Annotated in this window: 44 protein-coding genes and 1 pseudogene (2 of these 45 only partly in view); 24 read left to right on the top strand and 21 right to left on the bottom strand. The window is 57.8% G+C overall.

Annotated features, from left to right (window positions below):
* The 3 genes from NC979_RS19735 to gltX form a co-directional block, all read left to right on the top strand.
* Positions 1-1313, top strand: the 3' portion of a protein-coding gene (locus NC979_RS19735; RefSeq protein ID WP_190516825.1) for an LCP family protein. Its footprint begins 31 nt before the window's first position; the window shows 1313 of its 1344 coding nt (coding positions 32-1344); its start codon lies beyond the left edge, outside the window; the stop codon is at positions 1311-1313.
* Between the two features lie 70 nt (positions 1314-1383).
* A complete protein-coding gene (locus NC979_RS19730; protein WP_190516822.1) occupies positions 1384-3159 on the top strand; it encodes an N-acetylmuramoyl-L-alanine amidase in 1776 nt (591 codons plus the stop codon).
* Positions 3160-3577: 418 nt separating this feature from the next.
* Complete coding sequence (gltX, locus tag NC979_RS19725) at positions 3578-5017, top strand: glutamate--tRNA ligase (protein ID WP_190516820.1); 1440 nt, start codon at positions 3578-3580, stop codon at positions 5015-5017.
* Here the strand turns inward: gltX and NC979_RS19720 are convergent.
* Positions 4991-6193 carry an MFS transporter gene (locus tag NC979_RS19720; protein ID WP_190516817.1) on the bottom strand — a complete coding sequence of 401 codons (1203 nt, stop codon included), beginning with the start codon at positions 6191-6193 and terminating at the stop codon, positions 4991-4993. The two genes, gltX and NC979_RS19720, sit on opposite strands and share 27 nt — an antisense overlap.
* A gap of 317 nt (positions 6194-6510) precedes the next feature.
* On the opposite strand from NC979_RS19720, the gene ftsH2 reads away from it, so the two are divergent.
* Positions 6511-8397 (top strand): ATP-dependent zinc metalloprotease FtsH2, encoded by a 1887-nt coding sequence (gene ftsH2, locus NC979_RS19715; RefSeq protein ID WP_190516814.1) that lies wholly within the window; start codon positions 6511-6513, stop codon positions 8395-8397.
* A 70-nt stretch (positions 8398-8467) separates the two neighbouring features.
* Complete coding sequence (locus NC979_RS19710; RefSeq protein ID WP_190516812.1) at positions 8468-9547, top strand: glycosyl transferase; 1080 nt, start codon at positions 8468-8470, stop codon at positions 9545-9547.
* Between the two features lie 24 nt (positions 9548-9571).
* Here NC979_RS19710 and NC979_RS19705 read toward each other — a convergent pair whose 3' ends face one another.
* The gene (locus tag NC979_RS19705) at positions 9572-10435 is read right to left on the bottom strand and encodes an SDH family Clp fold serine proteinase (protein WP_190516810.1); all 864 of its coding nucleotides are present in this window, start codon (positions 10433-10435) and stop codon (positions 9572-9574) included.
* 206 nt (positions 10436-10641) lie between these two features.
* Here NC979_RS19705 and NC979_RS19700 point away from each other — a divergent pair, with 206 nt between their 5' ends.
* Entirely contained in the window at positions 10642-11853 is a 1212-nt protein-coding gene (locus tag NC979_RS19700) for a TolB family protein (protein WP_190516807.1), read from the top strand.
* Here the strand turns inward: NC979_RS19700 and dusA are convergent.
* Entirely contained in the window at positions 11836-12879 is a 1044-nt protein-coding gene (gene dusA / locus NC979_RS19695; protein ID WP_199308723.1) for a tRNA dihydrouridine(20/20a) synthase DusA, read from the bottom strand. The two genes, NC979_RS19700 and dusA, sit on opposite strands and share 18 nt — an antisense overlap.
* Before the next feature lie 190 nt (positions 12880-13069).
* Here dusA and NC979_RS19690 point away from each other — a divergent pair, with 190 nt between their 5' ends.
* Together NC979_RS19690 and NC979_RS19685 are read left to right on the top strand one after the other, a co-directional pair.
* On the top strand, positions 13070-13345 hold the full coding sequence (locus NC979_RS19690) for a YkvA family protein (protein WP_190516803.1): 276 nt from the start codon (positions 13070-13072) through the stop codon (positions 13343-13345).
* A 169-nt stretch (positions 13346-13514) separates the two neighbouring features.
* Positions 13515-13880 (top strand): DUF2237 family protein, encoded by a 366-nt coding sequence (locus NC979_RS19685; protein WP_190516800.1) that lies wholly within the window; start codon positions 13515-13517, stop codon positions 13878-13880.
* A gap of 87 nt (positions 13881-13967) precedes the next feature.
* Here the strand turns inward: NC979_RS19685 and NC979_RS19680 are convergent, their stop codons facing one another.
* Both NC979_RS19680 and nadC read right to left on the bottom strand, forming a co-directional pair.
* Positions 13968-14294, bottom strand: coding sequence for a heavy metal-binding domain-containing protein (locus NC979_RS19680; protein WP_190516798.1), 327 nt, complete (start codon positions 14292-14294; stop codon positions 13968-13970).
* A gap of 13 nt (positions 14295-14307) precedes the next feature.
* On the bottom strand, positions 14308-15186 hold the full coding sequence (gene nadC / locus NC979_RS19675) for a carboxylating nicotinate-nucleotide diphosphorylase (RefSeq protein ID WP_190516795.1): 879 nt from the start codon (positions 15184-15186) through the stop codon (positions 14308-14310).
* 502 nt (positions 15187-15688) lie between these two features.
* Here nadC and NC979_RS19670 point away from each other — a divergent pair.
* The 3 genes from NC979_RS19670 to NC979_RS19660 all read left to right on the top strand — a co-directional run bounded on the left by NC979_RS19670 (position 15689) and on the right by NC979_RS19660 (position 19533).
* On the top strand, positions 15689-15970 hold the full coding sequence (locus tag NC979_RS19670) for a 4a-hydroxytetrahydrobiopterin dehydratase (protein WP_190516793.1): 282 nt from the start codon (positions 15689-15691) through the stop codon (positions 15968-15970).
* A gap of 215 nt (positions 15971-16185) precedes the next feature.
* Positions 16186-17637: an iron uptake porin gene (locus NC979_RS19665; RefSeq protein WP_190516790.1), complete on the top strand. Its 1452-nt coding sequence runs from the start codon at positions 16186-16188 to the stop codon at positions 17635-17637.
* 408 nt (positions 17638-18045) lie between these two features.
* Positions 18046-19533, top strand: coding sequence for an iron uptake porin (locus NC979_RS19660; protein WP_190516787.1), 1488 nt, complete (start codon positions 18046-18048; stop codon positions 19531-19533).
* A gap of 72 nt (positions 19534-19605) precedes the next feature.
* Here the strand turns inward: NC979_RS19660 and NC979_RS19655 are convergent, their stop codons facing one another.
* Positions 19606-20037, bottom strand: coding sequence for a gamma-glutamylcyclotransferase family protein (locus NC979_RS19655; RefSeq protein ID WP_190516785.1), 432 nt, complete (start codon positions 20035-20037; stop codon positions 19606-19608).
* Between the two features lie 201 nt (positions 20038-20238).
* Here NC979_RS19655 and NC979_RS19650 point away from each other — a divergent pair, with 201 nt between their 5' ends.
* The 3 genes from NC979_RS19650 (at position 20239) to NC979_RS19640 (ending at position 23790) form a co-directional block, all read left to right on the top strand.
* Positions 20239-21216, top strand: a complete 978-nt coding sequence (locus NC979_RS19650; RefSeq protein ID WP_190516782.1) for a UDP-glucuronic acid decarboxylase family protein — start codon at positions 20239-20241, stop codon at positions 21214-21216.
* A gap of 124 nt (positions 21217-21340) precedes the next feature.
* Positions 21341-22729 carry a UDP-glucose dehydrogenase family protein gene (locus NC979_RS19645; RefSeq protein WP_190516779.1) on the top strand — a complete coding sequence of 463 codons (1389 nt, stop codon included), beginning with the start codon at positions 21341-21343 and terminating at the stop codon, positions 22727-22729.
* Between the two features lie 233 nt (positions 22730-22962).
* Positions 22963-23790, top strand: a complete 828-nt coding sequence (locus NC979_RS19640; protein WP_190516777.1) for an SWIM zinc finger family protein — start codon at positions 22963-22965, stop codon at positions 23788-23790.
* On the opposite strand, the gene hpsJ-B is transcribed toward NC979_RS19640, so the two are convergent.
* From hpsJ-B to NC979_RS19625, 3 genes are all read right to left on the bottom strand, one after another.
* Positions 23787-24569, bottom strand: coding sequence for a hormogonium polysaccharide biosynthesis protein HpsJ (hpsJ-B, locus tag NC979_RS19635; RefSeq protein WP_190516774.1), 783 nt, complete (start codon positions 24567-24569; stop codon positions 23787-23789). The genes NC979_RS19640 and hpsJ-B overlap by 4 nt on opposite strands.
* 218 nt (positions 24570-24787) lie before the next feature.
* On the bottom strand, positions 24788-26566 hold the full coding sequence (locus NC979_RS19630; RefSeq protein WP_190516772.1) for a peptide ABC transporter substrate-binding protein: 1779 nt from the start codon (positions 26564-26566) through the stop codon (positions 24788-24790).
* A gap of 187 nt (positions 26567-26753) precedes the next feature.
* Positions 26754-27692, bottom strand: a complete 939-nt coding sequence (locus NC979_RS19625; protein ID WP_190516769.1) for a DUF6492 family protein — start codon at positions 27690-27692, stop codon at positions 26754-26756.
* A 276-nt stretch (positions 27693-27968) separates the two neighbouring features.
* On the opposite strand from NC979_RS19625, the gene NC979_RS19620 reads away from it, so the two are divergent.
* Positions 27969-29375 carry a hypothetical protein gene (locus NC979_RS19620; RefSeq protein WP_190516767.1) on the top strand — a complete coding sequence of 469 codons (1407 nt, stop codon included), beginning with the start codon at positions 27969-27971 and terminating at the stop codon, positions 29373-29375.
* Positions 29376-29456: 81 nt separating this feature from the next.
* Here the strand turns inward: NC979_RS19620 and hetR are convergent, their stop codons facing one another.
* Both hetR and NC979_RS19610 read right to left on the bottom strand, forming a co-directional pair.
* Positions 29457-30374 carry a heterocyst differentiation master regulator HetR gene (hetR, locus tag NC979_RS19615; RefSeq protein WP_190516957.1) on the bottom strand — a complete coding sequence of 306 codons (918 nt, stop codon included), beginning with the start codon at positions 30372-30374 and terminating at the stop codon, positions 29457-29459.
* Between the two features lie 368 nt (positions 30375-30742).
* Complete coding sequence (locus NC979_RS19610; RefSeq protein ID WP_190516765.1) at positions 30743-31060, bottom strand: hypothetical protein; 318 nt, start codon at positions 31058-31060, stop codon at positions 30743-30745.
* A 433-nt stretch (positions 31061-31493) separates the two neighbouring features.
* On the opposite strand from NC979_RS19610, the gene NC979_RS19605 reads away from it, so the two are divergent.
* Together NC979_RS19605 and NC979_RS19600 are read left to right on the top strand one after the other, a co-directional pair.
* A complete protein-coding gene (locus tag NC979_RS19605) occupies positions 31494-32672 on the top strand; it encodes a pyridoxal phosphate-dependent aminotransferase (protein ID WP_431191093.1) in 1179 nt (392 codons plus the stop codon).
* 103 nt (positions 32673-32775) lie between these two features.
* On the top strand, positions 32776-35820 hold the full coding sequence (locus NC979_RS19600; RefSeq protein ID WP_190516760.1) for a bifunctional diguanylate cyclase/phosphodiesterase: 3045 nt from the start codon (positions 32776-32778) through the stop codon (positions 35818-35820).
* On the opposite strand, the gene NC979_RS19595 is transcribed toward NC979_RS19600, so the two are convergent.
* From NC979_RS19595 to NC979_RS19585, 3 genes are all read right to left on the bottom strand, one after another.
* On the bottom strand, positions 35786-36028 hold the full coding sequence (locus NC979_RS19595; protein ID WP_190516758.1) for a hypothetical protein: 243 nt from the start codon (positions 36026-36028) through the stop codon (positions 35786-35788). The two genes, NC979_RS19600 and NC979_RS19595, sit on opposite strands and share 35 nt — an antisense overlap.
* A gap of 140 nt (positions 36029-36168) precedes the next feature.
* A complete protein-coding gene (locus NC979_RS19590) occupies positions 36169-36768 on the bottom strand; it encodes a superoxide dismutase (RefSeq protein ID WP_190516756.1) in 600 nt (199 codons plus the stop codon).
* Positions 36769-36900: 132 nt separating this feature from the next.
* On the bottom strand, positions 36901-37332 hold the full coding sequence (locus tag NC979_RS19585; RefSeq protein WP_073610222.1) for an FKBP-type peptidyl-prolyl cis-trans isomerase: 432 nt from the start codon (positions 37330-37332) through the stop codon (positions 36901-36903).
* A gap of 216 nt (positions 37333-37548) precedes the next feature.
* On the opposite strand from NC979_RS19585, the gene NC979_RS19580 reads away from it, so the two are divergent.
* From NC979_RS19580 to NC979_RS19570, 3 genes are all read left to right on the top strand, one after another.
* Positions 37549-38466 (top strand): TIGR02587 family membrane protein, encoded by a 918-nt coding sequence (locus NC979_RS19580; RefSeq protein WP_190516754.1) that lies wholly within the window; start codon positions 37549-37551, stop codon positions 38464-38466.
* The gene (locus tag NC979_RS19575; protein ID WP_190516753.1) at positions 38466-38900 is read left to right on the top strand and encodes a TIGR02588 family protein; all 435 of its coding nucleotides are present in this window, start codon (positions 38466-38468) and stop codon (positions 38898-38900) included. Before NC979_RS19580 ends, NC979_RS19575 begins: the two co-directional genes overlap by 1 nt.
* Before the next feature lie 219 nt (positions 38901-39119).
* Positions 39120-39890, top strand: coding sequence for a DMT family transporter (locus NC979_RS19570; protein ID WP_242023921.1), 771 nt, complete (start codon positions 39120-39122; stop codon positions 39888-39890).
* 158 nt (positions 39891-40048) lie between these two features.
* Here NC979_RS19570 and nth read toward each other — a convergent pair whose 3' ends face one another.
* The 4 genes from nth to rsmA all read right to left on the bottom strand — a co-directional run bounded on the left by nth (position 40049) and on the right by rsmA (position 43856).
* Complete coding sequence (gene nth / locus NC979_RS19565; RefSeq protein ID WP_190516752.1) at positions 40049-40768, bottom strand: endonuclease III; 720 nt, start codon at positions 40766-40768, stop codon at positions 40049-40051.
* Positions 40769-40882: 114 nt separating this feature from the next.
* Complete coding sequence (gene rseP, locus NC979_RS19560; RefSeq protein WP_190516751.1) at positions 40883-41974, bottom strand: RIP metalloprotease RseP; 1092 nt, start codon at positions 41972-41974, stop codon at positions 40883-40885.
* 100 nt (positions 41975-42074) lie between these two features.
* Complete coding sequence (ispE, locus tag NC979_RS19555; protein ID WP_190516748.1) at positions 42075-43019, bottom strand: 4-(cytidine 5'-diphospho)-2-C-methyl-D-erythritol kinase; 945 nt, start codon at positions 43017-43019, stop codon at positions 42075-42077.
* A 6-nt stretch (positions 43020-43025) separates the two neighbouring features.
* The gene (rsmA, locus tag NC979_RS19550) at positions 43026-43856 is read right to left on the bottom strand and encodes a 16S rRNA (adenine(1518)-N(6)/adenine(1519)-N(6))-dimethyltransferase RsmA (protein ID WP_190516746.1); all 831 of its coding nucleotides are present in this window, start codon (positions 43854-43856) and stop codon (positions 43026-43028) included.
* A 58-nt stretch (positions 43857-43914) separates the two neighbouring features.
* Between rsmA and NC979_RS19545 the strand changes: the two genes are divergently transcribed.
* The 3 genes and pseudogenes from NC979_RS19545 to NC979_RS19535 form a co-directional block, all read left to right on the top strand.
* The gene (locus NC979_RS19545; RefSeq protein WP_190516743.1) at positions 43915-44571 is read left to right on the top strand and encodes a LysE family transporter; all 657 of its coding nucleotides are present in this window, start codon (positions 43915-43917) and stop codon (positions 44569-44571) included.
* 134 nt (positions 44572-44705) lie between these two features.
* The gene (locus NC979_RS19540; RefSeq protein WP_199308722.1) at positions 44706-45524 is read left to right on the top strand and encodes a cold shock domain-containing protein; all 819 of its coding nucleotides are present in this window, start codon (positions 44706-44708) and stop codon (positions 45522-45524) included.
* A 90-nt stretch (positions 45525-45614) separates the two neighbouring features.
* A pseudogene (locus NC979_RS19535) lies at positions 45615-46136 on the top strand (Uma2 family endonuclease); the annotation flags it as partial.
* A 141-nt stretch (positions 46137-46277) separates the two neighbouring features.
* Here NC979_RS19535 and NC979_RS19530 read toward each other — a convergent pair.
* Together NC979_RS19530 and NC979_RS19525 are read right to left on the bottom strand one after the other, a co-directional pair.
* Complete coding sequence (locus NC979_RS19530; protein ID WP_348253804.1) at positions 46278-47804, bottom strand: DUF3747 domain-containing protein; 1527 nt, start codon at positions 47802-47804, stop codon at positions 46278-46280.
* A 164-nt stretch (positions 47805-47968) separates the two neighbouring features.
* On the bottom strand, positions 47969-49009 hold the full coding sequence (locus tag NC979_RS19525; RefSeq protein ID WP_190516741.1) for a fatty acid desaturase: 1041 nt from the start codon (positions 49007-49009) through the stop codon (positions 47969-47971).
* A gap of 567 nt (positions 49010-49576) precedes the next feature.
* On the opposite strand from NC979_RS19525, the gene NC979_RS19520 reads away from it, so the two are divergent.
* A complete protein-coding gene (locus NC979_RS19520) occupies positions 49577-50104 on the top strand; it encodes a pentapeptide repeat-containing protein (protein ID WP_190516739.1) in 528 nt (175 codons plus the stop codon).
* 141 nt (positions 50105-50245) lie between these two features.
* On the opposite strand, the gene NC979_RS19515 is transcribed toward NC979_RS19520, so the two are convergent.
* Positions 50246-57671, bottom strand: partial view of a LamG domain-containing protein gene (locus tag NC979_RS19515; RefSeq protein ID WP_190516736.1) — the 3' portion only. It continues 4010 nt past the right edge of the window; the window shows 7426 of its 11436 coding nt (coding positions 4011-11436); its start codon lies off the right edge, out of view; it ends in the stop codon at positions 50246-50248.

Here is a 57671-nt window from a genome sequence, read left to right as displayed (position 1 = left end):
GCATGCTCGGCGTGGGCATTGCCCTGGCCTCGGTGGCGGGTATTTCTGGAGTGGCCGGGGCGATGCTGGCGGTCTCGCTGTCGGCGGCACCGCTCATGCAGCAAGATCTAAGCGCCGAAGAATCTGGAGTGTTTAGCCAGGATGCCGCGATCGCGTCGAGCGGTAATCTGCGGCTGCCTCGCCTGACTCGGCCGGTGAATATTCTGGTGCTGGGCGTCAAGGTGCTGACGACAGACGTCGAAAGCGTGCCCCCCGAACTGGAAGATGTGGGCTACCACGCCCTAGTCAACTCCTTTGACGGCCTTTCAGACTCGATGCTGCTGCTGCGGTTTAATCCCCAAACCGAGCAAATGGTGGTTCTTTCCCTTCCCCGCGACACCCGCACCTATGTGCGCGGCCGGCTAACTAAGCTCAACGAGGCCAACCGCGATGGCGGCCCCGCTCTAGCCGCCGAGTCAGTCAGCGATTTACTGGGTGGTGTGGCCGTCGATCGCTACGTGCGCATCAACGTACAGGGGGTCGAAAAACTGATCGACGCCCTAGGCGGAGTCACGGTTAACGTGCCCGCCGATATGAAGTACCAGGACGATAGCCAGCACCTCTACATCAATCTCAAGGCAGGCGAACAAAAGCTCAACGGCAATCAGGCGCTCCAGTTCCTGCGCTTTCGCTACGACTCCCAGGGCGATATTGGCCGAATTCAGCGCCAGCAGATGTTTATGCGGGCCCTAGCTGAGCAGGCGCTCAATCCGGCGACCATTGCCCGGCTACCTAAAATTTTGTCGGTGATTCAGGAGAACGTCGACACCAACCTGTCCGTAGAAGAGCTGTTGGCCCTGGTGGGCTATGGGGCACAGATCAACCGCTCTAACGTGCAAATGCTGATGCTGCCAGGCAACTTTAGCAGCCCCCAGGAATTTGCGGCGAGCTATTGGATTCCTAGCTATAACGACATCGACGGCATGGTTGACCAATACTTCGGTTTTGGTACCCAGCGGGTGGCCACCACCAGCGACCCTAGCCGAGTCCGCGTTGCCATTCAAGACAGCACCAACGACCCAGTGGCGGTGCAAGCTCTGACCCGAGCGCTGCGTGAAAGCGGTTATTCCAACATCTTTATCGACCAGACCCTAAACGCCCCTCTGCCCATTAGCCGCATTGTGGCCCAGCGGGGCGATGGCGCAACCGCTGAAATGGTGCACCGCTTTTTGGGAATTGGCGAAGTGCGGGTCGAAAGCACCGGAGCGCTCAACTCCGATATCACCATTCAGCTGGGTCAAGACTGGAACCAGGGTCTGGGTGAGTCGCTTTAAAATCACGCGATCGCGACCATACCCCTAGGACGTAGACTGGCGGGGTAGCGATCGCATCGGATGAACACCTATGGCGCAGTGGGTTTGGGGCGCAGCCGCGCTAGCCGGTCTCAGCACAGTGAGCATGACCACCCTGGCTCAGGCCCAGACCGCCCTCCAAGTGGTCTATCCTCCCGATGGCCACCAGACCACGGCAGAGCAGATCTTTTTCATTGGCACTGGGGCCGCCGACCAGCCCGTGCTGCTGAATGGCGAACCCATTGAGGGACGCAGTGCCTCGGGACACTTTGCCCCCTCGCGGCCCCTGACTCCTGGCCCCAACACCTTCACCCTCACCCAGGGTGACCAAACCTTATCAATTACGGTTACGCGGGTGGCCAACGGGCCAGTGCTGCCAGAAGCCTTGGGCTTTGCCGAAGGCTCGCTGCTGCCGGGGGCAGATATTGCTCGCCAGCCGGGGGATTGGGTGTGCCTAGGGGCCGTGGCTCCTGCCAATGCCACAGTGACGGCAGCCCTGGCAGGGCAGATCTATACCCTGCTGCCCCAGGGCGATCGCACCGACCTACCCCCTAACTCAGCCGTCCTCACCGACCAGGCCAGCCCCATTGCCACCACTGGCTTCAGCCGCTACGAAAGCTGCTTCATGGCTGAAGAACCGGGCGATCTGGGACAGCCCGTCTACCGCCTTGCCCAGGGTGCATCCGTAGTGACGGATGCCGCCCCCGGTTCTGTGAGTATTTTGAATCCCAGTGCGATCGAGGTCGTCGAAGTTACCGCTGCCGCAGGCGTAGCCCGCACTGGCCCCAGCACCGACTACTCCCGCCTCACTCCCCTGCCCCAGGGCACCCGTGCCCGAGTCACGAGCCGCGAGGGCGACTGGCTGCGCCTCGACTACGGCGGCTGGATTCGCGCCGCTGAGACTCAGCCGGTGGTTGGGGGGTCGGTGGTGCGATCGCTCATCCGCGGCGTCACCTCCCGCCAGGTGCCAGGCTGGACAGAAATCTACTTCCCCCTGCAAGTCCCCGTACCCGTCAGCGTTGAGCAAGGGACCGACACCTTCACCCTCACCCTGCACAACACCGTGCCCCAAACCGACACCATTTACGTCACCGACGACGGGCTAGTGGAACGCCTAGACTGGAACCCCGTACTGCCCGACCAGGTAGAGTACCGGATCAATCTCAAAACCGACCAGCAGTGGGGTTACAAGCTGCGCTATGAAGGCACTACCCTCGTGCTATCCCTCAAGCAGCCCCCCACCCTTCAAGCCTCTCGCCCCCTGGCAGGCACCACGATTTTGGTGGACCCCGGCCACGGCGGCGACGAACCCGGCTCACGCGGCCCCAACGGCACCCCCGAAAAAGACGTCAACCTGGAGGTATCGCTCCTCCTACAAGCCGCCCTAGAAGCCCGAGGGGCGCAGGTGATCATGACCCGCACCGCCGACAGCACCGTTGGCGTCAACGAGCGCCCCGCCCAGATCGCCCAAGTCGAACCCACCCTAGCCCTCAGCATTCACTACAACGCCCTACCCGACAGCGGCGACGCCCAAAACACCGCCGGCATCGGTGCCTTCTGGTTTCACACCCAGGCCCATAGCCTGGCCCAGTTCCTCCACGACTACCTCGTCACCGAGCTCGATCGCCCCTCCTACGGCGTCTTCTGGAACAACCTCGCCCTCACCCGCCCCCACACCGCCCCTTCAGTGCTGCTAGAACTGGGCTTCATGATCAACCCCAACGAATTTGAGTGGATTGTGGATCCTCAGGAGCAAGCGCGACTAGCAGAAACCCTAGCCGAGGGGGTGGAACTGTGGGTGCAGCAGTCGGGGGCAGGAAGTGAGTAGGTGAAGAAAGATGGGGGAGATGAGGAAGATAAGGGAGATGAGGAGACTGGGGAGAATGACGACAAAAAGCAGCTAGGGGCTGAGAAACCTAGGATTGAATGTTGCCCAAAAGCCCATTAGCAGAACAAAGGTTTAAACCGATGATCAGCCAATCCTTTCCGTGAGGTGAAGGACGACGGAACGTCCTTCTCGACGGGGGTCTGGGGCCAGCGAATTGGCCCCAGTGGTCAATCTGGCTTTCACCCAGAATTGTGCGCTGCTCTTACAAAAAAACCGAGGTGGTGCATTGCTGCGCGAATGCACCCTACGCATTGCCTCATCCGTCATCGAAATTTAGGATCCCATCCTCAATGCGATCGCCCCACCCCCTAAAATAGGAGACTGTCCAGAAACGTTTGTCGAGAGTGCAGGAAACCCCATGACCGTCCGCGTTCGCCTTGCCCCCAGCCCCACGGGAACTCTGCACATTGGCACCGCCCGCACCGCAGTGTTCAACTGGCTGTTTGCCCGCCACGAAGGCGGCCAGTTCATTCTTCGCATCGAAGACACCGACGAAGAGCGATCAAAATCAGAATTCACCGACAACATTCTCTCCGGCCTAAAGTGGCTCGGCATGGAGTGGGACGAAGGCCCCTTCTTCCAGTCCCAGCGTCTCGACCTCTACCGCCAGTCCATTCAAACCCTGCTCGACAAGGGTCTCGCCTACCGCGCCTACGACACCCCCGACGAGCTCGACGCTATGCGCGAAACTCAAAAAGCAAGGGGCCATGCCCCCCGCTACGACAACCGCCATCGCGACCTCACCCCCGACCAGCAGGCCGCCTTTGAGGCCGAGGGCCGCCCAGCAGTGATTCGCTTCAAAATTGACGACAGCCGCACCATCACCTGGAACGATATGGTGCGCGGCCCCGTCACTTGGCAGGCCAGCGACCTAGGCGGCGACATGGTGGTCGCCCGCGCCTCCTCCGCCACCACCATTGGTCAGCCCCTCTACAACCTGGCCGTAGTCGTCGATGACATCGATATGGCTATCACCCACGTCATTCGCGGCGAAGACCACATCGCCAACACCGCCAAGCAAATTCTGCTCTACGAAGCCCTCGAAGCCGCCGTGCCTGCCTTTGCCCACGCACCGCTCATTCTCAACCAGACAGGGCAGAAGCTCTCCAAGCGCGACGGCGTCACCTCCATTTCTGATTTCCAAAAAATGGGTTTTGTGGCTCCGGCCCTGGTCAACTACATGACCCTCCTAGGTTGGTCTGCCCCCGACGCCGCCGAACAATTCACCCTGGCCGAAGCTGCTAAGCAGTTCAGCTTCGATCGCGTCAACAAGGCCGGAGCCAAATTCGACTGGGATAAGCTCGACTGGCTCAACAGCCAGTACCTCCACGCGATGGAGCCCGCTCCTCTGCTAGAGCTAACGCTGCCCTACCTGCAGGACGCCTATGCCATTGATGCGGAGGCCGATCGCGGCTGGCTGTTGCCCTTGGTAACGCTCCTCGGCCCTAGCCTCACCCGCCTAACAGACGTTGTGGAGCAAAGCCGCTTTTTCTTCACCGAAACCGTGGAGTTCGCCGACGACGCCAAAGCCCAGGTACAGCTCGACGGCGTACCGGCTGTGCTGAAGGGCATTCTGACGGGGCTCACCGAAAAATCTCCAGCCACTATCGACGATCTCAAAGCCTTGGTTGATGAGGTCACCAAGGCTCAGGGCGTGAAGAAAGGGCTGGTGATGAAATCGATGCGGGCCGCGCTCATGGGTGCCCTTCAGGGACCAGACCTGATGGAATCTTGGCTAATTCTGCGCCAGCGCGGGTTTGATGTGCCCCGTCTACAGGGAGCGATCGCGCTGGCCTAACCACCACCAGCGGACCATTACGCCTAAGGTAATGGCCCCCAACGTCAGCATGAGCAGCCCGGCCAAACCATAGGTGGCCGCCAGACCAATTCGCTGGCTCAGAGGCTGGCTCACTAGCGGCGACACAAACTGGCCCAGAAAGAAGCTAGTCGTCAAGCCACCCAAAATCCGCCCCCGCAGAGCAGCGGGAGTGAGTGAGGTCAAGCCGACCGTCATATTGGGGGTGAAGAGCCCCAGACCGAGACCGGCGATCGCCAGCCCCACCAGCACCACTCCATAGCTAGGAGCCCGACTAATCACAAGGTAGCCTAACCCCATCAGCCCAAATGCCATGGCGTAGAGCGCCGTAAACGAAAATCGCGCCTTGATCGTCTGATAGCTAAGGGAACTGCTAGCCGCCGCCAAAGTCGCGAGGGCGATCGCCAGCCCACTCTGAGAGGCATTGGCGTTGCTCAACTGCTGAAGATAAAACGGAATCTGCACCGGAATCATGTAGAACACAATCTGGGTGAGCAGGGCGATTGCGAACGTCACTACCAACAATGCCCAGGGAATCGGCTCTGGGTTAGCCGCTTCTAGCGCCAGCACCTCGGCTCGGCTGGCCCGCCTAGGCTCCGGCAGCACCAGCAGCACCAGCGGCAGCATCAGCCAAGCCGAGAGATAGATCAAAAACGGCAGCCGCCAGTTCACATCCGCCAGGTAGCCTCCCAGGGTGAGAAATAGTACCCCACCCAACCCCATAAACGCCGCCTGCAAGCCCAAAAACCGCGCCCGTGCCACACCAAGGTAATAGTCGGCCACCAGAGTAGTCGCGGTGGTCATAATGCCCGCCACGCTTAGGCCCAGCACCAGCCGCCCCAGCAAAATCCCCCCGATTTCGTTGAGAAAAAAGCCCGAACTGCCCGCCAAACCGTAGGCGAACACCGACAGCGACAGTAAGCGCTTGCGCCCAAAGCGATCGATGATGATGCCCGCAACGGGGGCACCGAGAGCAATAAACAGCGCTGGCACCGTCAGCACCAGCCTCACCCAATAGTCGGCATTGGGCACCGCAGCAAAGTGCGATCGCATCGCCGGCAGCGAGGGAGCGATCGTGGCCCCCGCCATGACCGTTAGGGTGCTGACTAGCAGCAGGGTAGCTTTTACCCCCAACGTCTCGGGATGACGGGGTTTCATCGCAGGGCTCCTCGGCCGCTAAACATTTCTCAACCCGATAACAGTTAAAGTAACAATAGAGGAGAAGCCTGGCCAACGCTACGCACCTCAAGGTTAGTTGCTCCGGGGACAATCAATTTGATTGGGGATTTGCCCGAGTCCCGTGGCTTACGTTACATTAAGTAAAGATTTATCTCATATTTCTTTTCCCGACTCGAGATTCCGCCCCCGGCAACACCCTGTTTCCAGGCATGATAGACGTAGGGCCAAACTCGGTCACCATCCGTTAACTGAACATTCGTTAACACTGTGCACGTTAGTCAATAGAGGCCATAGGTATGAAATTTTCGTGGCGAGTAGCCTTACTGTGGACCCTGCCCCTGCTGGTAATAGGGTTTTTCTTGTGGCAAGGAGCATTTTCGTCGGCTCCGGCCGATATGGGTCGCAACGCGGCCAACACCCGCCTCACCTATGGTCGCTTTCTCGACTATCTCGATGCCGGGCGGGTGACAGCAGTAGATCTCTATGACGGCGGCAGAACGGCCATTATCGAAGCCGTTGACCCCGACCTAGACAACCGCGTCATGCGCTGGCGGGTTGATCTGCCGGGCAATTCCCCCGACCTGGTGAGCCGTCTGCGCACCGCCAACATCAGCCTCGACTCTCACCCCCCACGCAACGATGGCGCTCTGGTGGGTGCCCTGGGCAACCTGCTGTTTCCGCTGCTGTTAATTGGCGGTTTGTTCTTTTTGTTCCGCCGCTCTAACGGGGCCATGGGTGGCCCGGGCCAGGCGATGAGCTTTGGCAAGTCAAAAGCTCGCTTCATGATGGAAGCCAAGACCGGCGTCATGTTTGATGATGTGGCCGGTATTGACGAAGCCAAGGAAGAGCTGGAAGAAGTCGTTACCTTCTTAAAGAAGCCCGAGCGCTTCACCGCCATTGGGGCGCGCATTCCTAAGGGTGTGCTGCTGGTGGGCCCTCCCGGTACCGGTAAAACTCTGCTGGCCAAGGCGATCGCAGGCGAAGCGGGCGTACCCTTCTTCAGCATCTCCGGTTCCGAGTTTGTCGAAATGTTCGTCGGCGTAGGCGCTTCCCGCGTGCGCGACCTGTTCAAAAAGGCTAAAGAAAACGCCCCTTGTATCATCTTTATCGATGAGATTGACGCCGTTGGTCGGCAGCGGGGTGCTGGCATCGGCGGCGGCAACGACGAGCGCGAGCAGACCCTTAACCAGCTGCTCACCGAGATGGATGGTTTCGAGGGCAATACCGGCATCATCATTATCGCTGCCACCAACCGGGCAGACGTGCTCGACTCAGCGCTGCTGCGCCCCGGTCGCTTTGACCGTCAGGTGATGGTCGATCCGCCCGACATCAAAGGCCGCATTGAAATTCTCGAAGTCCACGCCCGCAACAAGAAGTTGGCTGAAGACATTTCTCTAGAGACGATCGCCCGTCGCACCCCTGGCTTTACCGGGGCTGATCTGGCCAACCTGCTCAACGAGGCCGCCATCCTCACCGCTCGCCGTCGCAAAGAGGGCATGACCATGGCCGAGGTAGATGATGCCGTGGACCGTGTCATCGCCGGTATGGAGGGCACCCCCCTAGTCGACAGCAAGAGCAAGCGACTGATTGCTTACCACGAGATTGGCCATGCGATCGTCGGCACCCTGGTTAAAGACCACGACCCGGTTCAAAAAGTCACCCTGATTCCTCGCGGCCAGGCCCAGGGTCTCACCTGGTTTACCCCCAGTGAAGAGCAGATGCTGATCTCGCGCGCTCAGATTTTGGCTCGAATCACTGGGGCACTGGGCGGTCGCGCCGCTGAAGATGTAATCTTTGGCGATGCCGAAGTCACCACTGGAGCCGGCAACGACCTCCAGCAGGTGAGCAATATGGCTCGGCAAATGGTCACTCGATTTGGCATGTCCGATCTGGGGCCGCTATCCCTCGAAAGCTCTCAGGGTGAGGTGTTCCTCGGTCGCGACTGGCTCTCTCGCTCAGAATATTCTGAGGAAGTGTCGTCTCGCATTGACGGCCAGGTGCGCACTATCGTCGACCACTGCTACGCCAACGCCAAGCGCATTATGCAAGACCACCGCGCCTTGATCGATCGCCTCGTCGATCTGCTGGTCGAGCGCGAAACTATCGACGGCGACGAGCTGCGTCAGATTGTTTCTGAGTACACGGTGGTGCCCGACAAACAGCAGTTTGTGCCCCAGCTCTAGGGTCTAAGCTGTTGAGATGATTAAGGCTCGTCCCTAGGGACGAGCCTTTTTAGTTGGAGAGAAATTGTCTATGCCCCGCCCTGTGCTCTACGTGGCAATTACTAACCACGGCTTTGGCCATGCCACCCGGGCCGCCTCGGTTGCCGCTGCGGTCAAAGCGCTACAGCCCGAGGTAGATTTGGTGCTGGCCACTACCGCTCCCCAATGGCTGCTCAACGAATACCTGCCGATGGACTATGAGTATCGTCCGGTGGCCTTTGATATCGGTGTGATTCAGCCCGATAGCCTCACCATGGATTTGCCGGCCACGCTGGCTAGGCTTGAAGACATTCAGGCTCATCAACAAGAAACCGTGGCCTCTGCGGCCACCTACCTCAAGCAGCGCGGGGTGAGTCTGGTGCTGGCTGATATTCCACCGCTGGCTACGGCGATCGCCCACGCCGCTGACATCCCCTGCTGGATGGTCAGCAACTTTGGCTGGGATTTCATCTACCGCGGCTTTGGCTCAGAGTTTGAGCCGATCGCCCGCTGGATTGGGGAATGTTTTGGCGAGTGCGATCGCCTCTTCCGCCTGCCCTTCCACGAGCCGATGGCTGCCTTCCCCCTCATAGAAGACGTCGGGCTAACCGGAGGCACCCCGCGCTATGAAGCTGAAGCATTGAGGGCACAGTGGAACCTGTCTCATCTCAAAGAACGCACGGTTCTACTGACCTTCGGCGGGTTAAGCCTCCAGGCCATTCCCTACGAGCGCCTCACCCAGTTTCCCGGCTGGCAGTTTCTCACCTTTGAGCAAGACGTTCCCGCCCTGCCCAATCTGTTTAAAGTGCCCAGGCAGGGCTACCGCCCAGTGGATGTCATGCCCCTATGCAGCCGCATAGTCTCCAAGCCCGGGTTCAGCACCTTCTCCGAGGCCTGCCGCCTCGATCTGCCCGTTATCACTATCACTCGGGAAGACTTTGCGGAAGGTCCCGTGCTCGTCAACGGCCTGCAAGACTACAGCTGGCACCGAGTCCTCACCCCCGCCGAATTTTTCGACGGCGACTGGGCATTTTTAACCCAGCCCCTCGACCCACCCCGCACTACCAAATCTATCGGCAAAGACGGCAACCATCAGATCGCCAAAGCCATTGTCGATTACTTCAGTAGATAAGTCTCGTACCCACTCAACTACTGCCTACTGGGCTCGCCCTTGCCCGGTTGGCAGCGGCGGCAGACTCTGGTACGGCAGCGGAATGTACTGCACCGTCGGGCGGCCCATCATCGGCTGAGGATAGAGGTCCATCAGGCTGTAGATCTCCAAAGGCAAGCCTACGGTCACGGGTAGACCCATGTCGGTCGCCTCCTCTACCGCAATTGGGTAGTCGTGGGTGACCTGGCCAGTGGTGAGGCGATCGATAATTTTGTCAATGTTGGCCGGGTCAACTTTCTGTCGAGGGTTTGAGTCTTCCAGCAGAGCTCGCACAAATCGCTGTACCTGGCTAATTGCCTTGCGGGCTAGATCGGCCGTTATGAGAGTCTGATCATCCATTTTCTCGGGTGGTTTTGCCTCTAGCACCGTGAGAATGCTGGCGGCTGCTACGTTGCCCAACTGAGGATCCACCGGCCCCAGCACCGCATTTTCATCCATCACAATTTCGTCGGCGGCCATTGCCAGCATCGTGCCGCCACTCATGGCGTAGTGGGGAATAAACACCGTTACCTTAGCCCCGTGGCGCAGCAACGCTCGGGCAATTTGCTCGGTGGCCAGCACCAGCCCCCCAGGAGTGTGCAAAATCAAGTCAATGGGCACGTTGGCGGGGGTGAGGCGAATGGCCCGCAAAATCTGCTCTGAGTCTTCGATATTGATAAACCGCGAGATGGGAATGCCCAGCAGGCTGATCGACTCCTGGCGATGAATCAACAAAATCACCCGGCTGCCGCGCTGCTGCTCTAGATTGCGAATGGCGTTGATCCGACGTGACTGGACGAGCCGCCGCTGAATGGCAGGTTGAAGGGAGGAGAGAATTAAAAAGATGAAAAATAGGCTGATGACGTTCATGAGCTGACGAATAAATACAGCACCGGAGTCAGCACCCGTCCATCTTGCTCGATGGCGGCAGGGCCGACAACCCAACAATTAACGCTTCTGGCATCTTAGAAACTAACCGATGATCAGGGCGGTTGCCCGGTGCGATTCTAAAATCTGGTTCCAAGCCCCCGGCCCATAGCTATGATGACGAAGGGAACGCTTAAGGATGTGAAACCGTGATTCAACCTTCTGTGGCCGTATTCACCACCGCAATTGTGGCGTTTGCCATCACAGCAGCGCCAGCGGCAGATCTATCTTTTGCGACCCCCAGTGGGCTGTTTCGTCTGGAGCCCGACAGCGGCGATCGCGAAGCCCTGCTGCCCGAGGGCGATCGCCCCTTCAATACCCTAGCCTGGTCTCGCAGCGGAGAGCGGCTAGCCATTGTTCAAAACTACGGCGAAGTCTATCGAGTTGAACCGGGTGCGGGCTCCCCCAAGCTGGTGTTTTCTAGCGATTGTCAACGGCCGCCCACAATCGATCTGGTCTGGCAGCTCGATGGCGAAACCTTAGTCATTAAGCAGCGCTGCCCCGCCCCCACCGCCGGTGCCCCCGCTGAATTAGAACTGTTCCTTAGTCGCCCTACTGGAGAGGTGACAGCCTTTAATTCCTTGCCCGACAGTCCAGAGTCAGACGTTTTTGTGGCGCCCGATGGCAGCCAGATCGCCTATGTGACCGGCCAGCATATCTTCGTAGCCGGGCTGGACGGCAGTCGCCCTCGCCGCATTACCCAAACCCCTGGCATCTACGGTGCTGCTGGGAGCCCTTTGGCTTGGTCCCCCGATGGCACCCAGCTGGCCTTCTATGAGGGTAACTATCCTTTCCAGCGGCTCAATGTCGTGAGGGCTGACGGGGGCGATCGCCGCGTGCTGACGCCCGAAGCCAACTTCCAGATTTACCGCAGCATTGTGCTGTGGTCACCTGACGGTCGCTATATCGCCTACTATCGGCCCCACAACCCACCCCTCAGCAACCAAGAAATCATTGCTCTAGTCAACGTCAACACTGGGGAGACCCAATCTCTCACCCGGCCTGGTTTTTACGACGCCCTCAGCTGGGCTCCTAACGGTCAGCAGCTCGCCTTCGCCTCAGGAGCTCAAGCCGGTCGGCAAACCCTATTTCGCATGGATCTCGTCAGCCAAGAATTTACGGCTTTGACCAATCAGCCTCTGCAGAATATCCTCGACAGCCAGTGGTCCCCTGATGGCGAGTGGATCGCCTTTACGGCCACCCCGCCGGACGACTCACTAGGTACCCAGGTGCTGCACCGCGTTCAGCCCGATGGCACAGCACTGTCTCCCCTAACCGCCATTGACGAATACGTTTATCCCTTCGCCTGGGTGCCAACCCCGATCGAGACCAACACCCAAGGCCTAAACAAGACTCCCTAGCTGAGCCTGAATTTCGCTCTGTCGCTGCACCGCCGTCAAAGCCTGCCGGACAACCTCAACCCCGGCCCCAGGCTTTGACGACTCCTCGGTTAGTGTTTGCTTCCACAAGCGGCTGCCGGGCTGCCCTGCAAACAGCATCAGCATGTGGCGAGTAATTTTGTTGAGCTTCAGCCCCTGGCGCACCCAGTGGTCAATGTAGGGCAGCATCGCTTCGGCCACCTGGTGGCGGCTGAGGGGATCCTGGCGGGCAGCAAAAAAGCTCTGATCAATCTGGCTAAAGAGGTAAGGATTGTCGTAGGCAGCTCGGCCAACCATGACCCCATCGACCTGGGCAAGCTGTTCTGTCACCTGCTCAAGTCGGGTCAAGCCACCATTGATCTCAATCCACAGGTGGGGAAAGTCGCGTTTGAGGCGGTGCACGTCGCCGTAGCGTAGGGGCGGCACGGTGCGGTTATCTTTGGGGCTAAGCCCCTGCAGCCAGGCCTTGCGGGCGTGAACAGTAAAGTGGCGGCAGCCGGTCTGAGCCACGGTATCCACGAAAGTGGCCATGTCCTCATAGCGATCGCGATCATCGATCCCAATCCGGTGCTTGACGCTGACCGGCAGCGGACTGGCCGCCATCATGGCCGCAACGCCCTCGGCGACCCGCCCAGGCTGGGCCATCAGGCAGGCTCCAAAGTTGCCGCTGCGGACGCGATCGCTCGGGCAGCCCACGTTCAAATTGATGGCATCATAGCCAAAGTCAGCGGCAGCGCGGGCCGAGACTGCCAGCATCTGCGGATCGTCACCTCCCACCTGCAGCACCAGCGGCGACTCACTGGGGGTAAAACCCAGCAAATGGTCGCGATCGCCGTGCAAAATTGCCTGGGCCGTCACCATCTCGGTATAGAGCAGGGTGTGCCGAGTGATCTGCCGCATAAAGTAGCGATAATGGCGATCGGTGCGATCCATCATGGGTGCAATGCTAAGGAGCACCTCAATGGTCGCCACTCCGGCTTGGTCCGTCGGTCTCGTCTCTACGGTCATAGAACCGCGCATTTCTGTCATTGTTGCTCCCGTAGTCTAGCACTCTGGCTCTGGGCATCCAGAGGTTGCTTCACCCAGAGCCAATCAATTCTGGGGGCCGGTTCTCCACCGTTTTAGATCAGTTTTCTACACTAGGTGATCGCCTGTTTTTTTGACACCATGAAATAGTCACGTTCAGGTGAATGGCTCAATGAACAATGCGATCGGCTCATTTTACAACTGGTATAAAGCAACTCTACGCAATACCAAATACCGCTGGCTCTTGGTTGTGGGAACCATAATTTACTTGGTTTCTCCCATTGATATTGCCCCTGACTTCTTGCCAATTATTGGCTGGGTCGATGACGGTTTGTTGGCCACCCTGCTCGTCACCGAATTGACTCAAATTGCGCTGGAGCACCTCAACAAGCGTAAGCAGTCCGGCACTAGCACAGCCGATGAACCCATTACCACCATTGATGCGTAGGCCGAGGCAGGTCAGTCCCTGCCAGACTCTTTACCCTCAAACCTATCTCCCGGAGATGTCGCTAGCGGCATCTCTTTTTTTTAAGCTTCGTCAAGGCGGGTTATGAGGTCTTGCGGTAGATTAAAAGCGAACGGCGACTTGCCTACCGGCTCTTTAGGTTAAAACTCCCATGACCACCGCCACCAACGTCTTGGGGACTCCCCTCGCCCCCTGCTGCACCTCGCCCATGACCGGCTTTTATCGTGATGGCTGCTGCAATACCGGCGCAGGCGATATGGGAGTTCACGTGGTGTGTGCCCAGATGACCCCTGAGTTTTTGGCCTTCACCAAAGCCCAGGGCAACGATCTCTCGACACCGATGCCCGATTTCCAATTTCCGGGGCTCAAGCCGGGCGATCGCTGGTGTCTTTGCGCCCCTCGCTGGCAAGAAGCCCTAGAAGCCGGGGTAGCGCCCCCGGTGATCCTCGATGCCACTCATGCCGCTGCCATCGAGCATGTTTCCCTAGCTGACATGAAAGACCACGCTCTTCCATAACTGAATCCAGGCACCTGGTTCCTAAAATAAATCCTTGAATTTGGCCTAGATCAAGGCTAGGGGCTGGGTGCTTAGGCCAAGAACGCCTCATCCCAGTCGCACCGCTGTACCACTGGCCGCCACCATCAGCATGTTGCCGCCGTTGTTGATTTCGAGCGATTCATAGTCGATGTCTACGGCAATAATGGCGTCGGCGCCTAGTTCTTGGGCCGCCTGCGTCATTTCTTTGATGGCGGTGTTGCGGGCCTGGCGCAGAGACTTTTCGTAGACACCCGATCGCCCGCCCACCACATCGCGAATGCCCGCAAAAAAATCCTTAAAAATATTGGCTCCCAAAATAGCCTCGCCATTGACCAACCCGCAGTATTCAACTACTTGGCGACCGTCAACGTTAGGACCGGTAGTTAAGATCATGGGTTACCTTGGGTTAAAGCGCTTCAGAACTCGTCACTTGCATACTAATATCTAGCCACGGAGCCCGAGTAACGGGGGCACTGCTGGAAATAAAATCTACCCCTGTCGCCGCGATCGCCCCCAACGTCTCTAGCGTCACGTTGCCAGACGCCTCGATCTTGACCGTTGGCTTTTGCTGGCGAATGCGCTCAACAGCCGTCTTCATCAGCTCTGGAGACATATTGTCGAGCATGATGATGTCTACAGGACAGGCGATCGCTTCATCAACCTGATCCAGATTGCTCGTTTCTACCTCCACCGTCATGGGGTAAGGAATTGCCGTTCGAATCTGAGCCACGGCCGCTCGAATGCCTCCAGCAGCAGCGATATGGTTGTCTTTAATCATCACCGCGTCGTCTAGCCCCATGCGGTGGTTAATGGCCCCACCAACTCGGCTGGCGTACTTTTCAAACTGCCGTAGACCAGGGGTAGTCTTGCGGGTATCGACCAATTGGGTAGGACTATCAGCTAACTGCTCCACGTACTGATGGGTAGCGGTGGCAATGCCGCTCAGGCGCATCACCAGGTTTAAGGCCACCCGTTCGCCCGTGAGCAGCACCGCCAGAGGGCCGCTGATTTTGGCAACGGTGGTGTCTTTAGTGCAAGGGTCGCCATCATTTACCAAGGGCTCAAAGCTGGCGTCGGCATCCAGCTGCTGAAAGAGGCGGCGAGCAAAGGGAAGCCCAGCAATGACGCCGGGAGCACGGGTGACCCAAACGGCCTGCCCAGGCCGCTGGGCAAAAGACCCCAACCCAGCGGTAGTCCAGTCACCGCGGCCAACATCTTCTTGCAACCAGGCTTGTAGGTACTGATCTACGGTGATATCAGGAATCGGAAGAGGGTTTGGGGACATAGGTTATGGCTCTGGAAGGGCATTGAGGGCCAGCGCGATCGGCTTAGACCTCGACAAAGCTCGCAATTTCTGCCACAGCCAGAAATTATTGTGCTAACTTACGAGTAATGCCGCTGTTACGGCAGCAACTCTACAGATTTTACCGTTAGGATTCCAGGAGGTGATGCCCATGCAAGAAAGTAGTAAACGTGTGGGTCTTCAGGTTGAGATCAGCCGGCTGTGCGCCGGGGCTGTACTCTAGCTTCAGTGTTGGTTGCTTTGGCAACTAGCTAAGCTCTCGAAGCTGGCTGAATAGGGTTCCTCCCGGCAGTCAGGTTCAACCTAAGATCCAACTAGACCGCCCCTGCTTAGGAAGACTTTCTTCCCCTGGCAGGGGCGGATAGCTTTTAAAGGGGCAACGCTTTAAAGGCAACACGCGATCGGCAGACTCAGCATCCCTTCGCTGAATGCGATCGCACCACTACCGTCCTAGGATGATGGGATAGCTCATCTCCCTACCGCCATGGCCACTCTCCTCAGCGATCGCGACATTCAAGCTAAACTAAGCCAGCTTTCTGACTGGACGTTGGTCGGCAAGACCATCACTTTTACCCGCACCTTCAAAGATTTCGTCGCTGCCGTCGACTTTGTCAACCAGCTAGTCGAGCCTGCCGAAGCCGCCGGTCACCACCCCGACCTGCAAATCTCCTACAACCGGGTCGTCGTTAGCCTCTCCACCCACGACACAGGAGGTCTAACCGAAAAAGACTTTGCTATGGCAGAAACTATCTCTGCTTTGAGTTAAACCAACTTAACCTTAAACGTCACAGTCGAAGAGCCATGATTTCTTCACTTGACGTTAATGAGGCTAATTAAGCTCTTCCCAAACTCTCACTCACACTTAACTCGTCTTGCACCCTGAGGATGTTGATCTACGACAACCTCCTATACGAAACTGTGCTGCAGCTTTCGCTACTGGTACACGCTTCGCTTTTTAGAACGGTGTGAGGAGAAAATTACATGTCTAAGCTATTTTGGCCTTTGCTGGCTGTGCCCGCTGCCCTAGGTGCAGCTGTGGCCGTCTCTGGCTCCGCGATCGCAGCTGAAGCCGCTACCCCCCTGGTCAGCGACTTCGACCAAGACTCTATTCAACTGGCTCAAATCACCAGCGTCTCAGAGCTCACCGACGTGCTGCCCTCCGACTGGGCCTTCCAAGCGCTACAAAGTCTGGTTGAAAACTACGGTTGTATTCAGGGCTACCCCGACCGCACCTTCCGCGGTCAGCGCAGCCTGACTCGCTTTGAGTTCGCTGCTGGTCTCAACTCCTGCTTGGACGTGATCGCTACCCTGATCGCCCAGTCCGGCATCGACCCTGACGACCTCGCTACCATCCGTCGTCTGCAAGAAGAGTTCCAGGCTGAACTGGCTACCCTGCGTGGCCGCGTCGATGCCCTAGAAGCTGAAACCGCTACCCTGCGCGCTCAGCAGTTCTCTACCACCACCAAGCTGCGAGGGCAAGTTGACTTCCACCTGGTAACCCCGATTGACAGCATTACCGATGAAGCAAACACTAGCGTTGCCAATCGCGCTCGATTAAACTTCGACTCCAGCTTCACTGGTGACGATCGCTTGCGTATTCGCCTGCAGGCTGGTGAGGGTAACGCCATTGCCCCAGATGTGCTCGGTGGCTTGGCCAACGCTCGGGGCAACGACTACAACGTAACCATTGACGACTTCTACTATCGATTCCCCGTTGGTAGCCGCATCACTCTAACTGCCTCTGCTCGCGGCCTTCAGGGCGATGACTGGGTCACCGACACCATCGTTCCTTTTGATGGCCCCTCCGTCGCCCAATATGGAGAACCAGCTTTCTATAGCAGCGGCGGCAGTAGCTCTAACGGTGCCGGTGCTGGTATCAGCATCGCCCTGACTGACAGCATCGTGCTAGATGCAGGTTACACCGCTGGTGGTCCTGGTGCCTTCAATCCTAATGTTGGTATCTTTGCTGCTGCCGACCAGAGCTACATTGCTCAGCTGAGCTTTCTGAGCGATGGTTTCCTGGATGCTGGTATTGCCTACCTGCACAACGACCAATCCACCAACTTCCAAGGTGGTCTACCCGGCGGTACTGACACCTACGCTGCTCTGTTGAACCTTGACTTTGGTGGATTCTTTATCGCTGGCCATGGTGCATATCAAACCTTCAACGGCGGCAACGACTTCAGCTGGACCGCTGGTCTTGGCATCAACGACTTTGGGGTTGAAGGGTCTCAACTGGGCATTTACGGTGGTCAGCTACCTCAGGTAGCTGATACCACCAACAACCCTCTACTAATCGAAGGTTACTACCAGGTGCCCTTTAACGAGTTCCTAACCATTACTCCTGCAGTCATCTATGGGGACACCAATCTGGGTAGTGATACTGATGAAACTGGTTTCTGGGGTGTCCTGCGCGCCACCTTCGAGTTCTAGGGGTTATCCCTCTTACTGGGGACTCTGAGTTGGTTGATCACTGGTCAGAGTCTCCGGTCGCCAGAGCTTATCCATCAGCTTCAGAAATCGGAATCAACAGTCGTCTAATACGCCATTCCAAAAAATTTCCTTACTCCTGCTAACTCAGATAATTTTGGGGAACCTTATGCCTAAGGTGCTTGTCTAAGCACTAGATGAGGTGATTTTGTGACTACTTAGTCATTAGGTCAAATCTTATCTAGCCGCCGATGAGCAGATCTGCTACTATCGGTCTTGGATGTACATAAGGTTGAGTTACTGTCCCCTATTATTGGGTCAGGTCTGAACTTCGTTCATTGGGTGCGGCTTTTGCCAAACCTGCTGGTAGGTACACAATAAGCCTTGATTAAGGTGTGAGGAGAAAATCGAATGGCTAAGTTATTTTGGCAATCTTTGCTGGCTGTGCCCGCTGCCCTAGGTGCAGCTGTGGCCGTCTCTGGCTCCGCGATCGCAGCTGAAGCCGCTACCCCCCTGGTCAGCGACTTCGACCAAGACTCTATTCAACTGGCTCAAATCACCAGCGTCTCAGAGCTCACCGACGTGCTGCCCTCCGACTGGGCCTTCCAGGCACTACAAAGCCTAGTTGAAAACTACGGTTGTATTCAGGGCTACCCCGACCGCACCTTCCGCGGTCAGCGCAGCCTGACTCGCTTTGAGTTCGCTGCTGGTCTCAACTCCTGCTTGGACGTGATCGCTACCCTGATCGCCCAGTCCGGCATCGACCCTGACGACCTCGCTACCATCCGTCGTCTGCAAGAAGAGTTCCAGGCTGAACTGGCTACCCTGCGCGGCCGCGTCGATGCCCTAGAAGCTGAAACCGCTACCCTGCGCGCTCAGCAGTTCTCTACCACCACCAAGCTGGTTGGTCAGGCTGACTTCCACCTGGTTACCCCGATTGACATCGTCACCGGTGAGGCGAGCACCAGCGTTGCTGCCCGTGCCCGCTTGAACTTTGACTCCAGCTTTACTGGCAACGACCGTTTGCGTATTCGCTTGCAGGGTGCCAGAGGTAATGCAATCAGCGGCGACCCTAACAGCGCAGGGCTCCTAGGTGGCCTCGCTAACTCTAGCAGCAGTGACGCCGGTAATCCTAGCAATACTGACTACAACGTGCAGATTGATGACTTCTACTACCAGTTCCCGGTTGGCAGCCGCCTTACCGTGACTGCTTCTGCTCGTGGCCTTCAGGGCGATGACTGGGTAACCAGCACCATCGTGCCCTTCGACGGCCCTTCCGTTGCTGATGCTGGTGGGCCTCAGTTCTACGACGCTGGTGGTAGCACTACCGCTGGCGCTGGTGTTGGTCTGAGCTTTGCTCTCACCGACAGCATTGTGTTCGATGCAGGTTACACCAGTGGCGAGGGTGGTTTTACTCCCTCCGTCGGTATCTTTGCTGCTAATAGCCAGAGCTACATTGGCCAGCTCAGCTTCCTGACCGATGGCTTCCTGGATGCTGGTATTGCCTACATCCACAGCGACCGGTCTGACAGATTCAATGGTGTTCCGGGTGCTACTGACACCTATGCTGGTCTGTTGAACCTTGACTTCGGCAGGTTCTTCGTAGCTGGTCACGGTGCTTATACCACCTACAACGGTGGCAACGACTTTAGCTGGACTGCTGGTCTTGGCATCAACAACTTCCTGGCTGAGGGTGCTCAGCTAGGTGTCTACGGTGGCCAATTGCCCCAGCTGTTGGGTTCTACCAACAACCCCACTATTGTTGAAGGTTACTACGAAATTCCCTTCAACCAGTTCTTGACCATCACCCCCGCTGTTATCTATGGCGACATCAATACCCTCGCTGCTGATGACGAAATCGGTCTCTGGGGTGCTATTCGCGCCACCTTCCGTTTCTAAGTTTTTATAACTTAGTCACAACTTAGCTAGTCTAACTAGCTCTAAGGCTCTGCCAACATGGCAGAGCCTTTTTTATTTTGGCAAGTTTATAAAGTCCATAGCCTCTGTCCAATAGCCATGGGGTAACCAGAGACCTCCAGAACTATTTACCTGCTCTAGGCTCATGGTGTAGACCCAAGCTATCTCTAAGGAGTGCTGGTTCAGGTCATAAACCGTTTGTAAGCTCCGCTGGTACTCACTGCTCTGGGGGCGATCGGGGTAATATTCTTCAAAAGCATCTATAGCCGTTAGAGCATCTGCGCTGGAGAACGTCAGCAAAAACCCTTTTACCCAACCAGGTTCTGTGGTCATAGCTGGGTAGCCTAGGGGTAAATGGTAGAGTCGTCCAATCGTCTGTGCTGGTCGGGCTGCGATCGCAAAAGGTTCACAGAGGTTGGCAAACGCTCTCTCCCCAGGTTTGAGGGTGCCATAAACGAACAAATAGCAAAGGACGTCACCTGGCATAGAGTTGTTCAAGTAAACACACAACCTGCTCAGGCTGTCTTTAACACAGCCATTTAAAGTGAAAAACTTCATAAAGCATTAGCAAACCAATCAAAATTGAAGTGATGGGGTTTTGATATCCGGATACTTTACCCTGGGGAAAGTAAGGTTAGGTGCAAGCTACACCCCCTAGTTTATAAATCTCTCTCTGGTTGATTGCCCATGAGAATTCTCGTAACTGGCGGAGCTGGGTTTATTGGCTCCCACTTAATTGACCGTTTAATGACTGAGGGGCACGAGGTAATTTGTTTAGATAATTTTTATACAGGTCACCGGCACAATCTGCTGCATTGGCTCGATCACCCCTACTTCGAGGTTATTCGCCACGACGTAACTGAGCCAATTCGGCTTGAGGTTGACCAAATTTATCATCTGGCCTGCCCTGCCTCTCCGGTGCATTACCAGTACAACCCGGTCAAAACCATCAAAACTAACGTCATGGGCACCCTAAATATGTTGGGCTTAGCTAAGCGAGTTAAAGCTCGCTTTCTGCTGGCCTCAACCTCTGAGGTGTATGGCGACCCTGAAGTGCATCCCCAAACCGAAGACTACCGGGGCAACGTCAACCCAATTGGCATTCGCAGCTGCTACGACGAGGGCAAGCGCGTCGCTGAAACTTTAGCCTTTGACTACCACCGTCAAAACAACGTCGATATCCGAGTGGCCCGAATTTTCAATACCTATGGGCCTCGCATGCTTGAAAACGATGGTCGTGTAGTCAGCAATTTCGTTGTCCAGGCCCTACAGGGTATTCCGCTGACTGTGTATGGTAGCGGTTCTCAAACGCGAAGCTTTTGCTACGTGTCTGATTTGGTGAACGGCTTGATGCGACTGATGAATGGCGATTACATTGGTCCAGTCAACTTAGGCAACCCCGATGAGTACACCATTTTACAGCTAGCTCAAACCATCCAGGCTATGGTGAACCCAGACGCTGACTTGATTCATAAACCCTTGCCCCAGGATGATCCCCAACGCCGCAAGCCGGATATCACTCGGGCTCAAACGTTCCTCGACTGGAATCCTACGGTGCCTCTACAGGAAGGTCTCAAGCTCACCATCGACGATTTTCGCAGTCGTCAGAGCCCATCAGGAACAACTGCGGCTGTATCACCGACACTGCACTCTGTGACTAGCTAGCCTTTACAGGTGGCCATAGCTAGGAGGCCATAGCTGGGCTATGGCCTCAGGTTTGTCAAAGTCAAGAGCGTTGAGCCCACAGTTCAACGATTATCGATTGTTCATAAAGTAAGGACTATTTTCTATGCGGGTATGTGTGATTGGTACTGGTTATGTAGGCCTGGTTACTGGTGTGTGCCTAGCCAACGTTGGCCACGATGTAGTGTGTATTGACGTCAACGAGGAAAAGGTTAAGCTCATGCAGTCGGGGCAGTCGCCCATTTTTGAGCCTGGGCTGGCTGAGATTATGCAGTCGTCAATGGCGGCAGGGCATCTCCAGTTTTCCACTGATCTCAAAGGTGGCGTTGAGCACGGCGACATCCTATTCATTGCAGTGGGCACCCCAGCACTGCCTACGGGTGAAAGTGATACCCGCTATGTGGAGGCGGTAGCTCGGGGCATTGGCACTCACCTAAACGGCGGTTACAAGGTGATTGTGAATAAATCTACGGTACCCATTGGTTCCGGTGACTGGGTGCGCATGATTGTGTTGGATGGCGTGGCTGAGCGCCAGCTGGTACCCGTGCCCGCTGGGGGTATTCCTGAGACAACCCACCCTGAGGTTGCTGCCGACTTCGATGTCGTTAGCAACCCAGAGTTTTTGCGCGAAGGCTCAGCAGTATACGACACCTTTAACCCCGATCGCATCGTGCTGGGCAGCAACAGCCCTCGGGCGATCGCCATGATGAAAGAACTCTACACACCAATCATAGAACGGCGCTTTGCCGAAGATACTAATGCCGACCCAGTGCCTGTACTGGTCACTGATATCAGTTCGGCCGAAATGGTCAAGTATGCTTCTAACGCTTTTTTGGCCACCAAAATTAGCTTTATTAATGAAGTCGCCAATATCTGCGATCGCGTGGGGGCCGACGTGACTCAGGTGGCTCAGGGCATTGGTCTGGATTCTCGCATCGGCAAAAAGTTTTTGCAGGCTGGCATTGGCTGGGGCGGGTCGTGCTTTCCTAAAGACGTATCAGCCCTGATTCACACCGCCGACGACTACGGCTACGAGGCACAGCTACTCAAAGCCGCCGTGGAGGTTAACGACCGCCAGCGTCAAATTACCCTCGAAAAACTTCAGCAGGTGCTTAAGATTCTCAAGGGAAAAACCGTCGGCCTGCTGGGGCTCACGTTTAAACCTGACACCGACGACATGCGCGACGCACCAGCGTTGATTTTGATTGAGCAGCTCAATCGCCTAGGAGCCAAAGTTAAAGCCTATGACCCCATTGTTTCCCAAAGTGGGCTGCGCCACGGGCTGACAGGCGTCATCGTTGAGACTGACGCCACGCTCTTGGCCGACCACTGCGATGCCCTGGTCTTAGTCACCGACTGGCAACAGTTTAAAGAGCTCGACTACGCCGCTATGGGTCAGCGGATGAACAGCCCCATCATCATTGATGGCCGCAACTTCCTCGATCGCGAAGCCATGGTGCGGGCTGGCTTCCAGTACTTGGGTATTGGTCGCTAACGCCTAGTTGTCATGCCCATCGCGCCAATGTCTCTGGCGCGATGGGCATGACTCTAGCGATGGCAACCGCTCCATAAATCTAATCAGCCTTGGGGCTCAAAACCTAAAGTTTTGGGTCTCCAGCAGCGGAACGTTCCCTGGAGCTGCTCACTTGCAATAGGTTATTAGATCGAGTCTGCGAGGCTAGCTCGACTGGCCTTAAAATGAACAGATAGCTCATTATGCTGCCTGTTATGACTGCCTACGCGTCCGCCTCAAGTGCCTATGCCCTAGAAGATGAAGCTTGGTGGGTGCAGCGATGGGTAGAGCTGTTGAACACCTACCGCTTCAAAAAGCGCCTAGAGCGGGGACGCATCTACGCCCGAGAAGGCCACATTCTCAGCCTAGAGTACAAGGGGTCCAAGGTCACGGCCTTGGTGCAGGGCACAGCTGAAGAACCTTACAAGCTTTCGATCTGGCTCGACGCGTTTAGTGACGAAGATTGGAACTACGTCATTGATTCGCTTTCGGAGCAAGCCATTTATTCTGCTCAGCTGCTGGCGGGGGAAATGCCGGCTGAAATTGAGGCTGTTTTTACCGCCAATGGCCTCAGCCTTTACCCATTCAACCTGTCAGAGGTGCATTCTAAATGCAGTTGCCCTGATCCTAAAAACCCCTGCAAGCACATTGCAGCGGTGTACTACCAGCTAGGAGATTTTTTTCGCGAGGATCCGTTTGTGCTGTTTCAACTGCGGGGTCGCAGTCGTGACAGTATTTTAGACGCGCTACGGCAACGACGGCAGAGTACCGCGACCTCCACCGAAATCCTGACCACAGATACGGAGTCGGACATTCAGCAGGAATCGGGGAAAGTCACCAGTCAAGTTGATCTTCAGCATTTTTGGGCCTATGCAGAACCCCTGGACTCGGAACTGGTGGTGATTACCCCTGCCGAAACAACGGTTCTAGATGTGTTGGGTAAAATACCACTCCCTCCTGAGGATGCGCCTGCAGTGATGGGTCACCTCAAGGAAATTTATCAGACCGTAGCCCAGCAGGCGATGATGCAAGCCCTAGGCTAGGCTGACCGTGTCAGTGATAGCAGCCGTCGTAGCCCTAGCCAGCCAATGATCGAGTAACCAGCGGCCAAGAGCAGGCTAATCACTGAGACGCGAATGCCAGAGCGCCAGGCCTCAACCCTTACGCGCTGCTCGGCTTCCGCCCGGCGAGTGCCGATTTCGGTTTCAATTTGCTGCTGGGCTTGGTCGGCGCGCTGCTGCAAGAACTGGGTGAGCCCCTCTGGATCGTCGCGGTACTGCTCAATATCGGCGGGAAGCTGGCCGCTTTGGATCGCTTGGGATAAAAGGTCGTCGTTTTCGAATAGCGCCCCTAGCTGGGTCTGTTGCTGGCTGAGTTCGGTAGACAGCCGTTGTTGCAGCTGGGTTGCGGCTTCGCTAGCTTCGGTGCTGACTTGGGCTAGGGCCGCCTGACTAGAAAGGCGCACGGCGTTAAGGTGCAGTAGTATGAGCAACAAGTAGACCAAACCCAGCACGCTAGCCAAAGCACAGACCCAAAACCGCAGATCGGTGGTCAGATTTTTGCGCTGCCCTCCCTTGCCCACAGAACTGTCGAGCCAAAACCCAGTCAGTAGCAGGGCCATGCCTATTAGGGGGACGATACCGCGATCGACGAGCTGAGTGGTGGTGGCCAACTGCCACTGCACATTGGTGAGATTGGGCGGAATCAGCAGAATTAAAAAGTCGAGCAGGGCTGACAGAATGGCGATGGCACCGGCTACCTTAAGGGCGATCGCAGCCAGAGGAGACACCGTGGAGCTGGTGACAGCGGGTTCAGAGGTCATAGGAAGGGTCGGTCGCTTGTTACAGTTAACCATTCTGCCTTGACCCGGCAAGAAAACCACATATTCGCTATAAAACCTTGAGCTTTGCTGGCTTCAAGTCCCTCCTAATTTTGCAACCTAATGACCAAAGGTATGACTAATAACTGCGATCGCAATCATTAGCCAATGGCTACGTAATAGAAGCTTAGAAACCTATGTCAGCGATCGCGCCTGCCCTACTATTGCTCCGACTGAGGGGGCTTAGGGCTCCAGTCTTTGATCGCCCAGGTACTGGCATCCCAGGGAGTAAATTCGACTCCGGTGAGGCGATCGCTGACTGCATTGGTCATCGCTCGGTGCACCACCGGAATAACAGCGACATCCTGGGCCAGCAGCTCGTTCATTTGCTGAAACAGTGCAGCGCGGCGCGCGGGGTCGAGCTCTTTACGGGCTTCCTCCCAGAGGCGATCGTACTCCGGGTTACAGTAGCGGGCGTTGTTGGGCTCCTGCCATTGGTTGGCCTGGGAAGCAATTTTGTCGCAGGTCCACCAGCCCATGTAAATACTAGGGTCAGGGCTTTCATTGCCGATGGAGTACACCTGCATATCGGCATAGAAATGGTTGAGGCTGCCGGTGTCCTCCGGGTTGCCTGAGAAAAATTCGTCCATGCGCACTCGCGCAATCTGCACATCTACACCCAGCTCTTGCAGACTGTCGCTGACAATGGATTGGGTCTTTTGGCGCACCGGATTGACCGCCGCCTGAAACAGCACCTCTAGGGAAACGCCATCTTTTTCACGCAGACCATCACCGTTGCTGTCAACCCAGCCCGCCTCATCGAGCAGCGCTTTAGCCTGCGCCAGATTGTAGCTATAACTGATGTCTGGCGCTTGGTAGTTGGCGGGGGCCACCAGCAGTTGAGCGGTTGGTTTGCCAGAGGCACCATAAAGCTCTTTGGCAATGGTGTTGCGATCTACAGCTAGATTAATCGCCTGGCGCACTCGCACATCGCTGAAATAGGGGTGCGGAATCTCTGGGCTAGAGCGCTCCCCGTCTTCAGTGCGGGCAAAGGGATTGGAGAAATTCAGCATAATCCGCTCCACCTGGGAGCCAAACAGGTGAGTGACATGGCCACTGGCGTCGGTTTCTAGCTCGCTGAGGGCCTCCGCTTCAACCTGGAGGTTGTGGGCAAAGTCGGCGGTGCCAGCCTGCAATACCTCGCGCGCTGCGGCGTAGGGAGCTAGACCACCTGCCAGCTCTATTCGCTTGAAGGCAGGCCGTCCGCCCCAGTAGCTGGGATTGGGCTCGTACACCACGGTGCCCGACTCAAACCCGACGACCTGGTAAGGGCCAGTGCCCACGGGCTGGAGGTTGGCCAGCGCATCTCGGGCGGTGGGGCCGTTAAATTCTTCAAAGATGTGGCGAGGCAAAATCAGCCCGGTTTGACCGGTGAAAGGAACTGACCAAGCAGGGGTGGGAGTGGCAAAGGTAATTTTTACGGTGTAGTCGTCGATCGCCTCAACGCTTTTCACACCGTCATAATATTGAGCGGTTGCTGCCGCCACCACGGGATTGCGAATAAATTCGAAGGTAAACACCACATCGGCGGCGGTGAAGGGTTCGCCGTCGGCCCAGGTGATATCGGGGCGCAGCGTCCAGGTGACAGAGGTGCCATCGGCGGCTATGCCCCCGTTCTCTGCAGTCGGAATTTCGTCGGCTAGAAAGGGCACCAGCTCGCCCGCCTCGTTATAGCTGGCTAGGGGTTCGTAGACGATGCGGGCCGCCTCAAAGTCTTGGTAGCCACTAGCCAAGTGAGGGTTGAGGGTAACCACCGAGCGACTGTAGAGCAGGCGCAGTGTTTCTGGGTCGCGAGCTGGCGTGGTGGCGTCCGAGTTATCCGCCTCGATTGCAGCGGGCGGAGCGGTGGCCAGGTCGGTAGATCGGCTAGTGACGGTGGCGGCTATGGCGATGCCAGCGACGGCTACCAAAAGTGCAGTGCGAAACCCTGATCTGATCATTATTTACGGTATGGAACCCCAAAACGACAGTGTTGCCCATTCACCCCCGCACTTTATAGTAGACAATTTGTGCGGTGAGGCTGAGGGCGATCGCGGCAGTAGAGGGCAATGTTTCGCCTCTATCTCTATGTCTATCAAGGGCGGGGGCAGAGTTCCCGGAAACTTTGGCCCAATCTTGAGCGGGGGGTCAAACGGGGAAATCCAGCGCGGGATTGGAGAGCAAATTTGGCTTACCAGGACAAGGCGTAGCAGGCTCAGTGCTGTAGCGCTGAAGGTAGTGGCGGTAGCGATCGGGAGCAATTTGCGCCTTCGCTGAAATCATCACGGCAATGTGCTGGGGCTGCATAGCAGCAAAAAACTCGGTTAGCTGCTGGTCATCTAGCGGGCAGGGTCGCCAGTATTCGTGACACAGGGGAGACCAGTCGTAGACGTGACCAGCCGCATCGCCCAACACCTGATCGACAAACACCCCGTAGAGAATGTATTCCGACAGAGTTTTCGCTCGGGCCAAGGTCTCTAGCCAGGGGCGACCTCCCACTTGCTCTAGGCGATCGCACAGGGCAACCACGTTACTCTGCCGCCAGCTAATCAAATTGCCAATGTAGTTGGGGCGGGTGACTCCGTAGCGATAACCCTCTAGCCCCAGCAGCCGATAGGCTGCCTCGTACAGCGGTTCGAAGTCAGGGCTATAGAACTCGGGCACTCGAAACAGCCGCGTTTGGTCGGGCTGGGCAAAGTTTGTCAGATCAAAGGGGCGCACAAACACCACATCAGAGTCAACAAAAACCGTGACGGCCTCAGGGACGCGTTGGGCAAAGGCCAGCTTGACCAACTGCTGCAAAACCCAGTTGCGAATCGGCGGAGTTTTGAAGCTGAGCCAGGCGCGGCTGACTAGGGGAAAGCGACGAATCCAGGCAGGCAGTAGCGACTCAACCGTTAAAATTTCAGTGCTGGCGTTGGCCAACGACTTAAACATTGGATAGTCCCGCTGATCGACAATGACGTAGTGGCGCATTGAGATCTGACTGAGCTGACCAACACTGTCGACTAACAGTTGGCAACGGCAGAAGTCGGGGCCATAGCTGAGGGTAGCCAGGGCGAGGGATGGAGACACAGAGGCCGGCATTAGTAGTTGCTCAAAGGGGCGACGCTAGCAGAGGGAATACAGCCTTGGCGGTGCATTCAGAGCAAGCAAAGCAGCATTTTTACCCGGCTCTAACTCTAGGGATAAAAGAAAAAGCGTAGGTAAAGGATAAACTGAAGTCATAAAAAGACATGTTGTAATTGAAGAGTCAATAAAAAAGTGAATAAACTGGCAAAATTAGCTACTCTTAGGGGTCAACAGCCCCCTTAGTGGTTGAGTGTTCAATGTGAGACTACGCGACCAGGATCAGGCAACCTTATGACTGACACTACGGCTTCAAGCGCTTCCCCAGAGCCCCAGGGTAACCCTTCGCGGTACAACTCCGAGGAAGCTCTAGACCAGCCTTTCCCCCCGGCTGGCAACGAGTGGGAGGCAGTCACCTTTCCTGGTCAGCTGCCCTTAGACCATGCCGTTGAGCTGGCTGAGGTCTATGGTTTGTCTTCGCCAACTGCGGAAGAGAGCCTAGTAGAGGCCACACCACCCGCCGAGCCTGCCCCAGAAGATCTGGTGCAGCTGATTCAAGATCTCAACCAGTGCAACGATGCCCTCCTGCTGCGCGTCACTGAGCTCGAGGAAGCTCTAGAGCGATCGCAGGTGGCCCTTCAGGCTGAGATCGAGCGCACCCAAACTATACCGGGCAGTCTTCCTTTAGGAGCTACCCCCGGCCCGGTGCAGCAGCAGATTGCTCAGCTCCTCAGCGAGCTTGACGTTGCCAACGATGGTCTGCGCCGCACTACGATTCACAACGAAACCCTCCAGGCCGAGCTGGAGTCAAACCAGCAGCGGGTCGCCCAGCTCGAGCGAGAGTGCACCCTCCTGCAGCAGCGCTTCGGTGAAAAAAATACCGCCCTGCACCAGGCTGAAGAAACCTGCCGCGATCTCAAGGCGCGCCTGCATCGTCAGCAGCGCTACACCCTCCAGTTCAAAGCGGCGCTGGAGAAGTGTTTGAATATGACTCCGGCCGCCGGCTCGGCCGTCCCCAGCTCGACTGTGATGCAGGGGCAGCTGCTGAGCCCCACCGTCCTTGAGGACGTGAGCCAGCCTGTTGCCATGCCGCGATCGCAGCAGATCCAGCCTTGGTCAGCCGGTCAGGGCAGCGTCACGGATAATCCTAGCCTGACCCACCTACTGCGGGGACTGCGCAGCGCCGGACCGAGCTCAGTACCGGCTCCGGCAGCAGTCCAGCCCGATTTCTTGCCATCGCCTGAGCCGAGCGTGGCGATCGCCCCTGAGCCCTTACCGACAGTTTCTGCGGACCCACCGCCCTTGGCTAACCCCAAACCCGCACCTGCCGCCCTCGATCCCTGGCTGGAGACGATTGACCAACCCGCAACAACTACCGCTTTAGAGGCAGCATCTCTATTTACAGAGCCATCGCCTTGGGGAGAGCCCGTCGCTGCGGCATCGCAGCCCACCCCAATGCCTAACCCCTCTGCCACCGCTCTACCCGCAGAACCGGTGCGAACTCAGCAGCCCACAGCACCTGCACCCGGCCCTAGCCAGCCAGCGGCTCCTGCCCAGCCTAGCTACAGCTATCCAGTGTCCGCCCCCAAAGCTTCACCGTCGCCCCTAGTCCATCCACTGCGATCGCAGAAAAAGATCACCTCCATTGCTGCCGTCGAGCTACCTAGCTTTGGCCGCGCGGTACGACGACGCTCGGTATGACCCCATGCCTTAAACACGAAGCGACCTAGCCTCAAAGACTAGGTCGCTTCATGGTTAAAGACCCTGCGATCGCTGAGCAAACTACTTGATATGGTGGCCAATCACCATTTGCAAAAGAGTAGGCTCGCCGCCCGGCTGGTGGTACTTATCAGCCCAGGTACGAATCACTTCGTCTAGCTCTTGGAGAGCGGTATCGCGATCGGCGACGGGAATGTCTAATTCTTCTAAAACTCGCATCGTGCCAGGAATGCCGTTGGCCCACTCGCGCATCATGCGAAAATACTGAGCTGTATCTTCGACCATGGCGTACATGCGCTCTTGGTCATCAACCGGTGCGTAGGAAGCTCGGACCAGCCCATAGTACGAGGCTCCCCAGGAGGCATCAATGCGCGCCACAGTGCCCGAATAGATCAGCCGCCGCCGAATGTGCTCGGCCAGAGCTTCGCTTAGGGGTACGCGGTGCTCTACAGGCAAATCATCCTGAGACTTTTCGTGGAGAATTTCAATCAGCTCTAAAAACTGAAACGAGTTGATAATCCGGGCATCGGGACAGGGGTTGGGCAGCCGGCTTTCCAGCAGCGCTTTTTCGTCACTGGTTAGAGAGGTGCCTGAGACCCGCGACTGCCCTGGCTGCCAAGGGTAGCGCCGCAGCCACATATAGGGAAATTGAATGAGATAGCGGGGTTCCTGGGACCCCAGCATTTTGAGCAGCTTGCCCTCGGTGAGAGCCTGGCGCATTTCTTCGACAATAGCCTTAACCCGCTTGGGCTCAATGTGGTGCAGGTGGCCCGTCATGCGCAGGTTTTCGCCCTGCTCTAGATAGGTCATATAGATGGCGCATTTAGCCGCCGTGGCTGCTGCATCTAAGAAGGCCCCGTGGCGATGCCCCCCCGTGCGCATGGCGCTAAAAGCGATGTACAGCAGTATCTGATCGATGGCGCTGGGGCTAAGGCGGCGAATCAGGGCTTCGTCTTCTACCGCTAGGGCAGACAGAGACATTGAGAGAAGAGGTTCGGCCATCGGACTTGGGGAAACTCAGAACAACAGGCGGTATCGCGACCCACGCTGCTAAGGGGGCAAAACCGCTGAAAATTGTCAGAAATAGCAAATACAGCTTAATCTAAAGGCTCTGCAAGAAGATGCACCACGGAAAAGGCGATATAAATAGTTTGATTATTTAAAGCTTTGACGAGGGTCAACGGCTCAGCCGTCAGCCATAAAAGTTACACCTGATTACGTTTAAGTGTGACTCAAAACCTGCAAAATTGACCTTTATTGCAGGTTAAATTCATCTAGTCTGTGAAGCAGAGCAGTATGAACCTAGTGCACCACCTAGCCACCCCTAGATCGGTAGAAGCTAAGGAAAACTAGGTAGTGCGAGTCTTGGTAATTCTGCCACTGCCGCGATAGGCAACGGGGTGCTCACTGCCGAAGGAAGGCTGAGGAGGGGTGGGATCAACCCGACCACTGCCCCGAAAGCTGAGCCAGCTTGCGATCGCAGGTACTCGGCTGAGCCGACCGCTGCCGCGATCGTCCTCAGCCCGCACTGCTGTGCGCAGGGTAGTTTCGGAACTAGCTCCGAGCCCGGTAGCCAGGCCCATGGGCGCGGCAGTAGCAATAACCAGGCCCAGGCTAGCGGCGCAGGCCAGATGAGTCATCAGAGAACAGAGGGAGGAAGAGTGCATAGGACGTGGCCTTGTTAGCGCTTCTAGTCCTAGTTACAAACCCATCCCTCCTTAGTCAGGAAAATCTTTATGCGTAAATCTGCGGATTTCTAAAATTTAGTAATCCCCAGCACAATCTTGTTCTGTTCTAAGCAGTCTGTCGTCCAGTCCACGTTGATTCTATCGGAGGGTTTGAGGCTCCGAGATAAGCCCCAAAAGCTCTTAGGCAGGCAATAAAAGGTGTAACCGCAGCCTATTTCTAGGGCAGGAAGCAGCAGCGGCGGTCAACATCCCACCATGAAGGGCGATCGCAACGGCAGAAAAAACCCGGGTTGCAATGGTCAGAACCGACCAAACGATCTAATCTATGGGGAATGTAATACATTCCGGTTAGAGGCCCAACGAACCATCGTTCCGGGGAAGCCGATAGCCAATGTTCGTTGGAGGTCTGGCCGTGCCCCGATTAGCCCTGGCAAACCGTGTAACCTGCGTCACTCCGTCGATGACTCTGGCCATTGCGGCCCGGGCCAAAGCAATGAAGGCCGAAGGCCTGCCGGTGTGCAGCTTTAGCGCTGGCGAACCCGATTTTGATACCCCCGACCACATCAAGGCGGCGGCCAAGGCTGCCCTCGATGCGGGCAAAACTCGCTACGGTCCAGCAGCGGGCGAACCAGCCCTGCGCCAGGCGATCGCCCAAAAACTTCAGCAGGACAACGGCCTCTGCTACGGCCCCGAGAACGTCATCGTCACCAACGGCGGCAAGCATTCGCTCTCTGGCCTGATGATGGCCCTGATCGAACCCGGCGACGAGGTGATTATTCCGGCCCCCTACTGGCTGAGCTACCCTGAGATGGTGAAGCTAGCTGGGGGCACGCCGGTCATTGTGCCCACTACCGCTGAACAAAACTACCGCATTACCCCCGAGCAGCTGCGCCAGGCAATTACTCCACAGACCAAGCTGTTTATTCTTAACTCCCCCTCTAACCCCACGGGGATGGTCTACTCCCCCGCTGAAATTGCGGCTCTGGCGGCGGTAGTGGTCGAGGCCGACATCTGGGTGGTGTCAGACGAAATCTACGAAAAAATTCTCTACGACGGGGCGACTCACCTTAGCATTGGGGCTGTGTCGCCCGAGGCCTTTGAGCACACTATTATTAGCAACGGGTTCGCCAAAGCCTATTCAATGACCGGCTGGCGGGTGGGCTACCTAGCTGGGTCAGCGGAGCTGATCAAGGCGGTAGCTACTATACAGAGCCACAGTACGTCGAACGTGTGCACCTTTGCTCAGTACGGGGCGATCGCCGCCCTCGAAGGCCCCCAAGACTGCATTGCCACTATGGGCCGCGCTTTTGCCGAGCGACGGCAAGCCATTATTGAACGGTGTCGAACCATCAATGGCTTGAACTGCGGTGAGCCCGAGGGGGCTTTCTACCTCTGTATCGACATCAGTGCCCTCGGTGTTTCCTCCCTCGATTTTTGCACCGCACTACTCGACGAAAAATACGTAGCGGCCATTCCAGGGATTGCCTTCGGTGCTGAAGGCACCATTCGCCTTTCCTACGCCACCGACATGGAGACCATTTTGGAAGGTATGGATCGGCTAGAAGCGTTCGTAGCAAGGCGTTTGGGTTAGCACATCGACCTTCAGCCTCACCCGTTCATAAATATGTGATGTTGATCGCTTAGTTTTGCCCCCCGACAGGAATACTAATAGGACTGTTGGTAACACAGGCTACATGGGGCGTCGTTTTATCGGATTGCCAAATCGAGGGGCATTTAGCCGTATACCGCTGCGGCTGCTAATCGTTGTGCCCTTTGTGGTGCAAGTATCGGTGGCGGTGGGGTTGACAGGATGGCTATCCCTGCACGAGGGGCAGCGGGCGGTGAACGAGGTAGCCACTGAGCTGCGCTCTATGGTTTCCCACCACATTCAGCATGAGATGGAGACGATGCTGGCCACCTCCCACCTGGTGAACCAGCTCACCTATGACGCCATTGCCCTCGGCCAGGTTGACCCCGCCGACTCAGAGGCCCTGTTTCGTCACTTTATGCAGCAGTCTCGCACCTTTCCCCACATCGATTCGCTCATGTTTGGCAACGCCAACGGCGAGTTTGTGGGGCACACCAACCTGGGCCAGCAAGCCCACCAGCGGATGCAGGCTGGCCCCTCCCTTGACAATCATATTGAGTTTGTAGAGGTTGAGACAGCGACAGCCCGCTCCACTCGTGTCGTCTCGTCTACCCCTAACTGGAATACCCAGACTCGACCCTGGTATCGGGCGGCTGTGCAAGCCCAGGGCCCGGCCTGGGGAGAAATTTTTCCTTACCACGCCTACCCGGTGCTGGCGATTTCAACGTCTCGCCCCGTGTACGGCAACGACGGCAAACTGATTGGGGTACTGGGCAACAACTTCTTTCTCACCCACATCAGCCAGTTTCTACAAGAAATCTCGATCAGTGAGCACGGTCAGGCCTTCATTATGGAGCGATCGGGTCTGCTGATCGCCACCTCTAACGATGCTAAGTCTTACAAAATAGTAGACGGTCGGCCCCAGCGGGTCTACTCAGTTATCAGCCCAGACCCTCGCATTCGCGCCAGCGCTCGGCTGCTGCTCAACCAGTCGGGGGGAGATTGGCAAACCATTCAACCCCAGCAGACCGAGTTTTGGCTCGATCGCGAGCGGCAGTTCATGCAGGTGGTTCCCCTCAGCGATGATTATGGCCTTGACTGGCTGATCGTGGTGATTATGCCTGAGAGCGACTTTATGGAGGCGATCGAGATCAGCCGCCGCAACACCATTGCCCTTTGCACCCTGGCGCTGGCTGGGGCGATCGCTTCGGGCCTCTACACTACCCGCTGGATTACCCGCCCCCTAAAAGCCTTCAGTTCAGCATCCCAGGCGATCGCTGAGGGCGATCTGAACCAGACCATTGGCCGCACCGGTCTGCACGAGCTAGAGGGACTGGCCGTGGCCTTCAACCGCATGGCGGCGCGGCTGGAGTCATCCTTTGGTGAGCTGCAACGCTCCAAGGCCCAGGTCGAGCAGGCCAATGCCGAAATTCAGCAGCAGGCGGCGCTGTTTCGCCTGATGGCTGAAAACATGAGCGATCTGATCTGTTTGCATTGGGTCGATGGCACCTACCTCTACGTCAGTCCGTCGGTAAAGTGGCTGCTGGGCTATAGCCCCGAGGCTCTGATCGGGCTACAGCCCAGCAGCCTAGTGCACTCTGACGACCTGGTGAATTACCAAATGCACTTGCAAACCTCGCCCCTAAGGCGGGTCTCAAACCCCGCCCCCGTGGTGTATCGAATGCGCCATCTTCAAGGCCACTACGTCTGGCTAGAGACCTTTACACGCTCTATTGTCGATTCTACCGGTGTGGTGGTGCAGCTCCAGACGGCCTCCCGCGATGTCACTGACCAGGTGAGACTGCGCCGTCAGCTCCAGCACGACGCCTGCCACGACGGCCTCACCGGCTTGCCCAACCGCAAGCAGCTACAAGAGCGTTTAGAAATAGCCTTGAAGCGGGCCCACCAGCAGAGTCAATACCGTTTTGCCCTGCTGTTTTTAGACATCGACCACTTTAAGGTGGTCAACGATAGCTTGGGTCACTTGATCGGTGACGAGCTGCTGATGGAGGTGGCCAGCCGCCTCAAAACGGCGCTGGGGCCAACCGATCTGGCGGTGCGCCTAGGGGGCGACGAGTTTATTGTGCTGCTGGAAGACATTGGCCATTTTGAGAGGGCCCAGGCCACGGCAGAGCAGCTGTTAGAGACGCTGCGCCAGCCCTTTCAGCTCAGCAGTCACCAGATGTTTGCCACCGTTAGCCTGGGGCTGGTGATGGGTGATGCCCGCTATCAAAGCGCCCTAGAGCTAATTCGCGATGCCGACACGGCCATGTATCGGGCTAAAGCCGGGGGCCGCGACGGCTACCAGACCTTTGACAGCGGCATGCACGATCGCGCGATCGCCCGCCTCACCTTTGAAACCGAGCTGCGCCGAGCCCTACTCCACCACCCCGAAGAATTTGTGCTTTACTACCAGCCCATTGTCGATCTGCAAACAGCGGCTGTAACCGGGTTTGAGGCTTTGGTGCGGTGGCAACATCCCCAGCGGGGTCTGATCATGCCGGGAGAATTCATTCCAGTCGCCGAGGAAACCGGCCTGATTGCGCCCTTAAGCTACTGGCTGCTAGAGCTAGCCTGCCGACAGATGGCCACCTGGCAAAGCACCTACTACCAAGCCAAGGCACTTACGGTCAGCGTCAATCTGTCGGCGCTGCAGCTGCACAGTACAGGCTTGCTCAGCCGGGTCGATGAAATTCTGAGCAAAACGGGGCTTTTGCCGCACAGCCTGGTGCTGGAGATTACCGAAAGCATGCTGATCGACAATATCGACGACACTATTCGCGTGCTCAACGGGCTGCGGCAGCGGGGCATTGCCCTCAGCATTGACGACTTTGGTACTGGCTATTCTTCCTTGAGCTACCTGTACCGCTTTCCGATCAGTAGTCTGAAGATCGATCGCTCCTTCGTCGGCCAGATGAACAGCAGCCCGAGCCACGAAACCATTGTGCATACCATCATAAATCTGGGGCGACAGCTAGGCTTTCGGGCGATCGCCGAAGGTATTGAAACTTCCCAGCAGGTCAGTACCCTCAAGCGATTGGGCTGCGACTACGGCCAGGGTTACTGGTTTGGCAAACCCCAGGCCGCTGCTGACCTGGAGACTTGGCTGACCCAGTCTACCGCCCACTACCGCCCCTACCCGGTGAGCTAAGCCGCCGATCGACCCACTGTCTGGCCTTATAAATGGCCTCAGAGCGGCTGACTACCCCTGGCACCGCCACCGCACAACCCATGTCGTAGGTGGCCCATACCGCATAGAGCGGCACGCCATCCTCAATGCTTTGGTCAAGCTCTAGGCGAAAGCCCCGATAGTCAAAGGACAGCACCACGTGGGGAAAGTCTGGATCGGCGAACAGCATAGTGGGGAGGGTGTAGGGTTCAGGGTTTAAGGTTCAAGGAGCCGACCTGAGACCTTCGGCCTGATACCTTGAACAAAAAAGAGGCGGGCCGTAACCCACCTCCCATGAGTCGCGGAGCACGACTGTGGTGTTGCCCCCGTCTAGGCGGCGGCTAGGTTGCTGGTGGCAAAATCCCAGTTGACCACGTTCTTTAAGAAGCTATCGATGTAGTCGGGGCGCTTGTTTTGGTAGTCGAGGTAGTAGGCATGTTCCCACACGTCCATGGTGAGCAGGGGCACTTGCCCAGCGGTGAGGGGGTTGTCGGCGTTGAGGGTTTTGGTCACCTTGAGGGTGCCGTTGTCGAGCACCAGCCAGGCCCAGCCGCTACCAAACTGGGTGGCCCCAGCATTCTTAAATTCTTCGACAAACTTATCAAAGCTGCCAAAGTCAGAGACAATTTTGCTGGCCAGCTCCCCAGCGGGAGTGCCGCCGCCACCGGGCTTCATGGAGTTCCAGTAGAAGGTGTGGTTCCAGGCCTGGGCACCGTTGTTGAACAACCCCTGCTGAGAACTGTCGCCGGCGATCGCCTTGATCACATCCTCGATCGGCTTGCTGTCGTGGTCAGTGCCTTTGACCGCATCGTTGTACTTACTGACGTAGGCCGCGTGGTGCTTATCGTGGTGAAATTCGAGGGTGCTCTTAGAGACGTAGGGCTCTAGGGCATCGTAGGCGTAGGGGAGAGGGGGCAATTCGTAGGCCATGGGGGGCTCCTTGCTTAAAGGCCAGTGGCATGATAAATCGCCCCTTTGATAAAAACTATCCCCCTAGGGTGGAGGGGGATAGCGGTAGCCGAGCCTTTCGACTCGGCCTCAGGGCAGAAATTTTTCTTTAGCTCAACCCTGAATCGCCACCAGCTCGATGTCAAAAATCAGAGTTTCTCCCGCTAGGGGATGGTTGGCGTCGAGGGTAACATCGGCCTCAGATAGGTCAGTCACCATCACCGGCACCATCTGGCCCTCAGGCCCCTGAAGCTGCAGCTGTTGCCCCACATCGAGGGGAATCTCGGCAGGAATGTGGTGGCGCTCAACGACCATCACCATCTCGGGCTGGTGGGGGCCGTAGGCGCTCTCAGCCGGAATTACTTCGGTTTTGGCGTCGCCAGGGGCCATGCCCACCACCGCCGCCTCAAAGCCGGGAATCACCTCACCATTGCCAATGGAAAACTCTAGGGGGTCGCGATCGCGCGACGAATCAAACACAGTGCCGTCTTCGAGCCTGCCAGTATAGTGAATCGAGACGCTGTCGCCGGGTTTAGCCTGGGTCATAAAAACATCCTTGCGTGGGAGCTTGTCTACAAGTCGTAGACCGTTCCCTTCACGCTAACGGGCATTTTGTAGAACCCCAGCAATACTAGAGATTTTCCTAAGGTTTCGGGCAGAAAACCTGCAAACAGCGCTGGCCTCAGCCGTTTTGAATCACCAAACCCTGACTATGCTGTAGATAGGTCTGGCCCAGCGGGCCCTTATCAGAGACAATCCGCAATGGTCGAGTCCGTAGACGACGCAACGCCTCAGCCCTCTGCCAACATTTGGCTCATAGAATTACAGGCCATTCTCCAGGGGGCAGTAGGGGGCTTTCTGTTCGGCATTCCGCTGCTGTACACGGTGGAGGTATGGGTGATCGGTGCCGCCACGGGTCCCCACTGGCTGCTGACGGTGCTCGCCACCACCCTAGTCGGCGTGGGGCTGCTCACCCAGGTCGAAGGGTTTCGCCAGACCCTCCACCTGCACCCCCTCGAAGCCTTGTTCGAAAGCATTGAGGCTGTTGCCATTGGGGTTGTCTGTGCGGCCCTGGCCCTGGTACTGCTGCGCCGCATCACCCTCGACATTCCCCTATCGGAAGTTTTGGGAAAGGTGGTGTTTGAGACCGTGCCCTTTGCGCTGGGGGTGGCCTTGGCACGCTCAACCTTGCAGGGCAAGCAAAGGCGCGATTCTGGCACAGACCGCGTGCGCCGCACGACTGCCCCCATCTCGCGCCGACTGGCCTCCCCTACCGTAGCCAACCTGCGCGATGCCCTGGTCGATTTCGACGCCGCCCTGATTGGCGCTGTGCTGATTGCCTTTAGCATTGCCCCCACCGAAGAGGTGCCGCTACTGGCCGCATCCCTACCCCCCTTGTGGCTGCTGCTGATCATGGGCGCGTCACTGGGTCTCTCCTACGCCATTGTGTTTGCCTCGGGCTTTACCGATCGCGCCGAGCGGCGGCAGCGGGGCCTGCTGTTTAGCCCCGTTACCGAAACCTTGGTGGCCTACCTCGTGGCCCTACTGGCATCGATGCTCATGCTGGTGCTGTTTCAGCAGCTCAACCCCAGTGACCCCTGGTCAGAATGGTTGAGCAATACCCTTGTTTTGGGCCTGCCCGCCTCCATTGGCGGAGCCGCAGGGCGTATCCTTATCTAATGGATTTGCCCACCCCCCCCGACAACTCACCCTCTCCCAATGCGCCCAGGAGCTTTACCCAACGGTCTGCGGCTGAGTGGGTGACGTTTATAGCGGCTTCCCTCATTTTGCTGGGGCTGGTGGGGCTCATTTTCTTTGACTGGCAGACTAACCAAAATCGCCCGCCCGCCTTTTCGGTAGCGGTGTCGGAGGCGGTGCGGGTCACCGATGGCCGTTACTACGTGCCCTTTGCCATTACTAACACCGGCGGCCGCATTGCCCGCATGGTGCAGGTGACCGCCGAGCTACATATCACAGGGGTTGACGACGAAACCGGTGAGCAGCAGATCGACTTTCTCTCAGGTCACGAAACCAAGGCGGGCAATTTTGTCTTCACCCACAATCCCCAGGGGGGGGATTTGATGGTGCGGGTGGCTAGCTATCGGCTACCGTAGAATGCGGTGGTTCAGGGCACTGGCGTTGGGTCATCCCTAGGCGCAACAAGGGGGATGCATGCTCGGCTATGTCTTAATTTTGCTGGCGACCATTTGCTTTGGGGCCCAAAACCTCATCACGCGGGTTCTGTTTATTCCGTCTGACCTGTTTGGGGTGCTGGAAACTGGCGGCTTGTAGAGCCCACTCTGCCCAACTCATTTTTGCTGATGTTTATGCGCATGCTGGTCGGAGTCCCGCTGATGGCGGTGCTGCTGCCGCCGGTGTATCCAGCTATGTGGGGCGACTTGCGGCGTCTAGGCTCGGCGAGCTACCGCCGCGAGCTCCACCTGGCCCTAGTGGGCGGGGTGTTGATGTTTTCATACCTAGCGCTGCTTTACGTGTCGGTGGGGCGGATTGCGGCGGGCATTGCGCTAACGCTATTTTTTACGTACCCCGTCTATACGGCGCTGCTGGACTGGTACTGGTTTAACCACCGCCCTAGCCCTAGCCGCTGGGCCATTTTGGCGCTGATTTTGCTGGGCAGCGTCCTGACTATTCCCATGACCGGAGCGGCGATCGAGAGTTGGGTAGGCGTCGTCTTTGGTCTGGCCTCGGGGGTGGTGTACGCCTTTTACACCGTGGCCGCCCAAAAAGCGTTTGAAACCTTTCATCCGGTGCCGTTTACGGGGATTAGCTTTGCGGTGACGTTGGTGTTATCAGCAGTCAGCCTACTGCTGTGGCCGGTGGATTTGGCGGGTCTGCTGTGGCCCGCGCTGTGGATGGGAGGCTTGCTATCGGCGATCGCCACCCTCGCTGGTCATGTGCTAAACAACCTCGGCATTCGCGTCGTCGGGGCCACCGCCGCCTCAATGCTTGGGGCCGCTAACCCAGCCCTCACCGCCGTCCTCGCATGGGGCATCCTGCAAGAGCAGCTTTCTATGGTGCAGGGGTTAGGGGTGCTGCTGGTCACTGTCAGCGTGGGTCTGCTCAGCTTGACCAAACCTTCGTAACCAGGAAACTGATCAGACTCTAAGTTAATCTTGCTCAGCCGCAAGAGATCGGCCTGTTCTTGAGTCCAAGCGTAAAAATCTGTGGTGTAGAGGTCAGCCAAAATGAAACCTCCGAGACCTGCCTAGCATAATCTTGCCGCATCTAGCCTCAAAAACCCCTAGGACTGAACCACCTCTTGTATGGGGCTAACTTGCACAGGGCCAACTTGAATAGAGCCAACTACCGGAACCACCTTTGCCGAGGGGCAGAGATCGGCCAGCTCACACATACTGCATTTAGGGTTGCGGGCATTGCACACCGCTCGCCCGTGGTACACCAACCGAATCGACCAGTTTTCCCAGTCGGGCTGGGGCAGCAGCTTCATCAGGTCGCGCTCGATTTTGACGGGGTCAGCGTGCTTGGTCAGCCCTAGCAAATTAGTGATGCGCTTAACGTGGGTGTCTACGGTCACACCGCCGTTGATGCCGAAACCGTGGGCCAGCACCACGTTGGCTGTTTTGCGAGCCACGCCCGGCAGGGTGACCAAATCTTCCATGCGGGGAGGAACTTCACCGTTGTACTCGGTGATGATCCGTTGGCAGGCGGCGCGGATGTTTTTGGCTTTGTTGCGGTAAAAGCCGGTGGATTTTACCAGCTGCTCCAAATCGGCGATATCGGCCTCGGCAAAGGCATAGACATCGGCATAGGCGGCAAACAGAGCCGGGGTGACCAGGTTAACCCGCTCGTCGGTGCACTGAGCTGCCAGCATGGTGGCAATCATCAGCTGCAAAGGATTGGCAAAATCTAGGGAGCAAGGGGCTTCGGGATACAGTCGTTTCAGGCGGAGAAGAATCTCCAGCGATCGCTGTTTTTTAGAAGCTCGTCGCTGGTTGGGCATAGACGGGGTGGGGGGGTGGATGGGGTGGGGGGTGGATAGGTAGTGTGGGTCGCGGCCCCTACCCATTCACCTGGCGCTGTCAGCCAAAAACCTCAGTGACCCATGGTGGGGGAGTTACCGAAGATTTTGGAAGATTTCGAGCTGGGTGGTGTCGCGGACAATGAGAAACACGCCCAGGCCTAGCAGCAGCACGAGGCCAGTCTGCATGACGTTCTCTTGAATGCGATCGGGTAGGGGCTTACCGCCGCGCAGGGCTTCGATGAGCAAAAACGCTAGCTGACCGCCGTCTAACGCCGGCAGGGGCAGAATGTTGATGATTGCCAGGTTGATGCTGATGATGGCGGTGAAGGGGAACAGCATGGCGGCGCTATTTTTAGCCAGTCCAGCCCCCTGCTCAACGATTTTGACTGGCCCGGCCACCTGGCTAGCCATTTCCCCAAAGTTGGTCACTAGCTGCACAAAGCCTTTCACGGTGCGCACTAGAGTGTCTTGAAACTGCTGCGCCGCCAGACCAAATACTTCAATAGGGTTTTTGGGACGGCGGTAGCCAAAGTCACCATTGGGCTGAAGCTGCACGCCGATTACAGCCGTGCCGTCGGGGCCGATGACGGGAGTCACCGAGACATCTAGCTCGCGGGCACCGCGCTGTACTGTGAGCTGCACAGGCTGGTTGGGGCTATCTTTGATTAGCTGAATGAATAAGGGAATGCTCTTTTCGCCGGAGGCCAGAGGTTCACCATTGGCCGCTACCAAAATATCTCCAGCGCGAATTCCTGCCTGACCTGCGGGAGAGCTTTCAGCGATTACCTGGGGCACTAGAATGCCGGGCTGGGGGTTGAAGGTTTCGGGAATGCCCACGGCGCTAAACTGGGCCACAAACACCAGGTAGGCAAATACCAGGTTTGCGATTACTCCAGCGCTGATTACAATGGCGCGATCGAGAATCGGGCGATTTTTCAGCAGGTCGGGGTCGTTGGTGGGAATTTCGCTCTCAGGGTCGTCATCGGGAAAGCCGACAAAGCCGCCCAGGGGAATGGCTCGCAGGGAGTATTCAGTCTCAGCTCCCTGGTACTTCCAAAGAATGGGGCCAAAGCCGATGGCAAAGCGGTTGACGTGAATGCCCTGTAGTCGAGCGGCTGTGAAGTGCCCCGCTTCATGAACGGCTACCAGTAGGGCGATGACCGCGATCGCAGCTAAAACCGACATAGACAAACCCGATAGGTTAAGAACAGTTTCCCTATTCTAGCGTTGCTTCTCCCCGCTCACGGTGGGCCACCCCTCCGCAGACCCATTCTCAGCCTTTTGGTTAGCTGGCTACCTGCACCCCACTGGGCACAAACTGAGCCGTCCAAATGCCTAGATCGGAGTCTGGCAACGCCGAGCGCAGCTTGGCCGCCAGCTCGTTGGCCTGCGCTTCAGACTCCGTCAGGGTAAACACTGAGGGGCCAGATCCCGACATCAGGGTTCCAAGCCCGCCGAGATCGGCCATGGTGGCTTTGAGGGCGGCGGTTTTGGGGTGGGCATCTAGCACGATTTTCTCAAAGTCATTGCAGAGGTGCTGGCCCAGGGCGATCGCATCTCGACGGGCCACTGCCCTCACCATCTCACCCGATCGCACCTGGGCCTGCCGCTCTTGCCAGCCTTGGGTATTGGTTACATAGGTGTCGCCATACTCGGCCCGGTAGGTTTTGTAGGCCCAAGGGGTTGAGACAAACTCAGACTCATACTTGGCAATCACCAGGTGCAGGTTGTCGATGCCAGGGAGTGCATCGAGCCGTTCGCCCCGGCCTGTGGCGATCGCCGTCCCGCCCGACACGCAAAAGGGTACATCTGACCCTAGCTCAGCCCCCAGATCTTGCAGCTCGCTTCGGGTCAGGCCCAAGTTCCACAGGAGATCTAGCCCCACTAGCACCGCCGCCGCGTTGGACGAGCCGCCGGCCAGCCCGGCGCCCACCGGGATCTGCTTCTCGATGGTGATTTCGACGCCGCCCAGTTTAGCCATCGCGTCCGGGAATTGCGCCATTACCAGGGCCGCTGCCTTGTAGGCCAAATTGGTCTCATCCGCAGGCACTAGGGGATGGTCGCAGCGCACCCGAATCTCATCGACACCAATGCTGCGAACGGTGATGCGATCGCACAGACTAACGCTCTGCATCACCATGATCAGCTCGTGAAAGCCATCGGGGCGGCTGCCCACAATTTCGAGATAGAGGTTAATTTTGGCAGCGGCTAGCAGAGTGTAAAGGCGCATAGAAAATCAGCGGGGGTGCTTCAGGATTGTATTACTCAGCGCCACCCACTGTTCAACGCTGAGGTCTTCTGCGCGGGCGGTGGGCTCAATGGCTAGGGTCGTCATCATCGCTTCTAGTTCGTCGCGATCGACCACCCCCTTGAGGTTGTTGCGCAGCATTTTGCGCTTGCTGCCAAACCCCAGCTTTACCAGTCGGTCAAACCCCGCTAGGTCATCAGACGGAGTGACAGGCGGGCGAGGGGTAAGCTTCACCACCGCCGAGTCCACCTGGGGCGGCGGTTGAAAAGCGCGGGCCGGAACCGGACACACCAGTTCACAATCTGCTAGGTACTGCACTCGCACCGACAGTGCCCCAAAAGCCTTGCGGCCGGGGCGAGCATAGAGCCGTTCCGCCACTTCCTTCTGCACCAGCAGCACGATCGCGTCGTAGGGTGCCGGGTTCGGCGCGGCCAGGGTGCCCAGCAGCTTTTCTAAGATCGGCCCGGTGATGTAGTAGGGAATGTTGGCGACAACTTTGTTGGGCAAACCAAAGTCAAAGTTTTTGTCCCGCGAGACGGCAGCGATGTCTAGCTCTAGAATATCGCTCGGCACCAGGCGAAAGTTATCGTGCTTGGCGAACTGATTATTGAGCTTGCGGACCAAGTCGCGATCGATTTCCACCGCTACTACCGCGTTGGCCAAAGGCAGCAGCCAGCGAGTTAGCGCCCCAGTGCCAGGGCCGATTTCGAGCACGGTGTCTAGGCGAGTAACAGCAGCGGCCTCCAGCATGCGGTGGAGCACCTTCTCGTCGGTGAGCCAGTGCTGGCCAAAGCGCTTGCGGGTCGGTTGAGAGAACATTTCGTGATTAGCAACCTGTGATAGGCTCTCGCCCAAAGTCTTTTGCAAGGAGAGAATTATGACATTCTTCTCGGCTTGGTTAACGGTCTTTGCTGTCAGTTTAGTGGCAGTTGTCACCCCTGGCCCTGATTTTGCCCTGACGTTGCGCAACAGCCTGGCCTACTCTCGACGGGCAGGAATCTTTACCGCGATCGGTGTTGGAGCTGGGAACTTGGTTCATGCCACCTATTCCCTAATTGGCATTGGCGCTGTGATTTCACAATCTATTCTGCTGTTCAATGCCTTGAAATGGGTTGGCGCGGCTTATCTCATTTATCTTGGCGTCAAGTCTTTGCATGCCAAGAGAGTAGCGATTCCTCTTCGGGGACACTGCGTGAACGCATCAGAAGCCATTGGGCAACAGCGAGACATAGGGCGTTGGGCCGCGTTCCGCATCGGCTTCCTAGGAAATTTGCTGAATCCTAAAGCAACGCTCTTTTTTCTAGCGCTATTTACCCAAATTATCCAGTCTGCAACGCCGATCGTAGCGCAAGCAGTTTTTGGGGCAACCGTCGCGGCTGTCGCCCTGATTTGGTTTGCGGTGGTGGCCGTGGTGATTTCCCAACAGATTTTCAAGCGACACATTCTGGCTGTTGCCCATTGGCTAGAGCGTTTAACTGGGGCAGCGCTCATCGTATTGGGGGTGCGCTTGGCTGTAGCAGAGGCAAACGAATAGCCGCCTAAGTTCAGCAAAGTACCGAAGGCAAACGAGAGCTGTGAGTTGAGCGCGACAGTTCAACTTAATCTGAGGCTGTCAGTGCGATCGCCCACCTGGGGAATCCTACAGAGTGGTTATCCAGAGGCTCGTGAATGGCACCTGTTCCTGACAGAGGACAACTAAAAACCTGGAAGGACGACAGAGGCTTCGGCTTTATCAAACCGGACGATGGTGGCAAGGACGTTTTCTTGCACATCAGCGCCCTACCGGCAGACTGCCGCCGTCCGCAGATCGGAGACACGATCCTATACGAGAAAGTGACCCAAGCTGACGGCAAGGTACGTGCTGCCAAAGCCTCTATTCAAGGCGTTGTACTCAGCCCACCGCAAACCACTACACCTATCTCAACAACGCTCCGCCCCCAGACAGCTAAATCCATTCCAACAACGCCCCGCCCTCGGACAGCTAGGCGTCAATCAATACAAGACATCTGGCTCGAAGCTGTGGTGGGTGTTTTAGGCCTCACTACTGTTGCCCTGTTCGCCTTACCGTTTGTGCATAGAACCCTCTTGTCGCCTGTTGCGAGTATTTTGCCCTTGCCCACTGAACCGCCCAGTACTACGACTCCGCCCTCACCCGTTGCGCAGCCCAGTACTAAGCCCTCGCCCTCATCCACTACGCAGCTCAGTACTAAGCCCTCGCCCTCACCTACCGCGTCACCCAGTACCACGACACCCCCGGCACCCGCTGCACAGCCCAGTACTACGACTCCGCTCTCGCCCGTTGACGCCGTTGCAGAACCCGCCTGCACGGTCAAAGGCAATATTTCGATTTCAAGCGGCAACAAGCTTTACCACGTTCCCGGCATGGAAGATTATGAGGGGACAGAGATCCATCTCGACAAGGGAGAACGGTGGTTTTGCACCGAGGCGGAGGCGATCGCTGCGGGCTGGCGTAGAGCCCCGCGATAGCCATACCCTGCTGGTTTCCTAGAGAGCAGATGCCGCCACAAGACTGGCGGCCTTGTTATCATCCTGACATTGCCGTGCGGTTGTTTGCCCATGCCTGTTGCCCTAGCCACTCCCTTGAGTCAAATTGTGCTGTCTCCCGGCAGCGCTATGACTGTGTCGGGGTTGACTTGGCAGCACTACCAGCTTTTTCTAACAGAGCTAGGCGAGAATCGAGCCACTCGGTTGGCCTATAGCGGTGGCAGCTTGGAGATTCGCATGCCCAGTAAACTCCATGAGATTGTCAACCGGCTGCTGAGCAAGATTATCTTTGCCTTAGCAGAAGAACTAGGGTTAGAAATTGTGGATCTGGGTTCAACGACCTGGAACCGTAAAGACTTAGACAAAGGGATTGAACCTGATAGCTGCTTTTTTATTCAGAATGCTGGGTTAGTGCAGGGTTTAAATCCTGAGATTCCGCCAAACCTGTCGCCAGACTTGGCGGTGGAAGTGGATATTGCCAGTGCGTCGAATCAGAAATTGGTCATTTACCAGGCGCTTGGGGTGCCCGAACTCTGGCTTTACAGCAACGGCAAGGTCAAAATTTTGGACTTGCGCGGCGAGCAAATCCGCGAATTGGAGAGCAGTTTGGCCTTCTCCGTAGTACCAGTAGAGCAGCTGCAATCTTGGGTTGCGCTACGAGAAACCAGGACTGATCTAACCGTAGTCAAGCAGTTCGTCAGTTTGTTTCTAAGGCCAATTAGCGTTCACAATCCATTAGCGGCCCAAATAATTCAAAATGCCTCGAGCGATGCCGTCGGCAATCCGATTCACTGCGGCAGGGTCGCGGAAGCGGGCGGCATCTTGGGATCCGGTGACAAACCCAGTTTCGACCAGCACCGAGGGCATGGTGGTGTAGCGCAGCACGTAGAAGCGGGCGGTGCGGACGCCGCGATCGCGCATATCCGTATTCCCCAAAACACTGGCATGAATGCTGCGGGCCAGTCGTTCGCCGCTGGAGAAATAGTAAGTCTCTAGCCCGTTGACCTCAGGGCGGCTCATGCTGATGGCGTTGGCGTGGATACTCACGAACACGCTGGCTCCGGCCCGGTTGGCATACTGGGCGCGGGCGTCTAGATCGACAAAGACATCGCTGCTGCGAGTCATCAGCACCGTAATACCGGCGGCGGCAAGCTGCTGTTGCACTCGGTTAGAGATGGCGGTGTTGATCTGCTTTTCTTGTAGGCCACCGATGCCCACGGCACCGGGGTCGCGCCCGCCGTGGCCGGGGTCAATGACGACCACCACCGACCCCTGGGGAATCGGTGGCAGGGTGGGCGTGGAGGCCACCGCCGGGGCTGAGGCCCCAAGAATTTTGGCAGGTAGGCTGGCGGCGACTAGGGCGTTGTAGACTTCGTCGGCCCGCTGGCGATCGCGAAACACCCCCACCTGCACCACCTCTTGGCCCTCGGCGTTGGTGCGAAAGGCTTCGGGCTCTACAGCCCGCACCTGTTGCAGGGTGTTGGGTCCAGTAATCGGCACCACCACGCGAAAATAGTTGCCGGTAGCCACTGTGCTGCTGGGTGGTGGCGGGGGCGATGTCATCGGCGGCGTGGTGGGACGGGCGGCGGGCGGCGTATTGGGGGTCTGGCTCAGGGGTGGGGCGGCCCCGGCGGCTAGGCGCACATCTAGCGGCGCGTCGTGGGTGAGGTAGATGTGACCGACAGGCTGGCCGTTGTAGGTGCGGCGGGTCATCTGCCAGCCAGGGTTGAGCTGGATTTTGAGAAATCCGTCAGTGCGTCCGTTGGTGCGGCCAATCTCGATGGGCGGAGCGGAGCGATCGCGCGTCGGTCGAGCAAACAACACCAGGTCATTCTGCCGAGCCGAAACCTCTAGGCGGTAGTGCACCCTTAGGTCTTGACCGTTGATGCGCACCGAGTAGCCGTTGCCGTCGGTGCTGCGATCGCAGGCTCCGGTAAAGTCAAAGTTCAGCAGCAGCGGGTCGACGGTGACCGGCCCGCCCGCTTGTCCCTGCTCTTGCCAGCACTGCCGCTGGTTGGGCACCTGGGTCAAAATCATCAGGCTGTAGAAAGCCCCGTTGCGCACTGGGCTGGCGATGGCCACCGCCAGGTTGGGGTCAATGGGCTGCTGATCAAACTGCTGGGCTCGGGCCATGGGGGCCGCAGCCAGCCCCGTGAGCACCACAGCGGCAGTGGTCAAAAACGTTTTCAGCGGTCGAGACAGCAGGGCCATAGCAGTTGGTGCAGCGGTGTGAGGAGTAGGCTTGGAGTCAAGCGTGGGCAAGACTCCTAATGCTACCCACGATTGTCGCGATCGCAAGCACCTCCTGCGCGTTTGAGGTGTCGCAGTTTACCAATTGGCCCCATCCAAAATAAAACCGGCCCAGGGATGCTGAGCCGGTAACGAGGGGCTAAGTCGCCCCAACTAACCTAGTTTTCACCAATTCTCTATTGCCCTAGCTCCCGAAACGTTTCGTAGGCCCGCTCAGGATGATAGATATGGCAGCGGGTCGTGATCGTCTGCATCAGTTCCCAGGAAAACTTAGTTTCCTTCATGAGAGGGCCCCAGTTTTCCTTTAGCGCCGCGTAGGCGGGCCTTAGGTTGTAGGACGGAATTCCTACCGAAACATGGTGGGGAACATGGACGTTTATATCGTGGCACAGCACCTCGATCCACTTGGGATAGTCGCAGTGGAGTGTTCCGGAGAGCTGCGACTCCACCTCATTCCAGGTGTCGCCGTAGCGAAACTGAATTTCAGGGATGGTGTGGTGCACTAGCGTAAACGTGCTCATCCAGAAGTGGTAGCCCAGCCAGGGCATCAGCCAAAATTTCACGACACCCCAGGGGCCGGCAAAGTAAAATAGAGTGGGGAAAAACACCAGCGCAAAGACCACCACCGCCGCGATCGAGCGCTTGACCTTACCGTGGTCGCGGGGTTCAAAATTGCGCAGATCAAAGTGCAGTGCGCCCCAGTGAGCCACTGACGCCAGCCACCACAGCCAGCTCCGCATAGACCGATATACGGCCTGCAAGAAGCCACCCGCACCGGAGTATTCTTCCTTGCTCCACGGTGCCCAGGCGTTGTCGATCTCCATATCGTTGGTGTGGCGGTGGTGAATGTCGTGCAGCAGCCGCCAGCTGTGGAAGGGGTAAATCAGCGGCAGAAACATGATGTGCCCCAGCCAGTTGTTGACCCAGCGGCGGTTAGCAAAGGAACGGTGGCCGCAGTCGTGGCCCACCACAAAAAAGCCCGTTAGGGCGGTGCCGGTCAAAAACCAGGCAAAGGGGAGTAAAAACCAGGGGGAAAAGGCGATCGCTACATATCCTAGGGTTACAGCCCCTACGCTGAGCGCTACAGCTGCCCAAGCTTTGCGCGGATCTTTTTGAAAATAAGCTTTAGGAATAGTTTGAATAACCTGCTTTAGGGTCAGGTCGCCGTAAGGGTTCACATCCGCAGCTCTGGCGGAAGTCTCAAAAATTGCAGTCAAGGACTAGTCTCCACAGAAGTTAAGGTGCGCACATCAGAGCTGGACTGTTTGCCCAAAAAAAATCTGTTCACCCCGTAGGGAACCGAACAGAGCCTAAGCTTGATTGCAAAATCGAGAAATCAACAGCCGAAACTTCAATAACTCTGATAATCACCGCAAACAGCTTAATGGGGGCAAAGATTGGCCCACGAGAATACTTATAATTCCTTAACATTTATAACATGTTCAGCCTCGCTTACCGATAGAGCTGGGAGCTGTTAGGAAAACTGCTGCCCGAGGAGCGTTGCGTTCTATAAATCACCTCCCCGCATGCCTGAGCATTAGCCGACAATGGGGATAGCTTTAACGGCAACTGGCACTTCAACCGGTGCCATCTTGAGAGGCATAAGTTAGCAGACAACGATAGCTGTTGGCCGATTTCTTCGACCCTAAAGCGGCTCACCCCGAGCGGCTGCCTTAGCTGAATGGCTACGCTGGCCCCCTGCTGAGCAAGACAAGTCAGCAAGCTTCAACCCCAAGGCACTGCCCGTTAAGGCTGATCTAGCCAAGTTGTGGAGGCTGTCTTCCATGGATATTCAACAGTTTTTGCACGAATACAACCGAGGCGATCGCAACTTTTCAGGCGTTCGTTTTCATGGGGCCGATCTGCGCGGTGCCACCCTCAGCGGCATCGACCTCAGTGGGGCCGATCTGTCTCAGGCTGACCTCAGCGGGGCCGACCTCTCGCGGGCCAATCTAGAGCGGGCCAACGTGACCGACGCCGAGCTGATTGGGGCCGACCTCAGCGGGGCCAATCTCAAGCACATCAATTTAATTGGGGCCGACTTGGAGCGGGCCAACCTGGTTGGGGCCGACCTCAGCTACGCCGACCTGCGCACGGCTAATTTAGAACAGGCCGATCTCCAGGGCGCAATTTTGCGTGAGGTAGCCCTCAGCGGTGCTAACCTCTCCCACGCCACCCTAACCAACGCCTGGGTTGAAAACACCGATCTCACCTCAGTCGAACTGGATGATACCAGTGGCAACTGGGTTAGGTCATCCGATGCTGGCGATGCTGCTACAAGCTCCCGATGGATCTCTTGGGGGCTGCACTAGCGCCCGCCTCCAACTCAGTTGCCTCTTTCGGCATCGAGAGCCTTGAAAAAGAAACCGGGTTTCTGCGTCAGAGGCGTTACTCTCTAGCAGAAACCCGGTTTTTTGCAGATCGCCGCCTAGTCAGCGGCAATTTCTAGCTGTCTATGGAAGGCGGGCAGCGAAGTTTTGGCTGACCTCCTCGGTGCTGAGGGCGCGATCGTAGATGGCGACTAAGTAGTACTCGCCCAGCCAAGGGCGATCGCCTGTCAGCTCATTACCTAGAGCCAGGCGGTAGGTAGCATCCCAGTTGGAAAGATCGCCGCTGATCACCTCGCGTTTTTGCACCTGGCCGTCGAGGTAGAGGGTGGTATTGCCCTCGCCGTCGCGGGTATAGACCAGGTGGGTCAGCTGGTTGACGCTGACTGAACCCGCTTCGACCACCTTGCTAGACCCATTGACTCCAGTAGTGGTGGTGCGCAGGCGCGTTACGTACTGGTTGTTGTTTTGGCCCAGGGTGACGTTGCGATGCCCGGTATCGGCTGAGAGGGTGACAATCCGCGCCGGGGTCTGGCTGGGGGAAAGCTGGGCTGGTTTCACCCAGGCCTCTAGGGTAATGGCCTGGCTGCGCTGAATGGCCTGGTTGAGCCGGGTCGCAGCTCCGGCGGTAGCCAGCAGGCTAGGCTGTTGGAGGCTAATGCCCTGGGGAAGGCGAGCGATCGCCCCGTTTACCAGAGCCAAATCCAGCGCGGGCTGAATCCCCGACTGGTCACGGATGGTGTTGCCACTGCCTTCCCGGAAATCGTAGAGGGCCTGAACACCTACCATGACTCGTTTGGAAACGACGACTGTGACGGTATCGCGCCCGGTCAGCCGTCCGTCGCTGGCGCTCAACTCCAGTACGTAGGTGCCCGCTCCAGGGAACTCAGCCGAGGTGGAGGGTTTTGCAGCATCTTTCAGAAGGGCGGGGGCCGGACCGCTGAGCTGCTTCCAAAGCGTGGTCAGAGTATTGGCCGGGAGAGCATCGTCTTGGACGGTGCCGTTGAGAGCTGTCGTTGCCGCCTGAACCGCTCCTGCCGCTGACACTGCCAGGGTTAGAACTTGATCGGCGCCAGCGTTAACTACCGGGGGCTGGTTCACCTGAATGGTGACCTCGTCGTGGGTGGCGATCGCCCCATCGTTTGCTGTCAGCCGCAGCACATACTCACCGCCCCGAGAAAACTGGGCCGTGGTGATGTCGCTGGCGGGGTCGGCAAAGGTGACCGCGCCGGGGCCGCTGACTTTGCTCCAGGCCAGGGTCAGGCGACCAGGGGTAGTGGGGAAGCCATCGTCGCTAACGGTGCCATCAAGTTCGGCCAGAGCAGGGAAATCGAGGCTCTGGTCGGGACCAGCATCGACCACCGGAGCCTGGTTGGCGGTAATCGTCACCTCGCGGCTGGTGGTGAGTTCCACGGTGCTGACGGTCAGCCGCAGGGTGTATTCGCCGCTGGTGCTGAAGGTGGCGGTGGTAGACAGCCGCTTGGCATCGGCAAAGGTGACCGGGCCGGGGCCATTCACCAGACTCCACTGCGCGCTCACAATACCTGTTGCCGGATCGGCCAGGCCGGTATCCACCACTTCACCCTGGAGGGCAGCGGTGGCGGGCAGGTTGACCAGCGGTGCAGCGCTGGCCCGAATCGTCGGCGCTTTGTTGGCGTGGACGGTAACGTCGGCCACCGCGGTGAGCAGCCCGTTGCTGGCGGTGAGCCGCAGCCCGTAGGTGCCGCTTTCGGAGAACTGAGCGGTGGTGTTGGCCAAGGTAGGGTCGCCAAAAGAAACCGTGCCCGGTCCGCTAAGCTGGCTCCAGAGCAGGGTGAGCCGTCCCTGCCGCGGGTTGCCCAAGCCGCTTTGCACCTCGGCGGTGAGCTGGGCTCGGTTGGGCAACTGCACCACGATCGCATCCGGCGCTTTGATCATCGGCGCGTGGTTAACGGTGATCTGTACCTCGTCGCTAATGGCCTGGGCCTCGTCGCCGACGGTGAGCCGCAGGGTGTAGACGCCCGCCACCTTAACAAGCTGTCCGTCTTCATCGTTGACGCCCGGTTCAGCAAAGGTCACCGTGGGCTCTAGGCTGGTCGGGTCGCTAAAAGTGATCGGGGATGGGCCACCGGGCTGGCTCCACAGCACTGATAGGTTGCCGTTGAGCAGCTGGTCATCCATAACAGCTCCTTTGAGGGAGAGAGCACTAGGGAGGTTGATCACCCGGTCGGCACCGGCAGAAACCACCGGAGCTAGGTTGGCGTCGGCCCCCACCTCGAAGTTGGTGGCAATTTCGGCGGAGGTAAGGGCGCTACTGTAGAGCGCCACCAGGTGGAAATCGCCCAGCCAGGCGCGGTCTTCGCTGAGGGTGTCCCCCAGCTCGTTGCCCAGGGCCAGGGCAAAGCTGTCGTCCCAGTTGGCCAAGGTCCCAGGGATGACGCGCTGGGCCACGACCTGTCCATTCAGATACAGACGGGTGGTGCCATTAGTCTCGCGGGTGCAGACGACGTGGGTGAGAGTGGCAGGGGCCACAATGCCGCCGGCAAAGGCGCGATCGCTGGCGTTGCCATTCGTCTCGCTGGTGCGCACCCCAAGGTGAAACTGGTTACCCGCCTGGCCCAAAATCAGGTTGCGGCTACTGGCCCCACCCGACAGGGTGAGAATGCGACCCAGGCCGGGCTGGTTCCCCTGGGAGGGGTTAATCCAGGCTTCTAGGGTGAACTCACCGCTGGCTCTGATCGCCTGGATCAGACGGCTGGCATTGGTGCTGGTGAGTCGGGCGGGCTTCTTCAGCGCCAGGGCAAAGGACGTGGTTGCGCCGCGGGCTTTGAGCGGCGTGGGTTTACCGGCGATCGCCAGATCTACCGGCACCCCGATGCCAGCGACATCGCGCACGGTGTTGCCCCCATTGGCCAAACTATCCGCAAAGCTGTAGAGGCTGAGCAGACCCCGGTTGATGCGCGCCCCTACAAATACTTGCAGATCGTCGCTGTGGGTGAGCACACCGCTAGCCGTGGCAGTTTCTGCCGTCAGCCGCAGCAGGTAGACACCACTGGCGGTAAAGAGCGCGCTGGTGCGCGGGGCGGCGGCGTTGTCAAAGGTGACGGAGCCAGGGCCGCTGACCGCCTCCCAGCGAGTGGTGAGGGCTTGAGTCGTCCGATCGCCTCGACCATCCCGCACCAGTTCGCCCCGCAGTTCTAGGGACTGGCGGAAGCCGATCTCCTGGTCGTCACCAGCTCGCACCAGGGGCGACTGGTTAACCAAAATATCGAGGTCTTCAGTGGCAGACAGGGTGCCATCGCTGGCGGTTAGGGCTAGCCGGTAGCGGCCAATGTTGCTAAAGCTGGCAACGGTCACGGGGCTGTGAAGATCGTCAAAGGCGACGGTGGCTCCAGTGGGAACAGACTGCACCGCCCAGGTGACGAAGACGGCCTCAGGGGAGAGGCGATCGTCGGCCACCGAGCCGGGCAGGGTGGTTTGCACCGCCTCATCCTCCAGATGCAGGATTTGGCTGCGGCCTACCCGCACTACTGGGGCGGTATTGGGGCTGCGATCGCCCTCCAACAGTGCCGTCAGCTCGGGGCTGTCGGTCAGGCTGGTGACCTCGGTGACGCCGTAGAACAGCCGCATAAACTCGGTGATGGCGGCTACGTGGGGCTGCAGCTCGGGCAGGAAGGTAGCAATGGTCTCGCGAATGGCGCGGGAGAATTCGCCAAAGTCGTCTACTTTGTCGGCCACAAAGGGATCGAGCCGCTTGATCAACTCAAAGTTGCTGTCGATGCTCAGCTCCCGCAGAGTGGCTTCTAGCGCCGGCAGGGGCTTGGTGCTGCCGATCGGAGGCAGCACCCGGCTGACAAAGGTGACCCGGTGGAAAATGCGCCAGCAGGGGGGCTTAGTGCCAGGGCCTTTGTTGGCATCGCGCAGGCCACGCAGGGCCAGGGCGTTGGCGTCGGTGCTTTGCTCTAACCAAATCGGGTCAACCACCTGGCTAAAGAAGTGGTCGAAGTGATCGGCCTGGGGCTCCAGATAGAAGGTCATAAACCGGTAGGCATCCACCTTGCCAGGATGGCGCAGGGCTTTGGGTGTCAAAGGATTGCTGAGGTCAAACAGCACTTCTCCCGCTTCGTCGCGCAGAAATACATCGCGCTCAACCTCATCGACATTCACCTCGACCGAGAAGCTATTTTCTGACTGCACGCTCTTGGTGGCCTGCACGTTGAGCCGGCCGCCAAACATGGCCTCAAAGCCAAACTTAAAGCCCACACCGCTGATGGCCACGTCCAGGTCGGCAAAGATGCCCGCCTGCCCCTTAAAAGCGTAGGACCCGCCGTAGCTCTCCTGCACCACATCCATAGTTTCCTGGGTTTCGGCAAACAGACCGCCGTCCGCCGTCCAGACGTAGGTGTTGGCCAGGTTGCGCTTCTCGAGCCGGGGCAGGTTTTGCAGCACATCCTCGCTGCCCAGGTCGCCGCTCTGGCCAAACAGCACGTTCTGGCGACGGCCTACGGCACCGGCGTCGTACTGGTCGTAGTAGGCCCGCACCCGCTCCTCTTCGCGCTGGATGCGCTGCTTGAGGGCAAAGGCCTCGATCGGCTTATAAAAGCTGCTGTCGCTGCTAAAGGTGAGGGCATTGGGGTAGGCCGCATCGGGGGTGAAGCCGATCTTGCCGTCGAGGGTGCCCTGCTTGGTGTAGGCGGGGTTGATGGGGAAGTTGATGATGTTGCGATCAGGCGGAATGTCGGGGTTGGGGCGCATCTGGTATGACACCAGGGCGCTATTGTGCTTGAGGCGCAGGGCAAACACATCGGCGGTCTGCGACTGTACCAAGGCAAAGCCCGTGTTTTCGGGAATAAACCGCCGACCGACATCGCCGAAGGCAACGGCATTGGCAGGCTCGACAAACCCTTGCAGCTGCTGCTTGCTCGATAGGTTAGTGGTCAGCCCCAGGCTGGTGCTGCCCGAGCTGAGCCAACCCAGGGAATTTTCAAACTTGGCCTTGATGCCAAAGGCGCTGTCCGCGTCGGCCACCTCAGTTACCAGGCCAATACCGGCTTCGACATTGGCCCCGGTCAGCAGCCCGGCAGTCAGATCAAAGCTGGAGTCAAAGCCGCTTTCTTTATCAGCGGAAAAGGTGAAGTTGGTTTTGCTGGCCTGCTTGAGTTCAACGGAGCTAGCCCCGTTGTAGTTGGCAAATTCCCCGAGCACGGCCCCTCGGCTGGTGAGGTTTTCGCCGGGGACTGGCGGTGCCCCTTCGATAAAGCCGATCAGCTGCGGGTCAAATTGCACCTGGCCAACCCATTCGGTGACCAGTTCGCCCACCTTAAAGCCGGTGACTAATTCCCACTGACCGTCTTTGATCAGGCCGTAGCAGCGCTTATAGATGCCAAACAGGTTGCCGTCGACATCGGTTTGCAGGTCACCGTACTCCTGCACGGCGGGGGCGCTTTGGAGTCGATCGCTAAAGGGAGTCCTCACCCCCGCCAGGGCGCTGCGCACCTGGGGAGTGTCTTCACCGATGGGGGCAGTGGAGAGCACAAACTCAGCGTCAACTGGCGTCAGATCATTGCCCAGCAGCGAGAAGTCGGAGAGCACTCCGGCCCTCTGAGTGTCAAAGGGATAGTAGGCGAGCAGGTCTTCGCGGTTGTCGAGGAACTGCCCGTTTTCGCCCAGTATCCGCCGGAACAGGTTATCTTGCAGCTGCTCTGGGGTGCGAGCCGTTTGCCAGATCCGCACTTCCTCCAGTTCGCCCTGGAAAAACTCCTGGGTTCTATTGTTGCGTTGCAGCGCGCCCAGGGTGAACTGGGCCTGGGGCGAGAGCAGGACGGCGCGGCTGGCCGCTGGCACCAGCTCACTACTCAGCAGCTGCCCGTTGCGGTAGAGCACCAGCTGCGACCCGCTGGGGTTGGGGTCTTTGACCCACTGCACCGCTCCTTTAAAGCGGGCATGGCTGCTGCCCTTGGAGTCAAAGGCGATCGCGCCCTCGGCTTCCTCAAAGCGCCACCAAGCGAGCAGTCCCTTTTCGCCACCCTGAATTGTAGGTTTGATACTGCCCGCCTCCAAAGGCACATTCCACAGGCGAATTTCGGCCAGGGTGCCCTGTAGGGGGGCGATCGCAAAGCCGTTATCGAACCCATTGCGGACGGTATTGAGCAGATCGCTATCCCGCTCTAAATCACGAACCCCGGCATTGACCCCAACGGCCAAGGCCACCATTTCGGCTTGTTGGGGGTTAGTCATGTCGCCGTTATCAGCAATAGACAGAGCCTCAGCGGAAATGTACACGCCGTTGATACTGTCTAGGTCGTCGCCCGCTGGGTCGAAGCTGGCCAGACTAAAGCCCGAGCCAAACTCTAGCGGCGCATTGCTGTTACCAATGTCCAGGGGCTGCTGGGGCTGTCCGGCATTGAAGCCGGGGCTGGTGCTGCCCCCATTGCGGCCGTCCTCCTGGCGGGGAGTGCCGGTAGTGTCGCTGCCCGCTTTTTTGTACTCAAACAGACCGTAGGGCTGGCCGTTGGGAGTATTCGCCTTACCATCCACAAAAAACTGAATCGCATCCCAAGAGACAATATCGACTCCAGTTTGCTGATCGCTATTGTTGCGCACCGGGCTGGTGATGGTATGGCGCTTGCGGGTGACGGTAACGGTGTGAAACTCGGTGGGGTTGGGGATGGGCTGGGAGATGAACAGGTGTTTTTTGCCTCTGACATCTTCAAAGGCGAAGACCAAACGGCCTGCCGGGTTGAGGTAAAGGGCGTAAGGCACGTGCTGCTCGGGGTCTTCGGTAGCGCTGAGTTTGCCCTTAGTGAGCAGGGCGCGGGGCTGGCTCAGATCATTGACTTTAAAGGCCGCTTCGATGGTCAGATCGCGGTTGAGATCGAGGGTGAGGTCAGCGCCTGCATCCAAAAAGGTGCCGGGCTGGCCATCGAGCTGCACTCCGTAGGACTGGTTGAACACCGCCGCCAGGTGGTTCCAGTTGCCCGCGGCAATCTTCTGGGATGACTGCACCAGTTGCTCACCCACTCCAGCAAACACCGAGTAAGCCGGAATAGGGGACTCCGTCGGCTGGGGATTGCCTTCGAGCTGACCGTGGTGGCCAAAGCGGGCGTGGTCAGTGGCGCGGCGATTGCCAAAGTCGTCGAAGCGCCAGCAGCCCGCCAGGTCGGTTTCGTTGCCGCTGAGTTCGCGGGTCATGTCGGCGGCGATTTCGGTCTGGGTGCGACCCCGCTGCCAGATGCGGGCCTCGGCGATCGCCCCAGTCAAAATCCGCACGCGATCGCTCGGGTTGGGGTGAGCACCCAAGCCCCAGTCGGCATTGATGGGGATGGCCCCGATCGCCTCGGCCTGTTCACCAAGGGCAATGCCGTTGCGGTACAGCCGCCAGTGGGTGCCGTCGTAAACCGCGGCTAGGTGAACCCAGGCGTTGCCGGTGCGATCGGCGGCGGGCATGACGATCGCCACCTTGTGGTCAGTGCCATTGTGGCTGCCCACCTCGTAGCGCCCCTCATTGATGCGCAGAAAGACCTGGTGACCGCTGGCGTTGCCGTGGACGATGATGTTGCCCAGGTTCTCGTTT

This window comes from Leptolyngbya subtilissima AS-A7 (assembly GCF_039962255.1).
In the GTDB taxonomy this organism is placed as follows: domain Bacteria; phylum Cyanobacteriota; class Cyanobacteriia; order Phormidesmidales; family Phormidesmidaceae; genus Nodosilinea.
Note: the sequence above shows the minus strand (reverse complement) of the source record. Positions and strands in the feature narration are given on the sequence as shown.

Excerpts from the sequence above, each read along its gene's own strand:
- NC979_RS19730 (WP_190516822.1), top strand. The coding sequence starts at position 1,384 with ATGGCGCAGTGGGTTTGGGGCGCAGCCGCGCTAGCCGGTCTCAGCACA.
- gltX (WP_190516820.1), top strand. The coding sequence starts at position 3,578 with ATGACCGTCCGCGTTCGCCTTGCCCCCAGCCCCACGGGAACTCTGCAC.
- NC979_RS19720 (WP_190516817.1), bottom strand. The coding sequence starts at position 6,193 with ATGAAACCCCGTCATCCCGAGACGTTGGGGGTAAAAGCTACCCTGCTG.
- ftsH2 (WP_190516814.1), top strand. The coding sequence starts at position 6,511 with ATGAAATTTTCGTGGCGAGTAGCCTTACTGTGGACCCTGCCCCTGCTG.
- NC979_RS19710 (WP_190516812.1), top strand. The coding sequence starts at position 8,468 with ATGCCCCGCCCTGTGCTCTACGTGGCAATTACTAACCACGGCTTTGGC.
- NC979_RS19705 (WP_190516810.1), bottom strand. The coding sequence starts at position 10,435 with ATGAACGTCATCAGCCTATTTTTCATCTTTTTAATTCTCTCCTCCCTT.
- dusA (WP_199308723.1), bottom strand. The coding sequence starts at position 12,879 with ATGACCGTAGAGACGAGACCGACGGACCAAGCCGGAGTGGCGACCATT.
- NC979_RS19690 (WP_190516803.1), top strand. The coding sequence starts at position 13,070 with ATGAACAATGCGATCGGCTCATTTTACAACTGGTATAAAGCAACTCTA.
- NC979_RS19685 (WP_190516800.1), top strand. The coding sequence starts at position 13,515 with ATGACCACCGCCACCAACGTCTTGGGGACTCCCCTCGCCCCCTGCTGC.
- NC979_RS19680 (WP_190516798.1), bottom strand. The coding sequence starts at position 14,294 with ATGATCTTAACTACCGGTCCTAACGTTGACGGTCGCCAAGTAGTTGAA.
- nadC (WP_190516795.1), bottom strand. The coding sequence starts at position 15,186 with ATGTCCCCAAACCCTCTTCCGATTCCTGATATCACCGTAGATCAGTAC.
- NC979_RS19670 (WP_190516793.1), top strand. The coding sequence starts at position 15,689 with ATGGCCACTCTCCTCAGCGATCGCGACATTCAAGCTAAACTAAGCCAG.
- NC979_RS19665 (WP_190516790.1), top strand. The coding sequence starts at position 16,186 with ATGTCTAAGCTATTTTGGCCTTTGCTGGCTGTGCCCGCTGCCCTAGGT.
- NC979_RS19660 (WP_190516787.1), top strand. The coding sequence starts at position 18,046 with ATGGCTAAGTTATTTTGGCAATCTTTGCTGGCTGTGCCCGCTGCCCTA.
- NC979_RS19655 (WP_190516785.1), bottom strand. The coding sequence starts at position 20,037 with ATGCCAGGTGACGTCCTTTGCTATTTGTTCGTTTATGGCACCCTCAAA.
- NC979_RS19650 (WP_190516782.1), top strand. The coding sequence starts at position 20,239 with ATGAGAATTCTCGTAACTGGCGGAGCTGGGTTTATTGGCTCCCACTTA.
- NC979_RS19645 (WP_190516779.1), top strand. The coding sequence starts at position 21,341 with ATGCGGGTATGTGTGATTGGTACTGGTTATGTAGGCCTGGTTACTGGT.
- NC979_RS19640 (WP_190516777.1), top strand. The coding sequence starts at position 22,963 with ATGACTGCCTACGCGTCCGCCTCAAGTGCCTATGCCCTAGAAGATGAA.
- hpsJ-B (WP_190516774.1), bottom strand. The coding sequence starts at position 24,569 with ATGACCTCTGAACCCGCTGTCACCAGCTCCACGGTGTCTCCTCTGGCT.
- NC979_RS19630 (WP_190516772.1), bottom strand. The coding sequence starts at position 26,566 with ATGATCAGATCAGGGTTTCGCACTGCACTTTTGGTAGCCGTCGCTGGC.
- NC979_RS19625 (WP_190516769.1), bottom strand. The coding sequence starts at position 27,692 with ATGCCGGCCTCTGTGTCTCCATCCCTCGCCCTGGCTACCCTCAGCTAT.
- NC979_RS19620 (WP_190516767.1), top strand. The coding sequence starts at position 27,969 with ATGACTGACACTACGGCTTCAAGCGCTTCCCCAGAGCCCCAGGGTAAC.
- hetR (WP_190516957.1), bottom strand. The coding sequence starts at position 30,374 with ATGTCTCTGTCTGCCCTAGCGGTAGAAGACGAAGCCCTGATTCGCCGC.
- NC979_RS19610 (WP_190516765.1), bottom strand. The coding sequence starts at position 31,060 with ATGCACTCTTCCTCCCTCTGTTCTCTGATGACTCATCTGGCCTGCGCC.
- NC979_RS19600 (WP_190516760.1), top strand. The coding sequence starts at position 32,776 with ATGGGGCGTCGTTTTATCGGATTGCCAAATCGAGGGGCATTTAGCCGT.
- NC979_RS19595 (WP_190516758.1), bottom strand. The coding sequence starts at position 36,028 with ATGCTGTTCGCCGATCCAGACTTTCCCCACGTGGTGCTGTCCTTTGAC.
- NC979_RS19590 (WP_190516756.1), bottom strand. The coding sequence starts at position 36,768 with ATGGCCTACGAATTGCCCCCTCTCCCCTACGCCTACGATGCCCTAGAG.
- NC979_RS19585 (WP_073610222.1), bottom strand. The coding sequence starts at position 37,332 with ATGACCCAGGCTAAACCCGGCGACAGCGTCTCGATTCACTATACTGGC.
- NC979_RS19580 (WP_190516754.1), top strand. The coding sequence starts at position 37,549 with ATGGTCGAGTCCGTAGACGACGCAACGCCTCAGCCCTCTGCCAACATT.
- NC979_RS19575 (WP_190516753.1), top strand. The coding sequence starts at position 38,466 with ATGGATTTGCCCACCCCCCCCGACAACTCACCCTCTCCCAATGCGCCC.
- NC979_RS19570 (WP_242023921.1), top strand. The coding sequence starts at position 39,120 with ATGCTGGTCGGAGTCCCGCTGATGGCGGTGCTGCTGCCGCCGGTGTAT.
- nth (WP_190516752.1), bottom strand. The coding sequence starts at position 40,768 with ATGCCCAACCAGCGACGAGCTTCTAAAAAACAGCGATCGCTGGAGATT.
- rseP (WP_190516751.1), bottom strand. The coding sequence starts at position 41,974 with ATGTCGGTTTTAGCTGCGATCGCGGTCATCGCCCTACTGGTAGCCGTT.
- ispE (WP_190516748.1), bottom strand. The coding sequence starts at position 43,019 with ATGCGCCTTTACACTCTGCTAGCCGCTGCCAAAATTAACCTCTATCTC.
- rsmA (WP_190516746.1), bottom strand. The coding sequence starts at position 43,856 with ATGTTCTCTCAACCGACCCGCAAGCGCTTTGGCCAGCACTGGCTCACC.
- NC979_RS19545 (WP_190516743.1), top strand. The coding sequence starts at position 43,915 with ATGACATTCTTCTCGGCTTGGTTAACGGTCTTTGCTGTCAGTTTAGTG.
- NC979_RS19540 (WP_199308722.1), top strand. The coding sequence starts at position 44,706 with ATGGCACCTGTTCCTGACAGAGGACAACTAAAAACCTGGAAGGACGAC.
- NC979_RS19520 (WP_190516739.1), top strand. The coding sequence starts at position 49,577 with ATGGATATTCAACAGTTTTTGCACGAATACAACCGAGGCGATCGCAAC.